The following is a 57,671-nucleotide window of genomic DNA, read 5'->3' as shown; positions in this document are numbered from 1 at the left end:
TACTTAAGTCTTTAAATATTGGTGCAAAGAATTCGATTGATTGTTCAATAGTCAGCGCTTTATTACGATGGCGTAAGAACCAACGCGTTGCGCGACGTACCGTACGACGTAGTTGATAAAGCATCTCAGTTTGAACTGATGCAGGAATTTTATTATCAAGCGCACTGATAGAAGACCAGGTATCACGCATTTCAAATATTTCACTGGCAATTGAATAACACAGTGCTATTTCAGCTTCGTTTGCACCTGTTTCTTCATGCATACGTACCATGAAGTTTAAGCCCATGTCATTAACGATATTATTAGCAAGTTTAGTCGCTATAATTTCTTTACGTAGTGGGTGATTATTCATCGCATCATTAAACTTCTCACGTAGTGGACGTGGGAACGATTTAACGAGTAATTGGCGGTAATAAGGGTTTTCAGTAATCTCTTCTGTTACTAATGACTCTTTTAATACCATTTTTGCGTAAGATACAAGTACAGAAAGCTCAGGACGAGTTAAATCTTTACCCGCTGCTGCACGTTCTGCTAATTCTTCATCTGAAGGAATAAACTCTATAGCACGGTTTAATTTGCCTTCTTTTTCAAGTGCATGAATAAAGCGAATCTTTTCTTTAAGGGTTGAAGCCCCTTTAGACTGCGTAATAGAAATTGTATGCGTTTGACGGTAACAATCTTTAAGTACTAATTCAGACACTTCATCAGTCATTGAGTACAGTAGCTCATCACGCTGTTTACGCGTTAAATCACCTTCGGCTACTAAACCATTTAATAAAATCTTGATGTTTACTTCGTTATCTGAACACGCTACACCGCCAACGTTATCAATAAAGTCTGTATTTACACGTCCGCCTTTAGCTGCAAACTCTATACGACCTAACTGCGTTGCGCCTAAGTTACCACCTTCACCAATTATCTTAGCACCTAACTCTTTACCGTTGATACGTAGTGCATCGTTTGCACGGTCCCCTACATCTGCATCGGTTTCATTAGAGTGTTTAATGTATGTTCCGATACCGCCATTCCATAATAAATCAAAGTTCATCATTAATGAGGCTTTCATCAGTTCATTTGGCGTCATGCTCGCTTTTTTAGTGCCCAACATTTTTTTCATTTCTGGGCTAAGCGTAATTGATTTAGCTGCACGAGAGAAAACACCACCACCAGCAGAAATTAATTCTTTATTGTAATCTTCCCACGATGAACGCGGTAAATTAAATAAACGCTCACGTTCTGGGTAAGAGGTAGCTGCATCAGGATTTGGATCTACAAAGATATGCATGTGGTTAAATGCTACTTGTAAACGAATATGCTTAGATAACAACATACCATTACCAAATACATCACCCGCCATGTCACCAATTGCCACGACAGTAAAATCGCTAGTTTGACAGTCGATATCCATTTCACGGAAATGACGTTTAACAGACTCCCACGCACCTTTGGCAGTAATACCCATTTTCTTATGGTCGTAACCAACAGAGCCGCCTGATGCAAATGCATCACCTAGCCAGAAGTTATATTCATTTGCTATACCGTTGGCTATGTCAGAGAACGTCGCGGTTCCTTTATCGGCTGCAACAACTAAATAAGCATCGTCTTCATCGTGGCGAACAACATCTCTTGCTGGCACAATTTCACCGCGTTCAATGTTATCTGTTATATCTAAAAGCCCACGAATGAATATTTTATAACACTCTTGGCCTTCTTTAATAAACGCCTCGCGCTCACTTGGTAGCTGTTTACAAACAAAACCACCTTTAGAGCCTACAGGTACAATTACTGTATTTTTAACTTGTTGCGCTTTAACTAAGCCTAGTACTTCAGTTCGGAAGTCTTCACGGCGGTCTGACCAACGTAGTCCACCACGGGCAACTTTACCATAGCGTAAATGCACACCTTCAACGCGCGGAGAGTATACAAAAATCTCAAATGCAGGAAGCGGAAGTGGCACATCTGGAATTAGACTTGGCTGTATTTTAAACGATACATACGATTTAAACTGCCCTGCATCATCTTTTTGGAAATAGTTAGTGCGTAATGTAGCAACAATCATATCTACGTATAAACGTATAATACGGTCATCATCAAGGTTTGCTACGTTTTCAAGCTCTAGGTATATTTGAGTGCTTAACTTTTCGAGAGTTTTAGCACTCGCAGGACTTTTAACTGAGAACTTTTTGGCAAATAAATTTACAATTTGCGCTGCAATATTTGGATAATTTGCAAACGTGCTCTCAATATAGCTTTGCGAGAAAGTTACTCCAATTTGGCGCATATACTTAGCATAAGCACGTAAAATAGAAGCTTCACGACCTGTTAAGCCACCCATTAGCACTAAACGATTAAAGCCGTCATTCTCTAAGCGATTACCCCAAACGTTAGTTAAAGCAGCACGAAAGCGCGCTGAAATCTTATCAAAGTCAGCCATCCCTTTGCTATCAATTAGCATCGAGAAATCCATGATCCAATTAATACGCCCATCGCTTGTTTTAACTGAATACGGCGTTTCACCGACAACGCGTAAGCCAAAGTTTTCAAGCATTGGCATAACATCAGATAAATGAATTGGTTCATCTTTATGAAATAAGCTTAAACGCACAATATTGCTGTTTGCTTCTTCTTGCGGACGGTAAAACAGCATTTCTAGCTTGTTCTCGTCGCTAAGTAATTCTAACTTTTCGATATCTACAACAGCTGCACTTGGCAATACTTCGTCTTTGTATGAGCGTGCAAACGCATTGCAGTATTTACGGTTTAAATCGTTACCACGTGCTTCACCTGCAGATTCTAAAAGTGCAGATTGTAGTTTGTCTTCCCATGTACGCGCAGCTTCTACTAAATTATTTTCGATGTCTTTCACGTTATATTCGATATTGTTGTCGGTCACACGAACGGTGTAATGAGTACGCGCAAGTGTTGACTCAGAGAAATAGGTAGTAAATTCGACTTTATCGTCAGAATTAAATGCATTAGCTAATATGTCTTGGGTTTCACGGCGCAGCGCCGTGTTATAACGCTCACGCGGAACGTAAACCATACAAGATAAGAAGCGACCATATGCATCTTTACGTACAAATAAGCGGCACATGTCACGCTCTTGTACTTGTAAAACACCCATAGCAACTTCTAAAAGCTCATTTTCGCGAGCTTGAACTAACTCATCGCGTGGGTATGTTTCTAAAATATTTAATACTGCTTTGTATGCATGTGTCCCTTTAGCAAAGTCACACATTTCCATAATACGGTTAATTTTACTTTTTAAAACAGGTACATCTGTAGCACTATTATTATAAAAACTTGAAGAGAATAAACCAATAAAGCGATCTTCCCCTATAACATTCCCTTCATCGTCAAAACGTTTTATACCTACATAATCAATATAAGCTGGGCGATGCACACGAGAAATAGAATTAGTTTTTGTTAAAATAAGTAAATTGCTGCTGCGCGCTTCTTGGCGAGCGACTTCTGGTAATTCTGACAGTAAACGACTGTGCTCCTCGGTTGAGTTTTTCATCAAACCAAGACTCGTGTCCATTTTTCCCTTTAACTGGTAATCACCTTGCACTGGGCACAATTCATATTCGCGGTAGCCCATTAGTGTAAAGTTATCTTTAGCTAACCAATCTAAAAACTCTGTTGTTTCTGATATTTCATGTTCGCTTTTTTTATGGTGGCGCTTTGGTAACTCTTTAATTACCGACACTAATTTTTTACGAATAGGCTGCCAATCATCAACAGCAATAGAGACATCAACTAATACAGACTCAAGTTCTTTTTTGAAAGACTCAATCACCGATGTATCGGTTTGACGGTCAATTTCAATAAAGAAAACTGTTTTGGTCGATGTTGATTCTTGCTCAGCTTTTAAATTAGATAAGCCAGAAATTTTTGCGTCGCTATCGCGCTGAATTTTTAACGGACAGTGAAGTAATAAGTGAGAGGCGATATTTTCGCGCGTCATGGCCATACGCACTGAGTCAACTAAAAATGGCATGTCTTTCGTGATGATTTCTACGATAGTGTGTGACGACTGCCAGCCATCTTTTGCTACTTCAGGATTAAAAACGCGAATAACAGCGTCATCAGTGGTGTTTTTTTCTAGCGAATTCCAAAGGCTTAGTGCTGCACCATATAGGTCACTATCGTTGCGGTTTGCCAAATCCTCTTTAGACATGTTGCTGTACAAGGCTTTGGCGAATTTTTCAACGAGTAACACATTATCAGCGTGAACTTTTTTCTGGATAAGCTTACAGACATTATCTAGGATAACCGAGGCTTGGCCTTCATTTCGTGTCATTGTATGTTCCTTAATCTATTACTGCTATAAGCAGAATATTTGCACAGCGTATTATTAGTGTGGAGTCAGTTAAATTCTAACCCTTTTGCAGCTAATAAACAGCCTTTTCGATGAAAACATTTTAAGCATTTCAGCTATTTGGTCATCTATTCACAAATTATAGATATAAATGGCCTATACAGGCCATTTAGGAGCAAAATTATTCACTTTATTTTTTCTGGTCAGTCCAGAGCAGGCTGCCAATTGCAGGTAATAACAGCACTGCACCTAGCATATTTACTAAAAACATGAAGGTTAGCAGTATACCCATATCAACTTGGAATTTAAGATCTGAGAAAATCCAAGTACTCACGCCTATGGCAAGTGTAATACCTGTAAACAATACCGCACTTCCTCGCTCTACAAGCGCATTACGATAAGCAACGCTAAGCGGTACATTTTGCTTAAGCTGACCCATCATTGATGACAGTATATAAATGCCGTAATCAACACCAATACCAACACCTAACGCGATAACTGGCAAAGTAGACACGGTTAAACCAATTTCTAATTGCACCATCAGCGCTTGTGCAAGTGTAGATACAATGTAAAGCGGTAAAACCACTGCTATTGTTGCTTTTATACTTTTAAAGCTTAGTAAACATAAAATGATTACAGCACCATACACATAAAGCATCATAGGGATCTGCGCCTCAGATACTGACTCATTGGTTGCAGCCATAACACCTACGGGGCCTGATGCTAATCTAAAGGCTAATTTGTCTGTTCCCTCTTCTTGTGCAAATTGCTTAACGCTTTGAATGACCGTATCGATTGTTTGCGCTTTATGATCATCTAAAAATATAATCACAGGCATAACCGAGCAATCACCATTTAAAAGCCCTGTGCTGGTTTCTACTCGCGCTGTCGATTGCACTAAGCTTGCAGAATTACGCGGCAGGCTTTGCCATTTTAAATTCCCTTCGTTATAACCTGCGTTAACAGATTGCGCTACTGAGCTTAAGCTCACAGCAGATTGCACACCAGCTACATTTTCAACTTTATATTGAAAACGGCTAATACGCTCCATAACATTATGTTCGGTACAGGCAGCTGGGTATGCCTCTACAATCACTTTCAAAATGTCTGATGAGATAGTGTATTTATCAGAGATTAAAAAAGTATCTTGGTTATAGCGAGCATCTTGATGCAATGACGGTGCGCCTGCGTGTAAGTCGCCTATACGCATTTTATCTGCCTGCCAATAACCTAAGGCAAACAATATAAGCGTAAAGCCAATAATCATTTTAGCGATTTTAGGATCGGTTGCTTTTACTAAAATGTCTCTGATTTTATCGAGCATATTTGGTTTTTCAGCATCGCCTGATTGAATATGAACACTGTTTTCAAAGTTCATATATGAGGCCCACACTGGTAACAAGATTAGATTAGTAAAAATAATCACAGCAACACCTAAGCTTGCTGTTATCGAAAGCTCGCGAATGATACCAATATCAATCGTAAGTAAGGTTAAAAAGCCGACTGTATCTGAGAGAAGTGCTATACCACCAGGTATTAACAAAGCTCTAAAACTTGATTGACAGCAAACACGCGTAGTTTTTCCTTCACCTACTTTTTTACCAATCGCGTTTATCATTTGCACGCCATGGCTCACACCAATAGCGAAGACTAAAAACGGAACCAAAATAGACATTGGATCTAGTCCAAACCCTAAACTTGAAAGCAGACCCAACTGCCACACTACGGCAATAATTGAACACGCTATAGGTAGAACAGTCAGCTTTAAGCTACCGCAAAATAGCCAAACCATAATGAAGGTAAATGCAATTGCAATGGCAAAAAACAGTACAACCCCTTTTGCCCCCTCAGCAATATCACCAGCCATTTTGGCAAAACCAATTATATGAATACCTACTTTGTCTGTACTTAACGGCTCTCTTAGGTCGGTTTCAAGTTTTTGTGCAAATGCTAAGGTGTCTAGTTTATGTTGGGTTTGAGGATCAGTTTCGAGCAGTTGAGCAGTCACCATCGCGCAAGAGTAGTCGCTTGCAATCATGCGCCCTACTACTTTAGCTTTCTCAATGTTCTCTTTTACAACACCTAAACCACGCGCATCGGCCTTAAAGTTTGCAGGAATAATTGGGCCGCCAGCAAAACCATCTTCTACTACTTCAACAAAACGAGCACTTGGAGAAAATATTGAGTTTACTAATGGACGGTTCACACCAGGTATAAAATAAAGCTGATCATGCACTGCTTTTAATTGAGTAAAAAACTCAGGATTGAAAATATTACCGCTGTCGTCACATATCGAAATTAAAATACTATTCGCGCCGCCAAACTGTTTTTCGTGTTTGGTATACACTTTCATATAATCGTGATTTAACGGTATGTTTTTATTAAATGACGCATCAAGTTGAATTTGAGTCGCCTTAAATACAAGCAAACACGTTATAAGTGCAAAACTTATAAGCATAATTAAGCGATGTCTAAAAATCGCCTTTTCAATAAAATCGAGTAACTTATGCATTAAGGGGTTAACTCCTTCACTTTAATGCCGTCTTCAGTCGCCATAATTAGTTTATTATTTAAAATTGCGCCATCAAGAATGGCTTTGCCATCGGGAAGTTGTTCATGCGTTAACAACCCATCTTGCAGATGAAAAATAACACCGCTGTTAGCAAGCATTAGCCATTGTTTATTATTGTAATTAATAATGCTGTTAATGGTGGCTGTTTTAATATTTTCGAGATGCTGCCATTGCTCTTCATTATTTTGCTTAACAAAAACATTACCGCGCAGCCCTGCTACAATTTCTTGCTTACTATCAGAAGCTAGAGCGAAAAATGAACCTGGGTATATTTCTTCAAGTCGCACCCAAGATTGCCCATTGTCGGTGCTTTTAGCCATTAAACCCATTTCACCAACGAGCATTAAACCATTATCTGTTTTTTCTATACGGTTAAAATGCGGCAAAATAGAGGCTGTTTCAGCTTCATAACCTTCTGGATCAGTTTCTTTTAAATCGTTTAAATAGTCTCTGTCTTCACTGTATAATAGCGACTCTAAAAAGCGCTTTTGCCAGTGTTTTCCACCATCACCCGTATAATAAAACATGCCGTATGCACCGACTGCAAAGCCATTTAAATTATCTTCAAACAAAATATCGAGGCAAGGTTTGTCTAATTCGGGTTTAGCTTGTTGTAGTTGCCAGTTGTTACCGCCATCAGTCGTATTTATAATTGTCGCGTCGTGCCCACACGCCCAACCATTTTTTTCGTTGCTAAAATCAACAGCGGTCAATAGCACTTGAGTAGGTACAAGTTCAGCTTGTTGCCACTTATCACCTGATTGACTCTTTATTACTGTGCCATGCTTACCAACTGCAATTAAACCATTACCTGTATCTGTAATATCGGTTAATAGCGTTTTATTTGCATTAATTGCACTGATTGCATTTACAGGAGCTTCTTGTGCAACACTCGCACCGCTTATAATCAGGCTGGCATATACCAAATACTTCATAAATTTTAATCGCCTTGAACGAGAGAATTGTTTGTCTTTTTACTGAGGGAAGCGTTGCGCGCTATAAGACAAACGCGATGAGAAAGGAAAAAGCACTTAACAAAGTTAAGTGCTAATTTATTACTATCTACCAGCGCGACGTAAAGCGCTTGATGTAAATTCGTTATCATTAAATGACTGTGAAAAATCGTACATTTTTTCTTGGTTATCTAAACCAATCGCTAAATAACGACGAGAATTCAAATCGTGATAAACTTCAAGCGTACTCCACTGTGTAGGTACTTCGTAATAGTTAAGACCATAAGCCATAGCTACACGATAAAGTTGGTCGCGGTTATCATAAATATCGGTAACCTGTACTTGCCAGCTATCTTCATCAATATAAAACACACGTTTTTTGTATATGTGGCGCGTATCATCTTTTAAGTTTGCTTCTACAACCCATACACGATGTTTTTCGTAACGTGCATGCTCTGGATTGATATGACCTGGTTTTAAGATGTCATCATACTCAAGCTTATCACTATGAAGTTTGTAGCTATTATATGGAATATAAAGTTCTTTTTTACCTTTTAACGTCCAGTTGTAACGATTTGGAGATCCGTTAAACATATCAAAGTCATCTGTTGTACGTAAGCTATCAGCCGCAGTACCTGGTGCATCATAAGCTACGTTAGGCGCACGACGAACGCGGCGCTGACCCGAGTTATAAGTCCACGCCTGGCGAGGTGTTAAAATTTGATCCATTGTTTCATGAACTAATAACGCTGTACCCGCTAAACGCGCAGGCTCAGTTACGCTTTGTTTAAATTTAAACAAAATGTTTGAGTCTTGAAGCTCTGCAGGTGTTGCACTTGGATCAGAGTATTTAACTAATAACTGCTCATCAAAACCTACATAGTTGTAAGAGCCTGATGCAGTTGGCGCCGCTTGACCGCCAAAGCGTTCAATTGACTGCCCACGATAACGCAATAAATGGTTCCAAATTGCTTCTAAACCACTTTTAGGAATTGGAAAAGGAATACCAATTGCCGTATTTTTAATTCCATTTCCACCTTCAACTAATTCAGCTGTGGCAGCAAACTTTTTAGTCGCATCATATACAAACTGAGGGTATGAGGCAGAACGGCGAGTTTCATACACAGGCATTTTAAATGTATCTGGGTATGCTTCAAATAATGCAATTTGACCTGGGCTTAAGTTAGCTTTGTACTTATCAATATTTGTTTTATCAATAGTGAAAAGTACTGTGTCTGCAGCATATGGGTCTAAATGGTGCATGCCTGGTTCATAGCCTTTAGGGGCTGTTGTAATACCGTTATTCCACGCTGGAATAGAGCCATCTGCATTAGCTGCTTTTTCAGCACCTAATGGGGTTAAATCTTGCCCTAGACGAGCAACTTCTTCGGCGCTCATTTTTGCCAAAGTGGCACTACTAGCAAATAAGCTACAAAAAGCGGTAGCAATGAGGGTAGGTTTTTTAATCATAGTAATAATACCCTTAGATTGAATATTTTAAGTTAAAAGAAACGTAATCACGGTCTGAGAAGGTATTAATACCACCGCCACCCCAAAATGAGTTATAGCTCACATCTAATGACCAAGCATTTTGGTAGTTAAAGTTCATAGTAGCGCCTAAAGATTTACGATCTTCAATAAATAAGAACATAGGATCTGGCGTATTACCATTTACGTCATGAGAAAATACAAAACGAGGAGAGAAGTTAATACCGTTGTAAAGGTTAAAATAATCACCTTTAGCAATTAGGCGGTAACCCCAAGACGATGCCGTTGCAAATGATTTTTGCTCGGCGCCGTTTGAAAGACCAAGTTGTAATGTAGAGTAATCAGTTGTACCTGGGCCTGTAATAACACCACTTCGGCCGGTACCCGACACATTCAAGCGCATTTCGTCGTAGCCTGGCATATCGTGAATTTTAACTGCACCCACCTCACCTACTACAGCCCAACTATCAGCACCGAGTGAAGGGCCAAATAAATGTGTTGCAGTAAATTGAATTTGCGATGTGTCACGTTCAATGTAGCCTTTAGCAAGTTCACCGGCGCCCACAGAGCTAACAGCATCGCCTATACTCATTTGTGAAATACCTGCAAAGTCAGGACGAATCCCAGCAACTGCTAATTGTTCAGGCATTGCGGTATAAAGTAACTCTACATCATCAATTTGTAGTGGTTCATCTTGTCTAAATGCAAATTCACCTGCAAAAGCTGTTTCACCAATAGTCGTATTAAAACTTAAACCATAAAGCTTAATATCTTCTGGGTATTCATTCTCTGCTTTAGAGAATGCAGCAAGATCAGCCACGTTATCTGACGTGATTTCGGTGCTCATGATCATCGCTAAATCTTGTGCAATAGCTGCATTAGAAAAGTTTGATACACGACCTGAGATCAGTGGACGACGACTATGATAATTTACATGATAAAGTGCAATTTCGGTATCGTTCCACTCTGGTAAAAATACGCCCAAGCGTAAGCCATATTGGCCGCCGTCATCTGGTTCTGATTTGCCATTATCACCTTTGCCTTTAAGCGCAACTTTCGTTGGGTAAGAAAGGTACATGCTTGCAAGTAATGCTTGGCCTTGTGCACTTGCAGGATCAATACCCTGCGCTGCAGCTGCCATCGCGAAGTCAGACGTTAAGTTATTTAAGCTGTCAGTTAAAAATGCAACATCAATATCTGGGTTTGAAGTAAACCCAAGTTGAACGTTTTGTTGATAACCATTTTCGGCTGCAAAATCATTAGTAGAAAAATACGTACCCGCTGCAGGAAGACGAGTTTCATGCCATTGGTACTGGTAAAAACCTTCAAGTGTAATGTTTTCGGTAATACCAAGTGAAGCCCAAAGCATGCCTACCGGAATGAATGCTTCTTTAAGCTCGGCACCTGGGGCTTTTAAACGGTCTATATCAACTGGGTTTACGTTAATACCATGTGATATAAGTGTACTTTCACCCCAGTTAACTACTTGCTGACCAAGGCGAATAGATAATGGGTTATTACCGTCGTTTAAATCAAAATTAGCCCAAACGTATGCATCTAATAGACGAATATCTGCACAGCTTTGCTCTTTTGTGTCTTTATCATCACACGGATCAACGCCTTGACCTGAGGTTGGGTTTGAATAAGCGCGATCGCCATCCATTAACTCAAAATCGTAAAAATACATAAAACGTGTAAATAAACCGTAATTATCTTTAGTTATTGAAAGGTCGTGTGTTCCTTTCAATAATTTTGAGAATGAATCACCGCTATCAAAGTTTAAGTTCCCCGCGTCGCCGTTATTAGAGTAAGAGCCTGGTTGAGCCCAAACATCTTGCGATGAATATAGCGTATTGTTTAGTGCTGGATTGTAACCTGACCAATCAAATGCTGGATTGTTACTTTTACCAATAAGACTGAAGTCTCTGTCTTCAACACGGATACTTTGGCCATAAGAAAAGGTTGAATCGAAGGCAATATCAAAACCTCCTACTTCAAATGTTGCAGCATGTGAACTTGCTGCTGATAAACCTAAGCTAGCGGCTGCTAAACCTATAGCGATTTTGTTTTTAACAAAAAGCGATCTTCTTATCATTGTGGTTCCCCCCTGTCGCGGGTCATTTTGTGTGATCAAGTTATTGTTTTTAGTGTAATCGTAACGATAGAAGCGAATTAAACAAATTACAAATAGTCGCATTCAATCAGTTATTAATTTTTTAGCTGACGTTTACGTATTGGTAAGACGTCATACCAGACAATTTATACACGTAAATTAACAATAGAACAAATTGAAATTAACAAAAAGATAATATTTATATTGTTTTATAACATAAATACCGAGTGCTAGGCCACTCGTTCAAGGCGGATAAATTTATTCTCGGGGGTCAGTAAAAGTCTAAAACGGCCACGTATTCCTATACTTGATATAAAAGGCCTTAAATGAGTAGCAGCAAAACGAATTGTCTTGCCGCTATCTTCAACTACTTGTAATGAACTATAACGACCATGGTAGTAATCCATGCATTCGTTATAGCTCAATCTAATACTAAAATAATACTCAATCATTTATGCGAGCGCTTTTTCTACCTTTTCATAAAGATCGTCACTTAGTCCTTCAAGGTCGGCTAAGCGTTGTAATTGTTGCCTCATCGCTTGAGAGCGTGCCTCATCATAGCGCTTCCACGACATAAATGGTGTTAGCATTCTTGATGCATTTTGCGGATTAATAGCATTAAGCTTTATCAATAAATCACCTAATAGTTCATACCCAGTGCCATCTGCTCGATGAAATTGCGCAATATTAAAATGACTAAAGCTACCAACAAGTGCACGTACGCGGTTTGGGTTTGAAAAATCAAAACATGGGTGTTCATACAATGCTTTAATATTATCGATCGCATCACTGCCCGAGCGCATAGCTTGAAGCGCGAACCATTTATCCATAACTAATACGTCATGGCGCCATTGGCTATCAAAATGACTTAAAAGGATATTTTGAATTGGATTTGACGCTTTTACAGCGGCACTCAATGCGCTTAATACATTGGTCATGTTATTTGAATTAGCAGCTTCATTAATAAACGTAATAGCTTCTGCTTTTTGTGTTTTAGCAAGGTAATGCAAACATAATTGTTTTAAAGCACGGTTTGCAACAGCCGTTGCGCTTACGCTGCCATCATCTTCGAGTGTTTCGTAGCAACTAACAAAGTCATCACTTAGTTCTTCTGCAATTTGCAGCTCAAACTTATGCGTAATTTTAATTATTTCATCAACAGGAATTACATCAAATTCGGCGGCTAATGTGTCAAAGCTTGGCATTTTAAGTAATTCAGCAATTAGCGCTAAATCGCCTTCTTTAGCATTAATAAGAACGCGAAATGCACTTATTATATCAGCACTTAAGGCGCTATTGCTTGCATTAGTAATTTGAGATTTCACAGCTTTAATAAACAGTTGTTGCTGTGCATCCCAGCGAGAAAAGTCACTGCGAGCATAGCGCATTATATGCAGCAGCTCAGTCTCTGTAGTTTGTTGAGTCAAAATACAAGGCGCAGAAAAGTCTTCAAGTAAAACGGCAACGGGCTTAGTGGCTATATTATCAAAACTGAACGTTTGTGTTTTGCTTGTAACATTAAGAACGTGATCTTGCTTTTCCTCTTTGTACTCAAGCTCAATACTATGTCCATTGGCATCTAAAAGCTCAATGGCAAAAGGAATATGCAAAGGCTTATTTTCAGGCTGATTACTAGGTGCACACTGCTCTATTGTTAACGAGTATGTATTTGTGGCGCTATCAAAGCTTTGCTCTGCATTTAATCGGGGAGTTCCTGATTGGCTGTACCAAAGCTTAAATTGCTGCAAATTAACACCTGATGCATCACTCATTGCACTTACAAAATCATCACAGGTTACAGCTTGTCCATCATGTCTTTCAAAGTACAGAGCCATGCCTTTTTGGAAGTTTTCTTCCCCTAATAAGGTATGCATCATGCGTATTACTTCAGCACCTTTATCGTAAACGGTAACGGTGTAAAAGTTATTCATTTCTATTACTTTTTCAGGACGTATTGGATGCGCCATTGGGCCTGCATCTTCACTAAACTGGTGGGTACGCATTACTTTTACTGCATCAATACGATTAAGGGCACGAGAGCCTAAATCACTACTAAATTCTTGATCCCTAAAAACCGTTAATCCTTCTTTTAACGATAACTGAAACCAGTCTCTGCAGGTAACACGGTTACCCGTCCAGTTGTGAAAGTATTCGTGGCCCACGATTGATTCAATGGTGTGGTAATCTTTATCTGTGGCTGTTTCTTGATTTGCTAATACACACTTGCTGTTAAATACGTTTAGCCCTTTATTTTCCATTGCGCCCATATTGAAAAAATCTACGGCCACAATCATATAAATATCTAAATCATATTCTAAATTAAATCGTTCTTCATCCCACTGCATTGCTTTTTTAAGTGACGCAATGGCATGTGGTGTTTTAGATAAATTACCTTTATCAACAAACAGTGCCAGCTCAACATCTCGACCACTTTTAGTTTTGTAGGTGTCTTTAAGTACATCAAAATCGCCCGCAACAAGTGCAAATAAATAACTTGGCTTTTTGAAAGGGTCTTGCCACTTAACGAAATGACGGCCATCTTGTGTTTCACCGCTGTCTACTTGGTTACCATTAGATAATAGTTGCGGGTATTTTTTATCTGCAATAATGGTTACATCGAATGTAGCAAGCACATCTGGGCGGTCCATATAATAGGTTATTTTTCTAAAGCCTTGTGCTTCACACTGTGTGCAATAAGCACCACCCGATAAATATAACCCCTCTAATGAGGTATTCGTTTGCGGAGATATTTCAGTCACAATGCTTAATTGACACTGCTCTGGCAAATTATTAATAATAAGTTGCTCACCTACAATTTCATAATCCGTTATATCATCTCCGCCAACAGATAAAGACACTAAGTGTAAATCGATACCATCGAGCACTAGTGATGTACTGTTATTATCTACACGTTTAAGTGTGAGTAATGCCGTTACTGTGGTTTTGAGTGGTTGTAAGTCAAAAGTGAGTTCAGTGTGTTCAATTAGAAAATTTGGGGCTTTATAGTCTTTTAAATATTGCGCTTGAGGCTTAGTAGGTGCCGTCATAAATACTCCAAAAAAAGCTCCTTAAATAAAGGAGCTATATTTAGTTTAAGCTGATTGTTTCGGTTTAATACGTAAAATTTTGATACCTAAATAGGCGTAAACAATCGCTAGGAATGGGTTAATTAAATTAAAGAAAGCATACAATGCATAGTCAAATGGGTTTATTAGTAAAACACTTTGCATATAGGCACCACAGGTATTCCATGGTATCAATGGACTTGTAATTGTGCCGCCATCTTCAAGCGTACGAGATAAATTAACAGGTTTTAAGCCACGTTTTTCATACTCGTCTTTAAACATGCGTCCAGGTACTACTATAGCTATATACTGATCAGCTGCAATGATATTTGTGCCAACACACGTAGCAATAGTAGAGGCAATTAAAGACCCTGTGCTTTTAGCAACTTTTAAGATGCTTTTAACGAAAATATCTAAAAGCCCTGTTTTTTCCATAATAGCGCCAAACATAAGCGCGGTCATTATAAGCCATGTGGTTGTAAGCATTCCTGCCATACCACCGCCGCTTAGTAATGAATCCATTTTGTCATCGCCAGTATCAACACTAAAGCCATCAAAAAAAGTTGTCCAAATTAACTTAAAATAACCCACTAACTGACCCTGTGATACATCAATCTGACTCGCGATTAAATCAGACTGAAACAACATAGCCCATACAGCACCCACTACAGCACCAATTGAAATAGCAGGAAAAGCAGGCATTTTTTTAATTGCTAAAACTAGCAACACAATTAATGGGATCAGCATTTCAAAACCAATATTAAAGTTCTGCTGTAGAATTACTGTTATTTCTTCAATGCGGCCTGCTTCGCTAGACGCGGTGGCATTAAAGCCCATAAATATAAATATGATGAGTGCGATTACAAAGCTAGGTACAGTTGTCCACAGCATATGTTGTATATGCTCAAATAAATCAGCGCCAACAACTGCTGGTGCTAGGTTTGTTGTCTCAGATAGTGGGCTTAATTTATCACCAAAATAAGCACCCGATATAACCGCACCCGCAGTCACTGTCTGTTCAAGCCCAAGGCCAGTTGCTACACCTAACAAAGCAACACCTATAGTAGCTGCTGTCGTCCACGAACTACCAATACTCATAGCTACAATGCCACAAATTAAACAGCTCGCTGCATAAAACCAACTAGGGTTAATAACCTGTAGGCCATAATAAATTAAAGTGGGTACAGTACCCGAAAGTAACCAAGTACCAATTAAAGCACCCACCATCAATAATATTAAAATTGCACCAAGTGAAAGTGTAATTCCCTCAATCATTGCTTGCTCAAGTTTTTTCCAGGTATAACCATTTTTTAAGCCAATTAATGCGGCTGCAAACGTAGCAAATAAAAGTGCAATTTGGTTAGGGCCTGATGATGAGTTATCACCAAATAAATATACAGCGGCACCGAGTAAGCAGATTAATACAGAGATGGGAATTAGTGCATCAAAAAACGAGGCGGGCTTAATTGGTTTATCTTCCAATGGCTTCAAAATAGAGACTCCTACACACATTCGCTGCGTGTTTAATTATTATTTTTGAACGGTTAACGCATAAATTGAGCACGATAAGGTAACCCAACTTAAAGTAATAGGCGATTATAACAATTTACTAAATTATGGGTAGTAAAAAAGGCGCCAATGCGCCTTTTTTGTAGAGGTAAAACCAGTTGTTACTTTTTAGCGATACGACCGTATTTTATATAATCTTGCGTTATCAACGCCGCTTCTTCTAAAAACGGGTCTAACTCTTCGATTACTTCAGGTACATCGTCTAGATTTTCAACAGGCTCTTTTCCTAAACGCTTAAGACGCTCATTTGTTCGAGCAAGTGCACGTGCCTCGCCCTCGTCTTTTTCTTTAATACGTTTAGCCTCAACTAAAGAAATAGTTTTACGATCTTTTTCTTCGTTATAACGCGCTATGTCATCAAATACATAGTTAAATTCAGGCTCGGTTTTAATACGTTGCTCATGATTTTTTTCTAAATAAGTAATGATAGGCGTTAAATTACCTAATTTTTTGTATTTTGCTTTTACAATGCTATCCCAAGGTAAAGCATTGTCTTGCTTACTTTCACCCCACTGTGCAGGGTCTATCGCTGATGGAAACGAAATATCAGGAATTACGCCTTTATGCTGCGTGCTACCACCGTTTATGCGATAAAATTTAGCAATTGTGTATTGCACACTGCCAAGTGCATTATCGTATAAATCATAGGCGCGGCCTAAACCTTTGTGTTGCTGAACAGTACCTTTACCAAACGTTTGCTCACCTATAATAACTGCACGGCCATAGTCTTGCATTGCAGCTGCAAATATTTCAGAGGCAGATGCACTGTAGCGGTCTACTAATACAGTTAATGGACCGTCGTAATAAGTAATGCCATCACGATCTTTTTGCTCTTCAATACGATTATTTAAAGTATGAATTTGAACAACTGGGCCTTGGTCAAAAAACAAGCCTGACAGTTGCGTTGCTTCGTATAAAGAGCCACCGCCATTTTGGCGTAAGTCGATGATGATACCATCTACCTTTTCTTCTTTAAGTTTGGCTAATTCAACTTTTACATCTTTCGATAGGTTATTGTAGAACCCGGGGATTTCAATTACCCCAATTTTACTTGTTAAATCAGAATATTTTGCTTCAAATACTTCTGACTTTGCGGCTCTATCCTCTAAGCGAATCTTGTCACGTGTGATTTCAACCACTTTAGGCGTACCGTGCGCATCAACACCTTTTAAGTATTGTAAGCGTACTTTAGTCCCTTTAGGGCCTTTAATTAAATCTACTACGTCATCAAGACGCCAGCCAATAACGTCTACAAACTCTTCACCATCTTGGGCAACACCAATGATGCGATCATCTGCTTTGATTTGATCTGTTTTATCAGCAGGGCCACCTGGCACTAAGCTGCGAATAACTGTGTAATCTTCATCAGGACTTAACACGGCACCTATGCCTTCAAGCTCTAAATCCATATCTTGCTTAAATTGCTCTGCACGTCGTGGCGATAAGTAAGATGTGTGCGCCTCAATACTACGTGCAAGTGAATTCATTACAATTTGGAACGCATCTTCAGAGTTTGATTGTACTAAGCGTTTTTGCGCATTTTTATAACGCTTTGTCAGTACTTCCTTAATGCCTTCCCAATCTTTACCGGTCATTTTTAAACGCAAAGCGTCGTATTTAACACGCTCACGCCAAATTTCATCAAGCTCAGCTTGAGATGTTGGCCACGCGGCGTCTTCTCGGTCAAAAAAGTATTCGTCTTCTTTATCAAACGTCATTTCTTTTTCAAGCAATGTAAGCGAATATTCATAACGTTCAAAACGGCGTTTAAGGCTTGAGTTGAAAATATCAAACGTAAAACCTAATTTACCGGTAGTCAAAGCGTTGTCAAAGTCGTCGCGGTATTGCTCAAACGATGCAATATCACTGGCTAAGAAAACGCTTTTATTATAATCAAGGGATTCGATATAACGATCGTATACTTTGCTAGAAAGCTCATCGTTAAATCGAACCGGTGTGTAATGTGAACGAGTAAATAAGCTAGCCACTCGTTTGCTGGCAGTTCCATGTTGACTTTCTTGCTTAAGCTGAGGTAAATCGTCAATTGTAACGGCTTCTACAGCAGCAAATAATGAACCTGAAAACAGGGCAGCAACTAACGGAATGAGCGTAAACTTTTTACTCATACACAACTCCTTAATTTATTTACAGCTTAAATGATGTATAAGCTGTCAGCTTTAGTTTTAACTTGCATACCTGTCACTAATTCAACGTGAACGTCATCTTTGTTCACTTCTGTAATTACTGCATTTACAAGTGCTTGGCCAAGTTTAACCTTAACCTTGTTATTAACCTTGACCTCACCTGCTGGTAAAGGTTCAATTTTTCCTGAACGTTTAGCTGGTGCAGCCTTCGCTGGTTTGTTAGCTAAAGAACTACGCTCGCCCGCTTTATTTGCGTGCGCTGGTTTCTTTTTGAAAGATTTAGAATCTGAGTCTTGGCGTGGACGCTGTTGTTTTTTGCGTTTAGCCATTTTAGCGCGGCTTTCTTCCAATGCTTTTTGTGCATGGTCGATATGCTCTTGCTCAACTTTTTCACCTTGATTACCATCAAGATCAATACGAAACTCTGCCTTAGTCACAGCTTCTAAATAACGCCAGTTTGACGTGTATTTTCTAAGCGCTTGACGTACTTGAGTCTTGCTTACTTTTTCAGACCCTTCAATACGCTCAGCGATATCTTTAAAAATACCTACTTTAAGCGGTTTGATACCGTCTTTTTGTTTAAAACACTGTGGAAATTCTTGATATAAGAACTCCAGTACTTCATTAATATCTTTTAGCTTGTTTGTGGTTTCCATTTTAGAACCTATTTTTCAGATCTTTCATCAAGGGAAGAATCAACATAGTGTATTACCCAGTCGACCAGCTCTTCGAAGTCAGCTTCAATTACAGCCATATCACCTCGAAGGTGTTCCCAAATACCATTAATTGTTTCATCAATAAATTCACACTCTGAGTCGTCTGGTAAACGATCCCATGCTATGTGAATCAAATCATTGAGCGTTTCCGCTACATGCTCTTCATCGCCTTCCCAATCACCAACATCTTGTATGGCAAATAGGTAGTCTTGAACATTTAGCAAATCTTTCATTACAAGCTAGCCTCAAAGCACTTAACTAATGCCTCTAAACCTGCTTTATCATCAGTGTCAAATCGAGAGATAATAGGGCTATCTATATCCAGCACTGCAAATATTTTACCATGTTTCATGATAGGTACAACAACCTCAGAGTTTGATGCTGCATCACAGGCAATATGCCCGTCAAAAGCGTGAACATCTTCGATTAATTGTGTTTGCAATGTAGCTGCAGCCGTTCCACATACACCTTTTCCTACTGGAATACGGATACATGCAGGGTTGCCCTGAAACGGGCCTAGTACCAATTCTGACGGTGAATCCATAAAGTAAAAGCCCGCCCAATTTACATCTTCTAAAGAGGTAAATAACAGCGCACTTATATTTGCCATATTAGCAATTACATTCGATTCACCGGCAATCAGCGATTCAGTTTGCTTAACTAATGACTGGTAAAAATCGTGCTTTTGCATACCAAACTACTTCTTATTAAACATACAGTAGCTAAAGGTACTCTTTGTGGTGAAAAATTGGAACCTTTTGCAGGTAAAAAAAAGGAATTTACGCCGTTTCTCAGCGCCCTTGATTAATAAAGCTGCAATTATGATTTTGCTGATTTACGAAGACCAAATAAAAATAGCCCCGCAGCGAATGCCGACATAACACTATTAATTAAAAATATTTCGCCTGTGGTGGCACTCAAGAGGTAACTAAAAATAGCCCCACCTAACAAACCTAGCGTTAGCACACCAGAGTAATTTACCTTTGAATACTTAAACATAAGTAAATACCCGGGAACTACGAAAGCCGCCATTGTTAAGCCTACAATGTGTGCATTTGATATAGCAGTCATCAACAAGTTTAAAAATATTGAGGCAAACTCGCCTTCCAGCGTAAGTGAATAGTAAACACCAAGTAAACTGCCTACAATAACAGGTGATAATAACGAAAGCCCTACGCTTTTTGCTAGTTGATGTTTCATTTAAAGTCCTTAATACACAAGCTTAAATACTATGTACTAAGCATGCACCAAGATCTTAAGGTTAGAAACAGAGACTATGGTCGTAATTTATGATGGTTTTACATACAAATATACGCAAGCTTTGTAAGTTTTACCGGATGATGGATACTAGTAAGAAGCCACGCTCACCTAAAAGCTTAAAAATGATGAAAAATAAAACAGCTTTAATTCTCAGGCACAAAAAAGCCCGCTTAGTTAGCGGGCTTTAATACAATGGTGGAGAGATAGGGATTTGAACCCTAGATGGGCTATAAACCCATGCCGGTTTTCAAGACCGGTGCATTCGACCACTCTGCCATCTCTCCAAAACTGTTATAAATATTAGTAAGAGTGTACAAATATTTATTTTAAATGAATGATATTAAACTTACATCACACACTTATTAAATAAGTGGTGGAGAGATAGGGATTTGAACCCTAGATGGGCTATAAACCCATGCCGGTTTTCAAGACCGGTGCATTCGACCACTCTGCCATCTCTCCGCACGGCCTGCATAATAGGGAAACCCATTGCCTTTGTGAAGCTTTTTTTTAAATTAATTGTTTAAGTGCTTAAAAAACAATTAATTTGTTTAAACTTAAAGCAAATTATAACTTTTTAAAAGATTCAGGAACTTAAATTTAAAAATAACACTCTATTGATCTACAAAGGTTTGCCCAAACATATAAGAGTTGGTAATCTAATTTTAGTTAAATTATCGAAACAGACTTGTTTCACTTTAAGGAGCTCTACAATGGCGTTTAATCAATCGTACAATACCGCTAAACCGGTAATGTCGACCATTGAAACAAATAAGGTACTTAAAAACACCTATTTTTTACTTGCTATGACACTTGCATTTAGTGCAGTAACAGCTGGTATTTCAATGGCACTACAATTACCTTACTTTATGGGACTTGTGTTTACACTGGTTTCGTTCGGTTTATTATTTGTTGTAAACAAAAAAGCTGACTCAGCATCTGGTGTGTTTTGGGTGTTTGCGTTCACAGGCTTAATGGGAGCTGGCCTTGGCCCACTATTAAACCATTACGCTGCAATGCCTAATGGCCCAATGCTTATTATGCAAGCGTTAGGTTCTACAGCACTTATTTTCTTTGGTTTATCTGCTTATGCACTTAACACTAAAAAAGACTTCTCATTCATGGGTGGCTTTTTAACTGTTGGCTTAATTGTTGTAATCGTTGCAAGCATTGTTAATATTTTTGTTGGCAGCTCGCTAATGTTTATGGTGCTTAATGCTGCTGTAGTATTAATTATGTCTGGTTTGATTTTGTTTGATACTAGCAGAATCATCAACGGCGGCGAAACAAACTACATTCGCGCTACAGTGTCTTTATACTTAAATGTATATAACTTATTTACGTCTTTACTTGCCCTACTTGGCGCAAGTGATGACTAATTAAAAAGTTCTGTTAAAATAGCCCCTTAATTGGGGCTTTTTTATTGGAATTGTTTTGCCGCGTTTTGTTCTCTCATTACATACACCACCATCTGATCACGACACCACGCAACGATTGGTTAGCTTTGCTCAAGCTTGCTTAGCACAAGGCCATACTATAGATGCGATATTTTTATATCAGCAAGGCATTTATCACGCTTCTAACAATCTTGATTTACCCTCAGATGAGCTCCAAATAACCCAGCTTTGGCAGCAATTAGCAGATCAAAATATAAACTTAATGCTATGTGTTACCGCCGCAGAAAAGCGCGGATTAGATATAAAAAACACCAGTGTATTTGCAGTTGCGGGATTAGCCGAATTTGCAATGCTCGCAAGCGATGCTGATAAGTGGGTACAATTTAAATGATTAACGTTTTAGTGATAAGCCAAAGCAGCCCATTTGATGATTTAAATATACGTGATGCGCTCGACATGACACTAATATTTGCCGCTGTCGATCAAAATGTTAGCTGGTTGTTCAGCGGCCCAGCTGTGCTTGCTTTAAAAAAACACCAACAACCAAGCGCTATCGGTATAAAAGATTTCTTTAAAAATATTAAAACCTTAGAAATCTATGATGTTGAAAATATCTATGTGTGTGAAAAGTCACTTTTTGATTACGGTTTAAGTAAACATGATTTACTCGTTCCAGCTAAAACACTTAATTTTAGTGAACAACAAGCTTTAATTAGAAACCAAAAACATGTGGTGAATATATGAGTACCCTACATATTTTTTCTAAAACGTTAAATAACTACTGTGCAAATCAACTTGGGAACTTAATTAGGCCCACAGATAAAGTACTTTTGCTAGGCGATGCTTGTTTTTCTAAAAAGCAATTTAGACAATTTTCAGATTCGCTTTTATTACTAGCGCAAGATATAACAGTGCGCGCAATAACTTTATCTGATAACGATACAGCAATAAGCTATGAAGAATTTGTAGCGCTTACCTTATCAACCAATCAATCTATTACTTGGTAACCCATGCTTGAATTTAACAATCTACACATTGATACCGACAAACAAGGTTATTTACTTGACCACACCCTTTGGACTAAAGAGTTAGCCCCTGTGATTGCCGCGCAAGAAAATATAACCCTGAGTGAGCAACACTGGGAAGTTATAAACTTCGTTCGCAATTTTTACCTTGAATACAATACAAGTCCTGCGATTCGTATGCTTGTAAAAGCCATGGCTAAAGCGCTTGGAGAAGATAAAGGTAATAGTATTTACTTATACAAATTATTTCCTAAAGGCCCTGCTAAACAGGCAACTAAAATTGCCGGACTACCAAAGCCAGCTAGGTGTATTTAATGAAAAAAAAATCGAGCCATAAAAACACACCTGATTCAACAGCTAAACGTAATACCGGGCGCACTTACTCGCGAAGTGCGCTTAAAAAGCCTGCAGGGAAACGAGAAATAAAGCCGCAAATTGCCTCTAAAGATAGAAAAATTGTCCTTTTTAATAAACCGTTTGATGTACTTTGCCAATTTACCGACGATGAAAACAGGCAAACACTCGCACAGTTTATCCCTATAAAAGAAGTATACGCTGCAGGAAGATTAGACCGTGACAGTGAAGGCTTATTACTTTTAACAAACTGCGGAAAATTACAAAATACCTTAACCTCCCCCAATAAAAAAACAAATAAAACATATTGGGTGCAAGTAGAAGGTGAGCCCACTAGCGAATCAATCAACGCATTATGCAAAGGGGTTGAGCTAAAAGACGGCCTAACACTTCCGGCTAATGTTAAAATTATTGACGAACCTGATATATGGCCACGTAACCCACCCGTTCGTGAACGTAAGTCAATCCCAACTACATGGCTTAGTATTACAATTAATGAGGGAAAAAACAGGCAAGTGCGCAGAATGACTGCTCATATTGGCCACCCTACATTGCGCCTAATTCGCTACAGTATTGGTAATTACACCTTAGATGATATTAATTCAGGCGATTACAACGTCATTAAAGGTACTCTCGATGCATAAACCACATGTAACTGTTGCTGCAATAGTAAAAAATAAGCAGCAGTTTTTACTCGTTAAAGAGCGAGATAAATTTACTCAGCAAATTTGTTATAATCAGCCTGCAGGTCATCTCGAAGAAAACGAAACGCTGGCTCAAGCTGCCTCTAGAGAGCTTTTAGAAGAAACGGGTTTAAGTTTAAAGCCTAGCGGCTTTTTAGGGGTTTATAATTTGCACGCAGCTAACGGCGTGCATTATTTAAGGTTTTGTTTTTTATTTGAAACAACAAGTGAAACCGCAGTGCTTGAGCCAAAAGACAGCGATATAATATCGGCTAATTGGCACAGCTATGAGCAAATTAAAGACCTTCCCCTTAGAAGCCACCTTGTTTTGAAATGTATACAAGATAGTTTAAACAAAGCGCCTTTAAGCTTAGATACAATTTATGACGATTAGCTGGTTTCACTTTTTTGCAAGTGCAATACAATTACGACCTTGACGTTTAGCATAATAAAGAGCGTTATCCGCCCCCTTAACAAAGCTAGAATGCCCTTCTGTATCATTATTCTCAATTGTATTTATTCCCATACTTAGTGATAATAAACCGCTATAACTATCTTCATGTACTATCGCTAAATTCTCAATTGCTTTTTCAATTTGTTCAGCAATAAACAAAGCACCTTGCTTGTCTGTTTGTGGTAATAAAACGACAAATTCCTCGCCGCCATAGCGTGCAACAAAATCTTCAGGGCGGCTAACTGTAGATGCAATTTCTTGAGCAACATCATATAAACAGGCATCACCCGCCATGTGCCCATATCGATCATTAAATTGCTTAAAAAGATCTATATCTATTAAAATAATAGAAAGTATGCCATTAATATCTCTAGCGCGCTCAAATTCTTGAATCAGCTTTTCGTCGAATCGTCGCCTGTTAGCAATCCGTGTCAATGCATCAAGAAATGCCATATCCCTAAGTATATCTTCTGCCTTCATACGCTCAGTAGCATCATTAAATACGGCTATAAATTCTTCACCAATATTAATTCCAGAGACCTCCATTAAGATTTGAGAACCATCCCGACAACTTACTTTATAAGTATTGGCAGGAATGTCATTGTTGTTTTCATTAGCGACATCTAAAGATTCTTGCCAAAGTTTTTTTACAAAATCACGGTATTCAGGATCAGGGTAGGCCTTTTTCCACCACGCTTTTAGATTTGGAACTTCATTAACGGAATAACCAAATACATCTACAAATCGTTGGTTTACCTTAAGTATATCCCCAGTGTTGGCACATACATTACATATAGGCATAGGTAGATTCGTAAACAGCTTTGCGTAATGACTCAACTCATGTTTACGCATTGGATTTAAAATATTCTTTGATAAATAACTCAGCGGCATGTCACTTTTATCACTGCTTATTTTTTGCTCCATAATCGAAGCGAAGTACCACTCAACCCACCAACCTTCGACCATTTGTAAAGCAACATTTTGAATTTCATCAGAGCGATAAAATGATTTCCTTATTAAGCTAAAAAGTTCACCCATCGGGTTAGGCTGCTGATGTATATACGCTTTTTTAAATTTTATTAACTCGTAGAATAGATGATACGCTGACTGTTTAAATTTATGTTTTGGATTTTCTAAAACATCGCTAATTTGAAAGTCAGGTTTTTGAGTGTAATGTACTATAAACGATTCTATTTTACTTACCTGATAAGCATAATTCATATATTCATTCCGTTGACTATATTTTGATGACGTTATTATTGCCAAATATTCTTATAAAACTTTTACTTAAGTGTATATTTACTTTAATAGTTTTCAAACAAAATACCAGTAAATAAGTACAAAAAACTAAAGTATTTGTTTTTATTTAAAATGATAATTATTTCGTATATTTAATGCCAAAAGCTTGTTTATTTTTATTGAGCACTGTTTGCTATTTATTATAAAAATAAAATCAGCATAAAATAAGCTCTTTAAACACCCTCTCCCTTTAAGCACAAACAAAATACATGCTATAATCGCGGCCTTCCCAAGTTAACAGCAATCTGTATAAGCGAAATTATTCATGAGCGAAAATAGTCACATTAAAGTCATCGTTGGTATGTCCGGCGGTGTTGATTCTTCTGTATCTGCATATTTATTACAACAACAGGGCTATCAAGTAGAAGGCCTGTTTATGAAGAACTGGGAAGAAGACGACAATGACGAATACTGTGCAGCAGCCGATGATTTAAAAGACGCGCAAGCAGTATGCGACAAGTTAGGCATTGAACTACACACTGTTAACTTTGCAGCAGAATACTGGGATAACGTATTTGAATACTTTTTAGAAGAGTACAAAGCAGGCCGTACACCTAACCCAGATATAATGTGTAATAAAGAAATTAAATTTAAAGCCTTTTTAGAGTTTGCGGCACAAGCTCTTGGTGCAGACTTTATAGCAACGGGTCATTACGTTCGCCGTGAATTACGAGACGACAAATACGTAATGTGCCGTGGTTTAGATAATAATAAAGACCAAAGTTACTTTTTATACACACTAAGCCACGAGCATATCGCGCAAACTTTATTCCCAGTAGGTGATATAGAAAAGCCAGAAGTGCGTCGCATTGCCGAAGAGCAAGATTTAATTACTCACGATAAAAAAGACAGTACAGGCATTTGTTTTATCGGTGAGCGTAAGTTTAAAGATTTTTTACAGAAATTTTTACCTGCACAACCAGGTGTTATCGAAGATACTGACGGTAATAATGTAGGTGAGCATGAGGGATTAATGTACCACACACTCGGTCAACGTAAAGGCTTGTTAATTGGTGGTATGAAAGAAGGCTCTGGAGAGCCATGGTACGTAGTTGATAAAGACTTAGAACGTAACGTACTCGTTGTTGGTCAAGGTAAAGATCACCCTCGCCTTTATAGCAACGGTCTTAATGCAAACCAGTTACATTGGGTTGACCGCATTGGCCCAAAAGGGACAACGCGTTGTACAGTTAAAACACGTTACCGCCAAGAAGACTTAAGCTGTACCCTGCTTGTAGGCGAAGACGGCATGGCTCGTGTATTATTTGACGAGCCACAAAAAGCAGTTACACCAGGTCAATCTGCAGTATTTTATGCAGACGATGTATGTTTAGGCGGTGGTATTATTGATTCGGTGATCAAGTAATGAATGAACACCAAGTCATGGCGCTTGCTGCCATGTGTCAAGTAGCTAAACAAGTTCAAAAAATTGCGCAATACGGTTCTAATAACGAACACGACCTGGAAATATTACTTTCAAGTATTGTGCAAACATCACCTGCATCACCGGATGATGTGTACCAAGGTACGCATAACTTACGTGATGGCTATAAAACATTATTAGCTCAGCTAACAGCTGGTGCTCAAAAGGATGTTGAAATAGTAAAGTACGTAGGTGGTTTAATGCAGCTTGAGCGTGCACTGAGTGCAAACGACAAGAGCTTAAACGAATTAGGCAAACGAATTGATGATATTCATCGTCGTTTAGATCATTTTGCTATTACCGACGAGAGCGTTGTTGCCGGTTTAGCAGATATATACTCGTCGGTGCTGAGCCCCCTTGGGCACCGAATTCAGGTTTATGGTAAACCCGAGTTATTAAAACAGCAGCTCACTCAAAATAAAATCCGTGCATTATTACTTGCCGGTATTAGAAGTGCAGTATTATGGCGACAAATGGGCGGTAAGCGCCGTCACTTTTTCTTTGCAAAAAGAAAAATTATCGCCATAGCTAAAGCAAAAATTTAATTATCGTTCAAACTAAAATTTAGGAGTTATTATGGAGCTTTCAGCGTTAACGGCTATCTCTCCAGTGGATGGTCGCTACGGCAGCAAAACCACTGAACTACGTAGTATTTTCAGCGAATTTGGCTTAATCAAATACCGCGTAATTGTTGAAGTGCGTTGGTTGCAAGCGTTAGCTGCAGCAAGCGAAATTAAAGAAGTACCTGCATTTAGCGAACAAGCAAATGCACTTTTAAACGCCATTGTAGACAACTTTAGCGAAGCAGATGCACAACGTGTTAAAGATATTGAACGTACAACTAATCACGATGTTAAAGCGGTTGAATACCTACTAAAAGAAAAAGTAGCCGACAACGCAGAGCTTCATGCAATTAACGAATTTATCCACTTCGCATGTACCTCTGAAGACATCAATAACCTATCTCATGGTTTAATGCTAACTGAAGCTCGTAATAAGGTTTTACTACCTTACTGTGATGATTTACTTAGCGCTATTAAAGAAAAAGCAGTTGAGTATAAAGCAATCCCAATGATGACACGTACGCACGGACAACCTGCTACACCATCAACTATGGGTAAAGAGTTTGCAAACGTATACATGCGTTTAAAGCGTCAACGCGACCAAATTGCTCAAGTTGAAATGCTAGGTAAAGTAAACGGTGCGGTTGGTAACTACAATGCTCACCTAAGCGCTTACCCAGATTACGACTGGCATACACATGCAGATAAGTTTGTATCAAGCTTAGGTTTAACACTGAACCCATTTACTACTCAAATTGAACCGCATGACTACATAGCTGAGTTATTCGATGCTATCGCTCGATTTAACACTATATTGCTCGATTTTGATCGTGATATGTGGGGTTACATTGCACTTAATCACTTTAAGCAAAAAACAATAGCGGGTGAAATAGGTTCATCAACTATGCCGCATAAAGTTAACCCTATTGATTTTGAAAACTCAGAAGGTAACTTAGGCTTAGCTAATGCTATTTTTGCTCATCTTGGACAAAAATTACCAGTGTCGCGCTGGCAGCGCGACCTTACCGATTCTACTGTTTTACGTAACCTTGGTGTGGGTATGGGTTATGCGCTTATTGCTTATCAATCAACACTTAAAGGTGTTAGTAAGCTTGAAGTTAACGAGCAACGTTTGCTTGAAGAGCTTGACCAAAACTGGGAATTATTAGCCGAGCCAATTCAAACGGTAATGCGTAAATACGGTATCGAAAAGCCATACGAAAAACTTAAAGATTTAACCCGTGGTAAGCGCGTAAATCAAGAAATTATGGCTGACTTTATCGATGGTTTAGACCTTCCAGAGCACGCTAAAGTAGAAATGAAAAAACTAACACCTGCCAACTACATTGGCCGCGCTGTTGAGTTTATTGACGATTTAGTTTAAATACTAAATTGCGTATATAAAAAGCGAAAGGATAATCCCTTTCGCTTTTTTTGTCTTAAATTTATAGGCCAACTCTATGTACCAACTAAAAATAAACAACCTCTCTGAGCAAGAGTTTTTAACCCATTTTTGGCAAAAAAAACCACTGCTAATAAAGCAAGGCTTTAGTAATTTTAACGATCCAATTGAAGCTGAAGAATTAGCAGGCCTTGCTATGGAACAAAACATAGAGTCGCGCATAGTCACTAACCACAATAACGAATGGCAAGCACACCAAGGTCCATTTGAAAACTTTGAATTATTAACAGAAGAACATTCAACATTACTTGTTCAAGCAGTTGATCATTGGCATTGCGAGGCAGCGCAATTACTAGAGCCATTTAGATTTATTCCTAATTGGCGAATTGATGATTTAATGGTTAGCTATTCAACGCCTAAAGGCGGTGTTGGCCCTCATTTAGATCAGTACGATGTGTTTATTATTCAAGGTGAAGGTAAGCGTCATTGGCGTGTTGGTCTACCTGACCCAACACTTAAGCAATTTGCTCAAAACAAAAAACTACTTCAAGTTGAGCCTTTTGAAGCCGTAATAGACTGTATATTAGAGCCAGGCGATATTTTATATATTCCGCCTGGTTGCCCACATGAAGGTTATGCCGTTGAAAACGCACTTAACTATTCAGTCGGATTTAGAGCACCTAACCAACAAGATTTACTATCAAGTTTTGCCGATCATATTATTGATATCGAAAGCGGTCAAAAGCGTTATACCGACCATAACCTTACTCTTAGAGAATCAAAAGGTGAGCTAACTAATCTTGAAGTTGATAAAGTTAAAACTTTGATGGGCGCCCTTTTAGAAAACGACGAACTCTTTAAACAATGGCTTGGAAATACGCTAAGCCAAGCTAAACACGAAATGGATTTAGCGCCATTAGAAGATGAGGTTTCCAGCGACGAAACAACCCACTTGCTAAACAATGAAAGCAATGTGTTTGAGCGTTTGGGCGGTGTTAGAGCCATCTATCAAATACTTGAGAGTACAGTATTACTAAGTGTTAATGGTGAAAATTATGAACTGCCAACGAGCGATATAAATGCTGTTAAATTACTTACTGATAGCAGCTATTTTAATAGCGAAGATTTAATGGCTCATCAACCCAGTCTAGAATTTATTAAAACCTTTACTACACTAGTTAATGAAGGAATATGGTACAACTAGAGGTGAACTATGGGCTATCGAGTTACCGAAGTAGATTGGAACAGGCAAAAAAGTTTGTTACAACAAATACGAGAACGCGTATTTGTATACGAGTTACATATACCCAAAAAAGTAGAATTCGATAGCCTAGATGAAATATGCCAACACGTACTCGTTACCGACGAGTCTGCGCAAGCCGTAGCAACAGGCAGGTTATGCAGCGATGGTTTAATTGGGCGAATTGCGGTGCTTCCAGAGCATCGTAACCGCCTTGTATATCAATCACTTTTAAACTTTATTGTTAAGCTTGCAGCACGCCAGGGTATTAATAGTATTTGCATTAATTGTATTTTAAACGAAGTTCAACTTTTCAAAAAAAATGGTTTTATAAAACAAGGATGTGTGTTTATGGAAGCCGGCATACCCAGGCAAAGAATGCAGTGCGAAGTAGACGACTTTGTTACTAAGCCATTTACACTTGTGCATTAAAAAAGGGCAATTCATAATTTGCCCTTTTAATTTTTACTTAACTTAAATGCTGATTACTTAGGCTCGTTAGCCCATAACTGTTCGTTTTCATGCATTTCGTACAAACCATGTGCACGATTTATAAGTAAATTTGCAAAATTAACTTGAGTTTGGTCTTTAGCACCAACACTCATTATTTGATCAGCCTTTAACTGCCACTGTAATGAAAAGTAACGCATAGCATCACGTGCATCTTTTGCTGCACTTACCTCAGCATGATCTGTTGGTAAACGCCCGGTAACAACCCAGTACGTTTTGCCATTTTGCGCTTTAAACTTCCACATAGCGCAAAGAGGAGCCAAAAAGCGACTATCTTTATCTACTACAGATTTTGGCATAATGCCTTTTTCCGCTAAATATTTTTGTGCATTTTGAAAACACTCACGTTGCCATGCAATGCGCTGCTCTGGTGTTATAACTTGCTCTTTTTCTGTTAACGGTTTTTTTTCTTGTTGCTGCATTTTTTTATTAACCTTATCACTTCTTTTTTAACACTCTAAGGGCATAACAAATAAGGTGCAAGCATAAAACACCTGCTTTGCACCTAATAAGATGTGTTTGCTGGGTTTTTAAGCGTTATTTAATATTATGATCAAAAGAGCCTACATCGCCTGGAAATACAACTGGCGATTCAACCCCGTCCTTGCTTACAGAAGCCACACCAAAGTAATAGTTATCAATCACCACATTTTTAAGCGTATAGTTTGTTACATTCCCTACATATTTACTAAACTGCCACTGTGGCTCGCTTGTATAACGCCAATAAATTTTATAGCCGGCAATATTATTATCATCACTGCTTGCCCATGTAAAAGACGTATCGGCCGTAACCGCTCCCGTTATTTTAACTTGTTTAGGAGGTGCGGGTGCCCACGCCATAGAGGCCATAGTTACTGCATTAAGTGAAGTGAGCTTTGCTGTGTAGTCAAAATCAACACCTTCGATAGTATCGCCATACTCAATGCCCTCTTCTGTTCGTAAATCTTGGTGCTGGCGATCGTAATGTTCATTAGTTTCCATAATGCGCACCGCTGCAAAACCAGCATCGTTAAACGGGCGATGATGCCCGCCTCGACCAAAGCGATCCAACCTGTAAACTAACATTGTATCTAAATTCTCAATGTACCTATCGGCAACTGTATCAATATAACGCGCTAAATTACGACTAGCCGAGTCGACTTCACCACCGGTAAATCGGCGTGTTCTTGCTTGTTCTTTAGTTTCAACAACACGAGTACCTTCAGAAAATATACGTGCGGTTGTATTATCGGTAACGCCGTTAATACCTGTAATATTACCTATCATGTCGTTATTTAACACGCCATGTACTTGCCAATCATGCTTTTGTGCATAGGCTGTAAGTATTTTACCGCCAAACAAACCTTGTTCTTCACCTGATAAAGCAGCATAAACGACTGACCCATTAAACTTATATTTACTCAGTACGCGTGCCGCTTCAATAACCCCTGCAACGCCCGATGCATTATCATTAGCACCGGGAGAATCACTCGTAAAATCCATAACATCGCTCACACGTGAGTCAATATCACCCGACATTATCACCATTCTATTAGGCTCAGTAGCACCGCGTTGTATAGCAACAATATTTACTACTTCAACAGGGTTAGGTATACGTTTTTCACCAGATATAGTGTCTTTTACTTCAATTATTTCAAGACAACCACCACATTGCGCTGATATTTTTTCAAACTCTTTTTTAATCCAGCGCCTAGCAGCGCCAATACCACGAGTATTCGACTTAGTATCAGAAAGTGTATGGCGAGTTCCAAAATCCACCAGCGTTTGAATATCGCTGCCAATACGTTCAGCTGATACTTGAGCTGCTATGTCATGTAACTTTTGTTGGTCAGTATATTGTAATTGTGTTTGCCCATGTGCTGACATAGCAACGCTACATGCACCGGCAAGTGCGCTAAGTTTAAGTAATTTTGTTGAGATTTTAAAAGGTGTTTTAAGCATTTAATCGCTCCTCGTTATTATAAGGTAACCATTACTTAACTTAGGGTTGATGGCAATACATTTGAGGTAGACACTAAAACGAGCGCGCTCAAGTGCAATTAAGAGGCTAAATTACAAACCTTGTTACATAATTAGTCTATGTTGATAGGTGTCTTTCATGGCACACTAGTGCTGTGTTTTTAAAAATAGTTAATATATGCGCCAGCTTAAAGAAGATACGGTAAAAACAAACCAAATTGAGTTTAAACCTACCCAATTTGGCCCGGTATGTGTTTATCAAAACACTCTGTATAAATGGCTTACCCTTGCCCAAAACACCAACGACGATGTGGTTATTCAAGGAATAATGAACCTCAAACACAACGAGCAAGTGTTAATACCTATCAACCAATGCATGTTTTTATTCTTATTGAGCCTTAAAACAACTAATTTAAATATTTTAAATTTAGGTTTAGGTACCGCAGGCTTTGAGCGTACCATGTATTATCTTAACGACCGCACTGCTTACATAAATTCAATCAATACCTTCTATACTGTAGAAATTAACCCAACAATCAACACTATAGCTAAGCAGCACTTTAATTTACCAAGTCACCATAACGTATATATTCAATCAGCTGAACACTATATAAAACAATGTACAAATACTTTTGATGTAATTGCGATTGATATATTTAGCGGAGAGCATCATCAACCTTTTTTAACATGCAGTGACTTTTGGCAAAACATTACTCGTTGTAGTGCAAAGCACAGTCAAATTTTAGTCAATTTAAACCCACAAACTGGGCAAGAGCTACAAGTATTATTAGTGTTACTGAGGCAGCACTTTAAGTGCATTGCAATTATTGAGTTTAACGAATACAAAAACATAGTCGTTATTTTGAGCCAACAAACGCTTATTCACATTAACGTTGAGGAAATACAAAACTCACGCGCTTTTAAGCAGATGGCCCCCCTACTGTACAAAGAAATAAACAGTATTTACCATATAGAGTAGCTTTTATCTTCCTGGCTCGTGTTGCTCATAACATGGCAGGCTTGTTTCTAGTTGTTCCCAGTTCGCTTTAGATGTAACAAAGTTATGAGACACCACTTGCTCGGTAATCTCTGAATCAATTAGGCCTAAACGAATTCTTACCCGGCTTTTATCATCACTGTTAGCACTGTAAATTGGTGAACCACAGCACTTACAAAAAAATCGTGCTCGCCCTGGTTTAAAATTAAATTCACTAAGTTTATTTGCGCCCTTAGTAACACTAAATTCAGACGTATTTACAAAGCCATTAGTAGCAAATGCAGTACCGCTGTTTTTTCGACAAAGCGAACAATGGCAATGGATAATACTGCTAATACTTCCTGATATTTCAACCGTTATCTCGCCGCATAAACAAGTACCAGTGTACATAAAATCCCTTAATTATTTTGATTAGTTTATTTTAAAATAATAATACCGACTTAAAAATAAAACGTAAGTGTTAAGTTTCATTATAGGTACTCATTAAATACTTGTTGACTAACAAAATACAAATTGGTTATATAATTAGCTAAGCTTAAAAATAAAAAATCGATAAATTGGTTAACCAATTTACGCTAATCAAAATCTTATAAAGAGCGCCTATGTGTATTAAACACACCCTATTACTACCTGTTCTCGTTTCGTTAGTTGCATGTAATCAAAATCATCATAATGCATCTTCATCGCAGTGGTTACTCATAGATAACTTTGAGAGTAATCTTAGTGACTGGCAAAAAGCAGATACCGACAATCAAACCAAGCCACATCAGCCCAACCCGCAAATAACAATAATTGAACTGGAACAAAGCAGCGATCACGCTAATCACTATTTATTAAAAAAACCAGCAGCTGAAGGCGTAATTGGGAACCGTAAAGCACTTACTTATAAAAAACTGCCTAAACCAGTGCCCGTTGGCGAGACCTATACTTTTTATACACGTGTTAATGTTGCCGCCTTTCCTAATAATCATGCTTTTGGGCTTAGTAATTTACAGCCAAACGAAATAAACAAATATGGCTATGACGCATTTGAACCCACGCTTAGAGTGACCGATAAAGCCGAGTCGAACGGCCATATAAACGATGGCGCGCTGATGGTTAAAACTGATACTGGCTACAGCAACATTCAAAATTATAAAACAGCGCAATCAGCACAGCCTTTAAATACAAATACGTGGTACAACGTTTGGTATGTTGTAAATAACGCATCAGTAAAAATGCAGGGACAACAATACAATGTGTATGTACAAGGCGGAGAGTTTAAAACGCAAACGTTAGTCTATAAAAATGCTAAATTTAGAATGAAACGTGAGCTACCTCTAATTTATTTTTTGGCTAACTGTAATACTGGCCCGTTAAAAAAACCATACGGTAACGGCGGCCTCAAATACGATGATTTATACATGAGCCGCGGTATCAACCTTTCAAGCCCGCTTTAATAGATAATTTTACCTACAAACATAAACACGCGGTAAAACTAAAATGGTATGATACCCGCCATTATTTGCTATTTAAGTTTTTAAAATGTATCGATTATTTGAAAAAATGACCAACGCATTTCCTGAGGAAAAACCAACTCAGCCGCCCTCTACTTTATTTGCGTTTTGCCGCCATTACACCAAAGGCATGGAGCTATCGTTAGTGCTTATGTCTATCAGTGCAGCTCTTTTAGCTATATTAGAGGTATCACTATTTAGTTACATGGGCCAGCTAGTTGATTGGTTAGGCACATATACCCCGCAAACACTATTTGTAGAGCAAAAATCTGAGCTGATAAAAATGGCTGTTATGCTTTTAGTTGTACTGCCAATTGTTGTGTTTTTTCACTCTGCTATTTTGCATCAAGCATTATTGGGTAATTACCCAATGTCGATTCGCTGGTCGGCGCATCGTTATTTACTGCGTCAAAGTGTTAGCTTTTATCAAAATGAATTTGCAGGTCGCATTGCAACAAAAGTAATGCAAACCTCTTTAGCTATTCGCGAAGCCGTCATGAAACTGCTTGATGTACTTATGTACATAGTGGTTTATTTTGGCGCTATGGTGTTTTTAGTTGCTGAAGCTGATTGGCGCTTAATGCTACCGTTACTTGCATGGCTTGTACTATATGCTTCTATACAAATTTATTTTGTACCAAAACTTAAAAAAATTGCTAGCTCTCAAGCCGACGCTCGCTCAGAGATGACGGGGCGAATTGTCGATAGCTACACAAATATATCAACCATTAAGCTTTTTTCGTACACCCAACGCGAAGAGCAATATGCCAAACAAAGCATGGATGTATTTTTACAGCCCGTGTATAAACAAATGCGCTTGGTAACCAGCCTTAACTTTGCAATAAATACCCTAAATTATTTATTAGTATTTAGTGTCGCCGCTTTATCACTTTATTTATGGTCACTTAGTGCAATTAGTGCCGGCGCTATTGCCGTGGCGGTTAGTTTGTCACTTAGATTAAACGGCATGGCGCAGTGGATAATGTGGGAAATAAGCAGCCTGTTCGAAAACATAGGTACCGCAACCGACGGTATGAAAACCCTCTCAAACCCAATTAATGTAGACGACAAACCAAACGCCACTACGCTTGAAGTAACTCAAGGTGGCATTGAGTTTGACAATGTACACTTTAACTACGGAAAAGCCGCTAACGAGACAAACCGCGGCCCGGTAATGAACGGATTAAATCTCAACATAAAACCGGGTGAAAAAATAGGTTTAGTTGGGCGATCTGGTGCTGGTAAATCTACGCTTGTTAACTTACTACTGCGCTTTTACGATACCGACTCAGGCAGTATTAAAATTGATGGCCAAAAAATAACGGATGTAAGCCAAGAAAGCCTACGCCGCTATATAGCTATGGTAACGCAAGACACGTCCTTGCTGCATCGCTCAGTAAAAGACAACATATTGTATGGTCGCCCCGACGCAACCCACGAGGAAATGTTAAATGCAGCCAAGCAAGCTAAAGCACTTGAATTTATAAACGATTTAGTAGATAGCAAAGGTAATAAAGGGTTTGACGCTCAGGTAGGCGAACGCGGTGTAACCCTCTCTGGCGGTCAGCGCCAACGTATTGCCATAGCACGCGTATTACTTAAAAACGCACCAATATTAATACTCGATGAGGCCACCAGCGCACTCGATTCAGAAGTAGAAGCAGCAATTCAAGCAAGTCTTGATGATTTGATGACGGGCAAAACGGTTATTGCTATTGCACATAGACTTTCAACCATTGCACAAATGGATAGATTAATTGTACTCGATAATGGCGGCGTAATTGAGCAAGGCTCTCACGATGAATTAATTGCAAAAGGTGGAATATATGCCGGCCTTTGGGCACATCAAACAGGCGGATTTATTGGGGTTGAGTAACTACTAATATAATACCCATAAAGCCGTAACTTTACATTGCACTACTATGTAATACAAAAAAGCGAAGACGCTATTAACCTCTTCGCTTTTTTATTTACGTGATTTAAGATTTTTTATGCAATTAATCTTAAACCAATCATGACTAGCATAACCACGTTTGCCAGCACACCTATTAAAAAGAAGTAAGAACGCGGGCTTGGGTTTTTCTCAGTTGCTATAACGTAATAAAGCGCCATGTGAATTAATCGTGCTATTACATATACCCATACACACATAGCAAATATAGGGCTTTGGTAATTAATCACAAATGCAAACAACACAGTACCTATAAATAACGCACTATTTTCAAGCGAATTATGAAACGTACGATGCGCTCTAAAAATAAAGCTGTCGTGAGATAAGTCTTCATCAATTTTACCCGGCACAGCGTTTGGCTCTTTAGCTTTGCTAAATGTAGCCACCGCCCATTGCACAAGCAACATAATTAAGTATAGGTAAAAAGCCGAATAGGCCGAAAGTGCAACTTCAGTCATTATTAATCCCTTGTTTAGTGTTTAACTAAATGCTGGTTGCAATTTTGAGACCCAAAATAAGCCATTGATATTTAGACAGTAAATTCAATGACAGTAGTTACATATGTAAATAACTCTCAATTTTGTATAAAATTTACTTATTATGAAGTACAAAAGATAGCATGAACAAACGCTTTATTCAGATCTGAAAAGCTTAAAATCTTCAAACGACGATTCCCATAAAACCACTTGATTTCGTCCTAAAGATTTTGCCTCATAAAGCGCCAAATCAGCTTGTTCAATCAATTCAGAAGGTGTTCTTGCGTTAAACTTAATAGACGTGACACCAAAACTGCATGTGACAGGAATTTCATCAAACATCGCTTTTTCTACCTTAATACGAAGGGCTTCTGCAATACGTATTGCTTGCTCTTTAGTGGTATTAGGTAAAATAATACAAAACTCTTCCCCACCAAAACGAGCAACACTATCACCAGCACGAACATTTGCTTGTAAAAGCTTTGCAACGCCAATGAGAACTGTGTCACCAACGCTGTGGCCATAGGTGTCATTAACAGCTTTAAAATGATCAATATCGACCATTAAAATACAGTATTCATCAATCTGAGGTAAATCTAAAAAATCCCGATTCATTACCTCAAATAAAATACGACGATTATAACAATTAGTTAAAGGATCTCTGGCTGCCAAGTAATCTAGCTCTTCATTACGCTTTTTAGACGCAATAAAACTTCGATAAACCAATAAAACAATTGTTAAACAAGCGGCTAATAAAAAAGCAAGCGCAATGCTTGCATATTTATTCTTCGAAAGCTCTAACTCAGATATAACTCTGGCTTGGCTAGAAATTTCAATTTCATTGTTTTTCTTAGCAAGTTCTAACTTATACAGCTTTTCTTTTTCTCTTAACATCTCCAGCTCTATTTCCATTTTGTAAGAATGCAAATGAGCTCTTTCAAGGGCCTGTTTATCTTCGTCTCTTTCGTTTTGAATAATTTTGTTTAACGCTATTTCCTCTTCTGCATAACGCAGCGACTCACTAATACGCCCACGTAATTTTTCAGCTAAACGGATCTCACGGTAAGCGTATTGCATATGTAACTTATCATCTATTTGGGTTGATAGAGCGAGTGATCTTTTTAGTAATGTAATGGCTTCATTTGTATCAATGCCGACTAATACCTCAGCAAGCGCTGTTAGCGACTTTATTTCATAAAGCTTGCTACCTGTTTTTTTAGCAAACGATAATGACTCTCTGTAATACTTTAATGCTTGGTCTTTGTTACCTTGTGCGCGATAAATATTAGCTATAATCCGCGTTGTCGTAGAAATGTAAGATGTTAAGTTTTTTGTTTTATAAGTTGCGTACGATCTTTTTGCAAATTGCATCGCTGCTTCTAAGTCACCAGCGTCAAGCTTTATAACAGCCATTTCTCTTAAGGCTGATGCCAGTGTTTTTTCTTCAACCATTCCCTTGGGCAAATCGATAGTTATTTGATAAAAAATTTCTGCCTGATCAAATTGCCTTAAACGAGTGTATATTAACCCCATTTGGTTTGCTGTTTTAGCAATACCAAGGGCATTATCTATTTTTTTATAATATGCATGTGCCTCATTAACATGCTCAAGTGATTTTTCATAAAGATTAATATGTCGATAAATAATACCTGCCCCTAGCAATGCTTTAGCTAAACCATCTGGGTCATTAATTTTTCTATGTATTTCTATCGCCTGATTAGAATACTCGAGTGCTACAACGAGGTTGTCTAAATATCGCTGGGCTTCAGCTAACGTATTTAGTGTGCGCGCCATTAACTTTAAATCACCTAAATGAGTGTAAACATCTAACGCTTTTTTATAAAAATGAGCCGTTTGTTCTCTATTTTTAAGGCGCTTATGCGATTGAGCTAACTTTTTGTATATTTCACCTAGCAGCTTCTGTGTTTGCACGTTTTGGTTAGTGAGGTAATTTAGTGCTGATATGTAGTGAGTGTTGGCAGCGTTGTATTGCTTTTGTTTGTAAAAAGAATCAGCTTTAATAATAAGTACCTGCGCGATTAAAAATGCATCATCATGTACGAGCGCTGTCGGAAGAAGAGTCTCAATGCTACTAGTAAGTTCATCGTAGCGTTTTTCGTCGAGTAAAATATTTATATAATGAATTGATGCCTTAATTTGATTACGCGCATCATTTAGCCTTCGATAGTTATGAGAGGATTGTAAATAGTGATGGAGTGATTTTTCAGTATTGTTATTCTTTTGATACGCTTTGCCTAATAAGTTATGCAATTTTGCAACTAACAGCACATCATTAGCGCTTTGAGCTTTTAACAGTAACTTTTTACTGAGTTCAATACTTGTTATTACATCAGTACCTAAAAGTAACTCCGATCTTTTTAGCAGTTCCCTATTAGATTCTCTACTTGAACTATGTGGGGTAATTTCTTGTGCGCTCACGTTACTTAACGTAATAAAAAGAGTGAAGAGTAAGGTTTTGATTAAAAATTTAGGGTTGTAACTTCGATTGACAACTAAGGCTCCCACCTGAGAAGTGAAGTCCATTTTTCGAGTATGATTGCAGTAGGTATAAAATTCCATATTTACCATATAAGTAATTTATTATTGTTTTAACTCTAAATTCTGGCGACAACGTATACAAATTAGTGCGTTTGGTCAAGTCTCTTACTTATATGAATACTTCTAACGTGCACTTTGAGTATAAGCATTAAAAACAACTTAACTTCTTAGTTTAAGCGTTATAAGTACTACACCATGATCAGTCGTTAAATCATCTTGCTCGTACCGAGGGTTAATTAAATGTCTATCATACGTACTGTAGTCACTTACTTCATAAAAACTGTCATCGTAACTAGCATCAAACTCACACGACAATAAAATGTAATCCAGTACAGAGCTACTTGTACCATAGTAATGTGTAGGCGCTCTTAAAGGTATAAGCTTAGCCAAATCTACGTTTTTTGCGTGATTTTTATTTATTACCCCAGTATTTTCAATACTACCACAATTATTATCACTTAAAATCTTGTCTAATGTAACTGTATTACTGCTATCTTCATCGTTAAGCAGCTGTGCCTTTGCGTACAAATCCCATGAATCATTCAAGCAATATTTAGCTAGGTAAGTTTTTGTATCAACCGCAGGGGCAAAGCGCAGTGTACTTGTAAGTAAATGACTAAGTACACTATCATTTAATTCGTTATTAAAATCCCCCATTAACACCATGGGCTGTTGCGTAGCTTCTCTACGTGCGATCATTTGTATCATTAATAGTGTAGCTTCACTACCACGCTGAATCGTTGAGGCCCACCCACCTGCTACATTCGCTTTTAATATCTCGATTATGTTTTGCTCTGGTGTAAGCTCTTTATTGTGTTCATTAACTTCGATAGATGGGCGCTTAGATTTAAAATGCACTACATAACAATCGGTTTTGCCTATGTGCGGCAAAGTAATCGTAGCTCTTAGTACCTTTCGGCTAAATATAAAGTCAGTATTAAGGCCAAGCTTACTTGCAAGCTCACTATCGTGTTCAACCGCTGTCACTTCAATAATTGGGTATTTTGATGCAATAGCTACTACCGGGCGTTTATAAATAAAATCGTCTATTACTTCAGGTGTATCAACTACCGCAAAGTAGTTATAACCTTGCTCCTGCGTTAGTGCTTTTAGAGATTCAATACTAAACACTTCCTGAAAACCAATTACATCCGGAGTGTGCTGTGTTAAATAATCAACAATCCAACGCTGTTTTCTTGCCCATTGTTCGACAGTATAAATTTTTTCAAATTCGTAATATGCATTAGGTGGTGCAAGATAGTTAAACAAGTTAAATGTGGCTATTTTAAGTTGCGTATTTTTAACTTCTGGAGGGTTTAAATCACCCGCAGTTACTATGCTTGGCTGTGAAGAACACTCAAAATTACTAATAACAATTACCCTGCTTATTTATATTTTTTAATTATACCTTACTGCATATTAAAACCTAAGCAGTGAAATATTCTCAACATGCGATTTAGGCCCATTATTTACGTTATACTGCTCGCCCCGTTATTAACGTAATACAGGTATTATGAACTACTCAAATTTTGGCACTAAATTTACACAACCCAATGGTATAACGCAGCTTATGGAAGATTTAGGCAGCGCCAATAGCAGCAATAACCCAAACATTGTGATGCTTGGCGGTGGTAACCCTGCACAAGTGCCACACGTTAATGCCGTATTTTTAGATGAATTACAAAAATTAGTAGCCAGTAATAAAGTATCGCAAGTGTTTGGTTTATACGACGGCCCAACCGGTAACGATGAATTTAGGGCAGCCCTTGCCAAACAACTTAATAGCGAGTTTGCATGGGGATTAACCGCCGATAACGTAGCGCTGGGTAATGGCAGCCAAGCTAACTTTTTTGTATTATTTAATATGTTGGCAGGCGAAATGCCTGATGGCAGCCACAAAAGGATTTTATTTCCACTTGCGCCTGAGTACGTAGGCTATGCCGATCAAGGTTTAGCCGATGATATGTTTGTGGCAATAAAGCCCGACATCGAAATCTTAAATACCGCTGATGGTTCAAAACAATTTAAATATGTAATTGATTTTGACGCGGTTGAAAAAATACTCGCCAACGATAGCAGCATAAGTGCGCTGTGCGTATCGCGCCCTACCAACCCAACCGGCAATGTAATTACCGATGAAGAAGTACGCCATCTAGACGCCCTAGCACACAAATACAATATTCCTCTTATTATTGATAACGCCTATGGCGACCCATTCCCAGGGTGTATTTACACCGATGCAAATCTAACGTGGAACTCAAACATTATATTATGCATGTCGCTTTCAAAACTGGGTTTGCCAGGCCTGCGTACAGGTATTGTGGTTGCCAGTAACGAGATTATTAAAGCCATAGGCCGCGTTAATGGCTCTATGGTGTTATCGCCTAATGCTATTGGCCCAAGCTTAGTAACGCGCTTAATTAACGACGGCGAACTACTGCCTCTTTGTAAAAAAACCGTACTGCCTTTTTATAAAAAATAAAGCCCAAACTGCGATTAATTTGTTTGATGAAATTTTTGCAGACCTTCCTGTGTATTTACATAAGCTCGAAGGCGCCTTTTTTATGTGGTTATGGTTTAAAGACTCAAAAATAACCAGCGAAATGCTTTATCAAAAACTTAAAGAGCAAGACGTGTATATCATTCCCGGGCACAACTTTTTTATTGGCATTGAAGATAGCTGGGAGCACAAACATCAGTGCGTGCGTATAAACTACGCTAACGATGAAACAACGCTTAGAAAAGGCTTAGAGGCAATTAAAGCACTCATAATGTAACTGCACGAATGCCGATATTAATATCGGCATTCGTCAATTAGCTTATATTCATTTAAATTTGCTGCATATAAAACTCTGCCTTTTTTTGCAGCAAGTATAATTTAAACTTAGCGCCTTCATGTACACACCTCACCCTAATCAGCGACTCGTTTAATATTTAATCAAACGCATTTTATCCCCTTTAAATTTATATATAAATTGGTATCCTACGCGACCTTTTTTAGCATATGCTTATAAAAAAGAACCAGTCATGGAGCGACTATCGCTGCAGGGCACTTATTTTAAGTGGCAGCAATAACACAACAGGCATCGCGTATAATTTTTGATTTTAAACGTAAGATGTAACTTTAAATAGCAACATGCATTAGCACTATTAAGGTCAATTATGCGATTAGGACCAGGACTACTCGTCACTGCAGCCTTCATTGGGCCAGGAACCATTACTACCGCCAGCGTGGCAGGTGCAAACTTTGGTTTTGCACTTGTATGGACATTACTGTTTTCAGTTATTGCCACCATATTATTACAATCTATGGCGGCGCGCCTTGGCGTTGCAACAGGGCAAGACTTAGCTCAAGCACTCAGAGCAAATATTCAAACGCCTTTATTTAAATCTTTGGCTATATTTTTAGTTATTAGCGCCATTGGTGTGGGCAGTGCAGCCTATGAAGCGGGTAATTTAAGTGGCGCTAGTATGGGCTTAATTGAAATATTCCCGCAAGTGAACGCTCAAATATGGACGCCTCTCATTGCATTTTTAAGTGCTGCATTGCTGTATAGCGGTAAACATAAAGTGGTAGAAAACGCGCTTATTATATTGGTTATTTTAATGAGCTTAGTGTTTATCTCTACACTTGTAATGGCATCGCCTTCATTGGGCGATGTATTTGCCGGCTTTATTCCTAGTATGCCAGAGGGTTCTATTACAACCATACTCGCTTTAGTTGGCACTACCATTGTGCCATACAACCTGTTTTTACATTCAGGTGTGCTCGCCGCTAGGCATAATAGCAATAGCGATCTGAACAAAGTAATTAAACAAACTAATGTCGATACCGGCCTCTCTATTACCTTAGGAGGCGTGATCACATTAGCTATTTTATCTACCGCATCGGTCGCTTTTTATGGCACAGACGCGGGGCAAATTAGTGCAGCAAACATGGCCGTACAATTAGAGCCGTTGCTTGGCGAAGCAGCCCATTACTTTTTTGCCATTGGTTTATTTTCTGCAGGTTTAACAAGCGCGATTACAGCGCCACTTGCGGGTGCTTACGCCGTGTGTGGCATGTTAGGTTGGTCAAACGATATGGGTAACGCACGTTTTAAAGGTGTTGCTATTGTTATTTTATTGTTTGGCGCTGCGGTGGCATCACTCGGTTTAGACCCTGTCGCGGTCATTATATTCGCACAAGCGGCTAACGGGTTATTACTTCCTATTGTTAGCACCTACCTTGTATGGCTGGTCAATCAAAAAAGAGTAATGGGAAACTACACTAATTCTTTGGTTTTAAACCTGGTGACCTTACCCGTTTTAATCCTAATATTTGGATTAAGTAGCTACAAACTCGTTAGCTTAATATTTTAATCTAATGCTAGAAACCATACTAAAAGGCCGCTGTTTACTATAAACAGCGGCCTTTATTAATCAGTAAATAACGTATGCGCCGTATTTATATTCACACATCACACTTTTTCGGGTTTCTAGCTGCCTTAGTTAACTGTGAGAACGTATAACCCCCAACCGCACCTGCAAATAACTGCATATAAAAGCCCCAGCCACGTGCGCCCGCTATAATATGAATATTCATAATCGATTCAATGGCAATTAACACAATAGCAAATGCGACTATGCCAGCAATAATGAATAACTGAGTACTGTATTTTTGCACCTTTTTATTAAGCTTTACGGTAACAAAAAACGCAATGGCAAGTGCAACAGCAATAATAGCACCGTAGGTAGGTAATAAACCGAGCCAATCATCAAGCGTTAAACTAGCACGATCACTAAAGCCCACCACTACACCTACATTAACTAATTGATTGACAACGTATTGGCTATGAAACAAGCTAGCAAGTGTAAAGGTAAGTAACCAAGAAACTAAAAATAAAGGGAGTATACGTGTTAAAAATGGCATGGTTATCTCAACTTAAAATAAAGCTTTTTTCTTACAGTAGCAAAGGCTTGCAATGTAAACAACGACTCTCTCAATTAGCGCTATGGTTGTTTGTAGGGCTTTTTGCGTCCACGGCCAGCGCTGCTACATTACCTAAAGAGCAGTACAGCACTCACACACTCGCTACAAAATTAAATTCGCCGTGGAGCATGGTTAAACTACCAAACGGCACATGGTTAATTACAGAGCGTAACGGCCACGTTGTTATTGTAAAAAACAACAAACAATCTAGAGTAAATTTAAACCTTGAAAGCTTATACGTTGCAGGCCAAGGCGGCTTACTTGATATTGTGCTTTCGCCTAATTTTAACGCTACTAAAGAAGTCATATTTACTTATGCTCAAGGTGATGCAAGCGCAAACAGGCTTGTTGTTGCCAAAGCCACGTTTAATGGCACTGACTTTTCAAAGCCACACGTTATTTATAAAGTAGCGACTGATAAAAACACACCACAACATTACGCTGGTCGAGCTCTTATCCTACCCGACAATACGTTATTAGTTTCAACGGGCGATGGGTTTGACTTTAGAGAGCAAGCACAAGTTATCACCAGCCAACTTGGCAAACTATTACGTATAAACCTAGATGGCACCACTCCTAAAGATAACCCATTTATTAATCACAAAAACCTAAATGCACATGCTGTTTACTCACTCGGTCACCGTAACCCGCAAGGCTTAGTGTATGATTACGATACGCATCAAATTGTTAGCCACGAGCACGGCCCTGCAGGCGGCGACGAGCTAAACTATTTAACCACAGGCACTAATTATGGGTGGCCTGTGATCACCTACGGCAAAGATTACTCGCAAGCACGTATTTCACCCTTTACCGAATATAAAGGTATGCAAAAACCAAGTGTTAATTGGACGCCCTCAATCGCCCCATCAGGCATGGCGTATTATGGCTTTAAACACACTGTATTCCCTTCACTTCAAAAACATGTACTCATCACTACGCTTGTTGATAAAAAGCTCTACAGCGTTGATTTGGCCAATGGTGAATTCACCCAGTCCCACGTATTTCCTAAAGCTGCAGGCAGGTTAAGAGACGTGTTTATAACTGATAAAGGTAACGTCGCAGTATTAACAGACGGTAAAGAGGCAAAGCTAATGTTGATGACATCAAATTAATTCACAAGAAATAAGAGCCGCTACACTTTTTAAATAAGGTAGCAGCTTTAAATAAGCACTTTGGTTAATTAAGTAATCTGATTAGTATGATCAGGATTTGACCAAACTGCAAAAAATAGGATGGGTGATGTCAATGCTATTTTTTCAACGCCTATCTTTACTTTATGTTAAATACAAATACTGAATTATTTTTACCGGTAGCTACCAATAGGTGTCGGTTGTCTTCTGTAAGAGTAATTGATGATATTTTCTTTAATTCATTATCACGCACACTTAATAGCTTACTCTTAAAACGAAGCCTTCCATTATCTTCGGTCTCAAATAAATAAATCCCGTAACCCGCTTCTCCTGCTGCATATAATCTCGAACCATCCGCTGTCATCGCCAAGCTTCCCGCACCTTCTAGACCCGAACCACCAATATCTGAATTATTTATCGCCTGTAAAAATTTAAAATGTCCGTCATCCAATTTATGAAAAACAACAATGGAACTACTCCCAGCACAGGCGATGTACAAAAATTTCCCGTTGGGAGAAACAATAATTTTCTGAGGATTAACAAAGTGGTTTACTCCATCACTACCGTTTTTTAAAACTTGCTTAACTAGTAAATTCCCCGTTTTACTTCTATCAAAGATAGTTAATTGATGTTTTTCAAACCCTAAGACATACAGTTCATCATTCAAGGGAGATAATGCCAAGCTAATTGCTTTACCCAAATCATCTTCAAATGGTTTAGCACCCTTAACAGTCCTATTAAATATTACCTGTTTATCTGGAGTGATATCAAAAATAGAAATGGCGTTACTCATATAGCTTGCAATTAATAATTGCTTTTCATTAAGAGTGTTAACTATATCCCAAGCACCAAGCAGACCAAGGCTATCAAGCTTTCCAACTGGCACTTCACTATCAAATACTCGTTCATAACTAAGACCGTCGCTTATAGTTTTCTTAAAACTATAAGCATTATTTTTACTAGAAAAGATAGTTAAAGCACCATCATAAAATCCGGTAACAACCACTTTATTCCCATGTTCCAAAGATATAAGGCCAGAAGCACCTTCAAGTCCACTTATGCTCTCAGAAGAGTTTTTAAACACTTGGCTGAATGTAAGGTTGAAATTATCGTCTAAATTGAAAACAGCGAAAGCATTATCATCTCCACTTGATATAAACACTTTAGAATTATCTGAAAGAACTTTAACACTTCTAGGGTTACCTAAACCATCATTGTTATTCACATCATCTTTTAGTATTTGGATGAGTTTAAGCTCTTCTGTCTCACCTGCAATTGAAACATTAGAAGCAATGGCTGTAGTAATGATTAAAAATGATACTATTATTTTTTGATTGAACATTAACTCGATACTCTCCTAGAAACATAACGCCTTGCTAAGCGCGCAAAAAATTGTTGGCTAAAATAGTAAGGAACGAACAAAAGCCAACTGTTTTTTGTCCGTTTAAGCAATTTGTTAAAAAGCCACTTCTTCGCCACTACCCTTTGCTCTCATGAGATAGTGAGCCGTACTATCTGCGGGGTTTACTCCGCCATCGTACTCAGTTCCCAGGCTTTTCGGTGTTACATTTTGAGTTGGCCAAATTTTATTTTTAGTCGTTAATTTATCCAAACCAAGCTTGTTTAACTCTAAAAAGAAATAATCATCTTTTTCACCTTTACTGACCCCGTTTGCCCAATAAGCAAGGCAGCTGGCAATAATATCTGCAACTTGAAGTTGAGCATACTCTTCAGAACTTGAGAATTTCAAACTTTTCCCTTTAAGCGGTAGGTTAAATTTCCTACGGGCATATCCCAATTCAATGGTATCTTGAGTCCAGTCCATGAATTGTGCAAATAGGGCTTTCTGCTTTTCTAATGTTTGTGAGTCGTCATGAACAATATGGAAGCCTTTTGGATGTACATCCCCCCAATTTAAACACTGGCAAAATAGCGCAGGAATTGAAGGGTCAAGCGCCTCTTTTTCTATGCCGTCAAGAGCATCTTGAATAATAGACTTTGTGCTTAAAATCATATTGATGTCACTTTTGAAGTTGTCGCTTGAACAAGTATCGTTCAAAGCTTCAACATCAGAGTAGAACTGTTCGATAAACTCATCTGTTTGAAATTTGATCATTTTAACAAATGACTTATACATTTTAAGAACTGGCTCTTCACCACAAAATGTTGGCAAGCAATAAAACCACATATTTGACAGAGCAATATTGGCTCCATTAAGATATAAATCTTGACCCCTCAAGTGCATCATATGTTCAATTAAGAGGTCTACAATTTTTGTTGTAACCATAAACTTTTTATGAATTAACTCAACTCTAACTCTATTCTTGTTGATTAATGAGTGTTTCATTAACCTTACCATGCCATCTTGACCTGATTTTTTTCTCTTTAATTGCTTAAAATGTGCTTCTTTTGGCGAACGAGAGCCGGTTAATTCGATCAATCTAAGGGCTTCTTGTTCGGTAAACTTGCAACCAGAAAGTGTAAATATAGGTTGGTTTTCATCAATAATATTAGAACCTGTATTTCCAGATTCATCTAGAAATATAGTTGCTACTTTTAAGCTTTCTGATGCTTTGCTTGCTAGCTCTGCTGACAGTTTTTTCTTTTTATCAGCAATCTTCTTTTTTCTTTTAGCTTGACTATTTCGACTCATGCCGACTCCTTGGCCTTTTAACGCCCGCATAAGCTGCGGAGCATGTTGGACGCTTTTTTGCGCCCTTTTCTTTTAAGAAAAAATCGGACAATGTGTGACGTCAGATTTAATGCGCTTGTTAAATGGGATTTACTTCAACACGTGAAAACTCTGGATATGTTCTTCCATCATTATCGGTAAAAGCTATTTTTATTTTTTTCTTACATTCTTCAATTGTAAAAGGTAAGGCATCAGTTTCTGAAGAGATAATAATTCTCGGTGGATTACATTCGACTTTAATTTCGTCGTTTTCAAGAATTGAAGAAACTGCTTCAGCAGCACATAAAACTGCACTTTCAAAAGCCTCCTCAGCATTATCAAACGAGCCTATATGGAATTCATTATTTTTAAAGATGGTAATTACATATTGCATAGATACTTCCATTTAACAATTTTGTATCCGACATATGTCGCTTTATAAACCGACAAATGTCCAAATATTACGAAGTATCTAATTTAACCAGCGAATAGACACATGTAAACAACTAGTTAGCTGTCATCTAAATTTACTAGATGTGGGAAAACACCAAAATGGTAGAGATCAGTAATATTGGACAAAAGAGTAATGCACTAATAAATAACAAAACATAGATTTTTCCTTTCCCCTTTAACCTCGAACCTTTTACTTTTACCCACAACAAAAAAGCCGCTGTTCGTTAAAACAGCGGCTTTTCTACTTAAAGCTTATAGCTATAAACTAATAGCTAAACCTTACGCTTTACCAATCACTTCAAGTCCACCCATGTATGGGCGTAATACTTCTGGTACTACTACCGAGCCGTCGGCTTGTTGGTAGTTTTCTAGGATGGCTACGAGTGTACGACCAACCGCTAAACCTGAACCGTTTAATGTATGGAGTAACTCTGGTTTTTTAGCACCTTCACGACGAAAGCGTGCTTGCATACGGCGCGCTTGGAAATCGACCATGTTTGAACAAGACGAAATTTCGCGGTAGGTGTCTTGTGCCGGTAACCATACTTCTAAATCATATGTTTTAGCTGCGCCAAAGCCCATGTCGCCCATACATAAAATGACTTTACGGTACGGAAGTTCTAATGCTTGTAAAATTTGCTCTGCGTGGCCTGTTAGCTCTTCAAGCGCTTGCATTGAATCTTCTGGTTTTACTAGTTGTACTAGTTCAACTTTATCAAACTGGTGCTGACGAATTAAACCGCGTGTATCGCGACCGTAGCTGCCTGCTTCACTTCTAAAACATGGCGTGTGTGCAGTTAAGCGAATGGGTAAATCGCTTTCTTCGTAAATTTCGTCGCGTGCGCTATTAGTCAGCGGTACTTCTGCTGTTGGGATTAAGCTAAAGCCAGCTTGTTGTTCACCCTCGTCATTTACTAGGCCTAATGTGTGGAATAAGTCGCCTGCAAACTTGGGTAATTGGCTTGTGCCGTAAAGGCTTGCGCTATTTACTAAGTACGGTACATACATTTCTGTATAACCGTTTTTGTCTGTGTGGGTGTCTAGCATGTATTGCGTAAGTGCACGGTGCATACGCGCTACTTGGCCGCGCATTACGGTAAAGCGTGCGCCACTAATTTTAACGCCCATTTCAAAATCTAGGCCGTTTAGGTCTTGCCCTACATCTACGTGATCTTTTACTTCAAAGTCGTATTTTTTAGGCGTGCCCCACGTAAGTATTTCAACGTTGTCGTCTTCGTCAGCGCCTTCTGGTACTGATTCGTCTGGCAAGTTTGGAATTGCTAATGCAATGTCGTTAATGGCGTTTAGAACTTCGTCTTGCGCTTTTTTAGTTGCGTCTAATTCGCTGCCTAAATTTGCCACTGCGTCTAGTAGTGGCTGTGCATCTTCGCCTTTCGCTTTTGCTTGACCAATGGCTTTAGCACTGGCGTTACGTTGACTTTGAAGCTCTTGCGTTTTTACTTGTAATGTTTTGCGTTGCTCTTCAAGTTCTGTCACTTTTGCAACATCAAGCTCGTAGCCACGAGCCGCTAAGCGTGCTGCAGTTTGCTCAACGTCTTGTCGTAAATATTTAGAATCTAACATGTTAGTTTTTTAACCTTTTTGCATTACCAGCTGAAGGCCCAGCCAAGCCATAAAAATACAGATCATCACATTTAAGATGATATTGAGGGCCATTTTAATAAAGTGACCTTGTTGTAACAACAACAACGAGTCCATTGAGAATGTCGAAAAGGTGGTTAACGCACCTAAAAAGCCAATACCAATAAGGGTTTTAGCGGGGCTTGCGGTGATAATTTCTTTATCTATCAAACCGTACAAAATGCCCATTAACAATGAACCAAGAATATTAACCGTCAACGTGCCAAAAGGGAATCCCCTACCGAGGAGTTTTAGCATGGTTTCGCTAATAAAAAACCGTAAACAGGCCCCTGAGGCGCCGCCAAGGGCAATCATCATATAAAGTTTAATCATTTTCGTACCGTTTAAGTGGGCTTTGCGCGTCGCGCTCTTTTAGGTAATCGAGTTTTTGTTTAATTTTTTGCTCAAGGCCGCGATCGCTCGGTAAGTAATATTCTTTGCCGTCTATTTCTGGCGGTAAGTACTTTTCACCTGCGGCAAAGGCACCCTCTTCGTTATGCGCATAACGGTACTCGGCGCCATACCCTAAGTCTTTCATTAGGTTTGTGGGCGCATTGCGTAAATGCTCAGGCACTGGGTAACTTGGCTCGTTTTTGGCATCAGCCTTTGCTTGGTTAAATGCCATATAAACCGCATTACTTTTGGGTGCGCTGGCTAAATATAGGGTAGCTTGTGCAATGGCGCGCTCGCCCTCACTTGGACCGACACGCTGAAATATATCCCATGCGTTTAACGCCACTTCCATCGCGCGTGGGTCGGCATTGCCTATATCTTCGGTTGCAATGGCAAGTAAGCGCCTTGCTACATAAAGAGGGTCGCCACCACCGGCTAAAATACGGCAGTACCAATACAGCGCACCATCGGGTGAGCTGCCTCGTACTGATTTATGAAAAGCCGATATTAAATCGTAAAATTCATCGCCGCCTTTATCGTATTTAGCTAAATGGGTTGGCAGTACTTGGCTTAATACGTGCTCATCTACGTTGTATGTGCCGTTTTGCTCCGTGGTTAAATCAACCGCTTGCTCAAGCAGGTTTAACACTTTACGGGCATCACCGCCGCTTGCTTGGCAAAGCGCCTGTTTGGCGTTATTAGCAATAACAATGTTTTTTTGATTTAGTTGCTCATCTTGTTTAAGTGCGCGCTCTATCACTGTGTAGAGGTCGCTCTCTTGTAATGACTTTAAAACATACACGCGCGCACGCGATAAAATAGCGTTATTAAGTGCAAATGAAGGGTTTTCGGTTGTGGCTCCTACAAATATAAAGGTGCCATCTTCTATGTGGGGTAAAAATGCATCTTGTTGCGATTTGTTAAAGCGGTGAACTTCGTCAACAAACATTAAGGTGCGTTGCCCACGGCTTTGCAAGTTATCTTGCGCTTGCGTTACGCTGTCGCGAATATCTTTCACACCTGCGGTAACAGCCGACATTTGTATAAGTTCGGCATCGGCATGGTTTGCAATAATTTGCGCAAGGGTTGTTTTACCTACACCAGGCGGGCCCCACAAAATTAAGCTGTGGCAACGCCCTGCAACAATGGCTTGGTGCAGGGGTTTATCGTCACTAAGTAAATGTTGCTGACCTATATATTCGTCAAGCGTTGTTGGGCGCATTCTAGCCGCAAGCGGGCGTACATCTGGCCCAAAGTTAAACCCTAAATTATTCACCGTTACTCTGATCGTCTATTTCAACACCCTCTGGCGGGGTAAATTCAAAGGTACTTGTATCAAGCTCGGTATTTACTTGTGCATCGTTAAAGCTAAATGATGAAAGCTGACCAGAATTATCTGTCACGATTAATTTAGCAAGGCCTTGCTCGTTACCTGCAAAAGTAATATCCAGCTGTTCTACTTGGCTCTCTACGCCTTTATTTGGCGTAACGCTAAAGCCAGAGTTGGTAGCTTGTACGCTGTATTTTTCCCATTGTGCGGGATCTTTTGAGGTAAGCAATACAAACGGTGTTGAGTCTATAAGGCTATGGGTATCCATAATAGTTACTTGCTCAGCAAAGCTGTCGAAGTAATAGGTTTTGTCGCCATTTGATACAAATAAGGTATCGTCTGGGGTTGTTTGTTGCCAGCGGATCATCATAGGTTGTTTAAGGGCAATTGTGCCCTCGCCTTGCATAACCGATTGGCCTTGCGAATCAGTTACGTTTTGCGAAAACTGCGCTTTAAAACTTTTAAGTGTTGCAAGTTTATCTTGCAGTGCCTGGCTGTCGTCAGCAAAACTAGGCGTGGCAACTAAGCTGCCAAGCACTAATAATAAACTGTTTAATTTTTTCATTAATTTGCTCCATTAGGTACTAATACATCACGAGCGCCATTATGGCCTGGCGAACTCACGATACCCGATGTTTCCATTTGTTCTACTAGTCGTGCTGCACGGTTATAGCCAACACGCAATTTACGTTGTACTGACGATACCGATACTTTGCCGGTTTCTATTACAAATGCGACTGCTTCGTCGTAAAGAGGGTCTGACTCTTCATCTGCATTTTCGCTTGCTTCACCAGGTAACAAAATATCTTCTGTTGCATCACCATTTAAAATTTCATCTACGTAGTTTGGTTTACCACGTGCTTTCCAATCATTTACTACAGCGTGTACTTCATGGTCGTCTACAAATGCGCCATGAACACGTTCAGGTACGCTTGTGCCTGGCGGTAAATAAAGCATGTCACCCATACCTAATAGGTTTTCGGCGCCTTGCTGGTCGAGTATGGTACGCGAGTCTATTTTACTTGATACCTGAAACGCCATTCGTGTAGGTATATTGGCTTTAATTAAGCCGGTAATTACATCTACCGATGGGCGCTGTGTTGCAAGTACTAAGTGTATACCCGCCGCACGTGCTTTTTGCGCAATACGGGCAATGAGCTCTTCAACTTTTTTACCTACAATCATCATCATGTCGGCAAATTCGTCAATAACTACCACTATGCTTGGTAGTTTATCTAGCTCATCGGGGCCTTCTTTCATGCCGTCGGTGTCTTTAAATAATGGGTCAAGAATTGGGTAACCCGCCTCTTTGGCCTCAAGTACTTTTTGGTTGTAACCTTTTAAGTTACGCACACCTAGCGCCGACATTAATTTATAGCGGCGCTCCATTTCACCTACACACCAGCGCAGCGCGTTAGCCGCTTCTTTCATATCGGTAACTACTTCACACAATAAATGCGGAATACCTTCGTAAACTGAAAGCTCTAGCATTTTAGGATCTATCATGATCATACGTACATCGTCAGGGCCCGATTTGTACAGCAAGCTTACTATCATGACATTAACGCCCACTGATTTACCCGAACCAGTTGTACCTGCAACGAGTAAGTGTGGCATTTTACCTAAATCAGCACACACAGGTTGTCCTGCAATATCTTTACCTAACACCATGGTCAATGGCGACGGGTTTTGCTCAAATTTAGGCGCGTTTATTACTTCTGACAAACGGACTATTTCACGGTGTTTATTAGGCAGCTCTATACCGATATATGTTTTACCCGGTATAACTTCAACTACGCGTACGCTGATAGCTGAAAGCGAACGGGCTAAATCTTTAGATAAGCCAGTAATTTTAGACACTTTTATACCTGGTGCTAAATCAAGCTCAAAACGGGTTACTACGGGCCCTGGGTAAACCCCTACTACAGTGGCTTGCACGTTAAAGTCGAGTAGTTTTGTTTCAACAAGACGCGATACGGTATCGAGCTCTTCTTGTGATATTGGGTTTTTAGCTTTATCTGGCCTATCGAGTAAATCAAGCGAAGGTAAAGGCCCCGGCGGTGGCTCTTTATCAAGTAACTCTTCGAATTTTTCTTTTGCCGTTGGCGGTGGCTGATACGCAGGTTTTGGCTTAGGCATAGGCCTTGCCGGCGATACAACCGTAGTAACTGGTTTTTCAGGTTCAACGACTTGGCTTTGATCAAGCGCGTTAAGCGCAGCCTCTGTATCCATTGGCTCGTCGTCTATGGCGCTAAAGCCAATTTCTTGATCGAGTATATCGTCAAGCTCATCAAATGGGCTGTAGTCATCACTAATTTGTGGCTCACTAAACGTTGGCAGCTCTTTAGTAATGGCTTTTTGTTTGTCTTGTTTTTTATTGTTAGTTGGTGCTTGTTCAAATTCAGGTGAGTCATTTGGCTCGTTGTTTATATCAAACGCGATTTCATCAAAACTTTCTTCGTTAAACTGAGCATCAGCTTGTACTGCACTACCCGCAATACGTTCTCGATGCATCCAACCTTGTGCGTAGTCTTTAGTATAACGATAAAACCTAACAACTAAATCGCCCAACCAATCTACAAACTCAACCCACGACACACCTGTTAATAGGGTTAAACCGGCAAAAAAGAAGCACAGTAATAATATAGTAGTGCCGGTAAAATTAAAGGCAGGCATCATTGCCGATGCAATCACATCGCCCACTACCCCACCAGATGAAAAGTTATAAATATCATCAAAATTAATGCTGCTGATTGCGGTAGCTGACGTTATAAATAACGAAAAACCAATAACGCGAAGTGCAAGCGTTGTGTAATCAAGCTGTAAAATTCGGTGAGGTTGTTTAAATAATAAATAGCCAAACAACTGAATTGCTGCAGGTACAAAGTACGCAAGCCAACCAAAGGTAAGTAGTAATATATCAGCTATCCACGCACCCGCAGCACCCGTAATATTACTTACTTCACTAAAGCTTGTTTGTGACCAAGCAGCATCTGCTGGATCAAAACTGATTAGGGCACATAAAATGAAAATTGCCGCAAAGGTACTGATTATCAGCCCTGTTTCTAATAGTCTTTGCACACCGTTTAGGCGCATAGCTTCCTATCCCTCTTTATTATTCTATTTGCACTTGCTTAGCAGTCAAATACCTTAGCAGGAAATGCAATTTGATGCACTTTATCTTAGTTTGTATGGCCTGATTATGAACAAGTTTTTATTATTTAAGCGCAAAAATAATTATACCAACAGCTAAGCACGGCCGTTAAGCGATATAAGGGCGTATAATTACACCCTGCTCACCTTTTACCTCTTCCATTACTACATAAGTTCGGCTTTCACTTACGTTAGGAAGTTTTAAAAGTATATCGCCTAAAACACCTCGATATTCTGACATATCATTTACTCGTGTTTTTAATAAAAAATCAAAATTACCCGACACCAAATGACACTCTATTATTTCTTCATGCTTTTTTACAGCGGCGCTAAATTCGTCAAATACATCGGGTGAAGTTTTAGTAATAGTGACTTCTACATACACAGATAACCCCTGCCCAAGCTTGGCAGGATCGACCACAGCTTTGTAACCTAATATATAGCCTTCTCGTTCTAGCTTTTTTACTCTTTCTAGACAGGGCGTGGCGCTCAGGCCAACTCGTCGGGCCAGTTCTACATTAGAAAGGCGCCCATCGTGTTGTAATTCCATTAAAATTTTACGGTCAATTCTATCTAATAACTGATGCATATGCCCAACTAGTTTTTTATTCTGTTTATTTTTATTATTTAGATAATAACACTAGCCTAGCATTTAAAAAAGGTGAGACACACTGCCTTGTCATGAATATAATAGTGGAAAATATAAATCCGTTCTTAATAAGGCAAATTTTATGATTATTGGTGTACCTAAAGAAATTAAAAACCATGAATACCGTGTAGGTATGGTTCCTGCGAGTGTTCGTGAATTAGTAAATCACGGCCACCAAGTGATTGTTGAAACAAATGCAGGTATGGGCATTGGTTTTACAAACGAAGACTACACTCAAGCTGGCGCTGAAATTTTAGCAACTGCGGCTGATGTTTTTGCAAAAGCAGACATGATCGTAAAAGTAAAAGAGCCACAAGCTGTTGAGCGTGCAATGCTACGTGAAGACCAAATCTTATTTACTTACCTTCACCTTGCACCAGATCTTCCACAAACTGAAGACCTTGTTAAAAGCAAAGCGATTTGTATCGCATACGAAACAGTAACAGATGCCCGTGGCGGTTTACCTCTTCTTGCACCTATGAGTGAAGTTGCTGGTCGTATGTCTATTCAAGCTGGTGCACAAGCGCTTGAAAAATCTAACCACGGCCGTGGTATGCTACTTGGTGGCGTACCAGGTGTTGAAGCTGCAAAAGTTGTTGTAATCGGCGGCGGCATGGTTGGTCGCAGTGCTGCACAAATGGCTGTTGGCATGGGCGCAGACGTTGTTGTTCTTGATCGTAACATTGATGTTTTACGTGCACTAGATGCACAATTTGGTAATAAAGTAAAAGCTATTTACTCTACTGCTGACGCTCTTGAAAAACACGTATTAGAAGCTGATTTAGTAATTGGTGGCGTACTAATCCCTGGTGCAGCAGCACCTAAACTAGTAACAGCTGAACACATTAAAGCAATGAAGCCTGGCTCTGCAATTGTTGATGTTGCCATTGACCAAGGTGGGTGTATTGCAACGTCTAAAGCAACTACACATGCTGATCCTACTTTCATTGTTGATGAAGTTGTTCACTACTGTGTTGCAAACATGCCTGGCGCTGTACCACGTACTTCTACGTTTGCACTTAACAATGCAACACTGCCTTTCATCATTAACCTTGCAAACAAAGGTTACAAAAAGGCACTACTTGATGACGCTCACTTCTTAGAAGGCTTAAACGTAATTAAAGGCCAAGTAACATACAAAGAAGTAGCAGAAGCGTTCAACATGGAATATGTTGACCCACGCACTGCAGTAGAAAACGCATAAGTATATGTTTTACAGTTAGGTAAATCGTTACCTAACTGTAAGCATTAAAAAAGCAGCTATTTAGCTGCTTTTTTTGTGTCTAAATT

48 protein-coding genes, 2 tRNA genes and 1 pseudogene (1 of these 51 running past the window's edge) are annotated in these 57,671 nt (G+C 39.0%); 19 read left to right on the top strand and 32 right to left on the bottom strand.

Annotation, left to right across the window (positions count from 1 at the left end; genetic code table 11):
• The 15 genes from J8L73_RS11315 to J8L73_RS11245 form a co-directional block, all read right to left on the bottom strand.
• On the bottom strand, positions 1-4,303 hold the 5' portion of the coding sequence (locus tag J8L73_RS11315; protein ID WP_211017129.1) for an NAD-glutamate dehydrogenase. 539 nt of this gene lie to the left of the window's left edge; 4,303 of the gene's 4,842 nt are visible here — the first part of the coding sequence; the start codon lies at positions 4,301-4,303; the stop codon falls past the left edge of the window.
• 208 nt (positions 4,304-4,511) lie between these two features.
• On the bottom strand, positions 4,512-6,833 hold the full coding sequence (locus J8L73_RS11310; RefSeq protein WP_211017127.1) for an MMPL family transporter: 2,322 nt from the start codon (positions 6,831-6,833) through the stop codon (positions 4,512-4,514).
• Positions 6,833-7,828: a YCF48-related protein gene (locus J8L73_RS11305; RefSeq protein WP_211017125.1), complete on the bottom strand. Its 996-nt coding sequence runs from the start codon at positions 7,826-7,828 to the stop codon at positions 6,833-6,835. The genes J8L73_RS11310 and J8L73_RS11305 overlap by 1 nt, the downstream gene beginning before the upstream one ends.
• A 123-nt stretch (positions 7,829-7,951) precedes the next feature.
• Positions 7,952-9,316 carry a DUF1329 domain-containing protein gene (locus tag J8L73_RS11300; protein WP_211017123.1) on the bottom strand — a complete coding sequence of 455 codons (1,365 nt, stop codon included), beginning with the start codon at positions 9,314-9,316 and terminating at the stop codon, positions 7,952-7,954.
• Positions 9,317-9,329: 13 nt separating this feature from the next.
• The gene (locus J8L73_RS11295; protein WP_210999495.1) at positions 9,330-11,429 is read right to left on the bottom strand and encodes a DUF1302 domain-containing protein; all 2,100 of its coding nucleotides are present in this window, start codon (positions 11,427-11,429) and stop codon (positions 9,330-9,332) included.
• Between the two features lie 248 nt (positions 11,430-11,677).
• The gene (locus J8L73_RS11290; protein ID WP_210999496.1) at positions 11,678-11,899 is read right to left on the bottom strand and encodes a DUF2835 family protein; all 222 of its coding nucleotides are present in this window, start codon (positions 11,897-11,899) and stop codon (positions 11,678-11,680) included.
• Positions 11,900-14,494, bottom strand: a complete 2,595-nt coding sequence (gene pepN, locus J8L73_RS11285; RefSeq protein WP_211017121.1) for an aminopeptidase N — start codon at positions 14,492-14,494, stop codon at positions 11,900-11,902. It abuts the gene before it with no gap.
• Between the two features lie 45 nt (positions 14,495-14,539).
• The gene (gene nhaC, locus J8L73_RS11280; RefSeq protein WP_171038409.1) at positions 14,540-16,003 is read right to left on the bottom strand and encodes a Na+/H+ antiporter NhaC; all 1,464 of its coding nucleotides are present in this window, start codon (positions 16,001-16,003) and stop codon (positions 14,540-14,542) included.
• Between the two features lie 179 nt (positions 16,004-16,182).
• Positions 16,183-18,207 carry a carboxy terminal-processing peptidase gene (gene prc, locus J8L73_RS11275; RefSeq protein ID WP_210999499.1) on the bottom strand — a complete coding sequence of 675 codons (2,025 nt, stop codon included), beginning with the start codon at positions 18,205-18,207 and terminating at the stop codon, positions 16,183-16,185.
• A 26-nt stretch (positions 18,208-18,233) separates the two neighbouring features.
• Positions 18,234-18,881 (bottom strand): RNA chaperone ProQ, encoded by a 648-nt coding sequence (gene proQ, locus J8L73_RS11270; RefSeq protein ID WP_211017120.1) that lies wholly within the window; start codon positions 18,879-18,881, stop codon positions 18,234-18,236.
• An 8-nt stretch (positions 18,882-18,889) separates the two neighbouring features.
• Positions 18,890-19,174 (bottom strand): hypothetical protein, encoded by a 285-nt coding sequence (locus tag J8L73_RS11265; RefSeq protein ID WP_210999501.1) that lies wholly within the window; start codon positions 19,172-19,174, stop codon positions 18,890-18,892.
• Positions 19,174-19,632: a GAF domain-containing protein gene (locus tag J8L73_RS11260; RefSeq protein WP_210999502.1), complete on the bottom strand. Its 459-nt coding sequence runs from the start codon at positions 19,630-19,632 to the stop codon at positions 19,174-19,176. Before J8L73_RS11260 ends, J8L73_RS11265 begins: the two co-directional genes overlap by 1 nt.
• Before the next feature lie 128 nt (positions 19,633-19,760).
• Positions 19,761-20,141: a hypothetical protein gene (locus J8L73_RS11255; RefSeq protein ID WP_211017118.1), complete on the bottom strand. Its 381-nt coding sequence runs from the start codon at positions 20,139-20,141 to the stop codon at positions 19,761-19,763.
• Between the two features lie 253 nt (positions 20,142-20,394).
• Positions 20,395-20,485 (bottom strand) — tRNA-Ser (locus tag J8L73_RS11250).
• An 87-nt stretch (positions 20,486-20,572) separates the two neighbouring features.
• Positions 20,573-20,663: transfer RNA gene (locus tag J8L73_RS11245), tRNA-Ser, on the bottom strand.
• A 251-nt stretch (positions 20,664-20,914) separates the two neighbouring features.
• Between J8L73_RS11245 and J8L73_RS11240 the strand changes: the two genes are divergently transcribed.
• The 7 genes from J8L73_RS11240 to J8L73_RS11210 are packed head-to-tail and all read left to right on the top strand — an operon-like array spanning position 20,915 to position 24,054.
• On the top strand, positions 20,915-21,580 hold the full coding sequence (locus tag J8L73_RS11240; protein WP_210999504.1) for a Bax inhibitor-1/YccA family protein: 666 nt from the start codon (positions 20,915-20,917) through the stop codon (positions 21,578-21,580).
• Positions 21,581-21,635: 55 nt separating this feature from the next.
• Entirely contained in the window at positions 21,636-21,989 is a 354-nt protein-coding gene (tusD, locus tag J8L73_RS11235; RefSeq protein ID WP_210999505.1) for a sulfurtransferase complex subunit TusD, read from the top strand.
• Entirely contained in the window at positions 21,986-22,342 is a 357-nt protein-coding gene (gene tusC, locus J8L73_RS11230) for a sulfurtransferase complex subunit TusC (protein ID WP_210999506.1), read from the top strand. Before tusD ends, tusC begins: the two co-directional genes overlap by 4 nt.
• Positions 22,339-22,605, top strand: a complete 267-nt coding sequence (locus J8L73_RS11225; protein ID WP_210999507.1) for a DsrH/TusB family sulfur metabolism protein — start codon at positions 22,339-22,341, stop codon at positions 22,603-22,605. Before tusC ends, J8L73_RS11225 begins: the two co-directional genes overlap by 4 nt.
• 3 nt (positions 22,606-22,608) lie before the next feature.
• Positions 22,609-22,938: a TusE/DsrC/DsvC family sulfur relay protein gene (locus tag J8L73_RS11220; protein WP_058550168.1), complete on the top strand. Its 330-nt coding sequence runs from the start codon at positions 22,609-22,611 to the stop codon at positions 22,936-22,938.
• Entirely contained in the window at positions 22,938-23,621 is a 684-nt protein-coding gene (locus J8L73_RS11215) for a pseudouridine synthase (RefSeq protein WP_210999508.1), read from the top strand. The genes J8L73_RS11220 and J8L73_RS11215 overlap by 1 nt, the downstream gene beginning before the upstream one ends.
• Positions 23,614-24,054: an NUDIX domain-containing protein gene (locus tag J8L73_RS11210; RefSeq protein WP_211017116.1), complete on the top strand. Its 441-nt coding sequence runs from the start codon at positions 23,614-23,616 to the stop codon at positions 24,052-24,054. The genes J8L73_RS11215 and J8L73_RS11210 overlap by 8 nt, the downstream gene beginning before the upstream one ends.
• Positions 24,055-24,060: 6 nt before the next feature.
• Here J8L73_RS11210 and J8L73_RS11205 read toward each other — a convergent pair whose 3' ends face one another.
• The gene (locus tag J8L73_RS11205; protein ID WP_211017114.1) at positions 24,061-25,335 is read right to left on the bottom strand and encodes a sensor domain-containing diguanylate cyclase; all 1,275 of its coding nucleotides are present in this window, start codon (positions 25,333-25,335) and stop codon (positions 24,061-24,063) included.
• 343 nt (positions 25,336-25,678) lie between these two features.
• On the opposite strand from J8L73_RS11205, the gene mnmA reads away from it, so the two are divergent.
• The 5 genes from mnmA to J8L73_RS11180 all read left to right on the top strand — a co-directional run bounded on the left by mnmA (position 25,679) and on the right by J8L73_RS11180 (position 30,473).
• The gene (gene mnmA / locus J8L73_RS11200) at positions 25,679-26,779 is read left to right on the top strand and encodes a tRNA 2-thiouridine(34) synthase MnmA (RefSeq protein ID WP_210999511.1); all 1,101 of its coding nucleotides are present in this window, start codon (positions 25,679-25,681) and stop codon (positions 26,777-26,779) included.
• On the top strand, positions 26,779-27,381 hold the full coding sequence (gene hflD, locus J8L73_RS11195) for a high frequency lysogenization protein HflD (protein WP_210999512.1): 603 nt from the start codon (positions 26,779-26,781) through the stop codon (positions 27,379-27,381). Before mnmA ends, hflD begins: the two co-directional genes overlap by 1 nt.
• Positions 27,382-27,412: 31 nt before the next feature.
• Positions 27,413-28,783 carry an adenylosuccinate lyase gene (gene purB / locus J8L73_RS11190; protein WP_210999513.1) on the top strand — a complete coding sequence of 457 codons (1,371 nt, stop codon included), beginning with the start codon at positions 27,413-27,415 and terminating at the stop codon, positions 28,781-28,783.
• Positions 28,784-28,859: 76 nt separating this feature from the next.
• A complete protein-coding gene (locus J8L73_RS11185) occupies positions 28,860-30,005 on the top strand; it encodes a cupin domain-containing protein (RefSeq protein WP_211017112.1) in 1,146 nt (381 codons plus the stop codon).
• 9 nt (positions 30,006-30,014) lie between these two features.
• Positions 30,015-30,473: a GNAT family N-acetyltransferase gene (locus J8L73_RS11180; protein ID WP_211017110.1), complete on the top strand. Its 459-nt coding sequence runs from the start codon at positions 30,015-30,017 to the stop codon at positions 30,471-30,473.
• A 53-nt stretch (positions 30,474-30,526) separates the two neighbouring features.
• Here J8L73_RS11180 and J8L73_RS11175 read toward each other — a convergent pair whose 3' ends face one another.
• Both J8L73_RS11175 and J8L73_RS11170 read right to left on the bottom strand, forming a co-directional pair.
• Positions 30,527-30,973 carry a DUF4826 family protein gene (locus tag J8L73_RS11175; protein WP_138682425.1) on the bottom strand — a complete coding sequence of 149 codons (447 nt, stop codon included), beginning with the start codon at positions 30,971-30,973 and terminating at the stop codon, positions 30,527-30,529.
• Positions 30,974-31,088: 115 nt separating this feature from the next.
• Positions 31,089-32,492: a M28 family metallopeptidase gene (locus J8L73_RS11170; protein WP_211017108.1), complete on the bottom strand. Its 1,404-nt coding sequence runs from the start codon at positions 32,490-32,492 to the stop codon at positions 31,089-31,091.
• Between the two features lie 196 nt (positions 32,493-32,688).
• On the opposite strand from J8L73_RS11170, the gene J8L73_RS11165 reads away from it, so the two are divergent.
• The gene (locus tag J8L73_RS11165) at positions 32,689-33,489 is read left to right on the top strand and encodes a hypothetical protein (RefSeq protein WP_211017106.1); all 801 of its coding nucleotides are present in this window, start codon (positions 32,689-32,691) and stop codon (positions 33,487-33,489) included.
• 3 nt (positions 33,490-33,492) lie between these two features.
• Here J8L73_RS11165 and J8L73_RS11160 read toward each other — a convergent pair whose 3' ends face one another.
• Positions 33,493-33,897 carry a GFA family protein gene (locus J8L73_RS11160; RefSeq protein WP_210999518.1) on the bottom strand — a complete coding sequence of 135 codons (405 nt, stop codon included), beginning with the start codon at positions 33,895-33,897 and terminating at the stop codon, positions 33,493-33,495.
• Positions 33,898-34,109: 212 nt separating this feature from the next.
• Between J8L73_RS11160 and J8L73_RS11155 the strand changes: the two genes are divergently transcribed.
• A complete protein-coding gene (locus tag J8L73_RS11155; RefSeq protein WP_210999519.1) occupies positions 34,110-34,946 on the top strand; it encodes a hypothetical protein in 837 nt (278 codons plus the stop codon).
• Between the two features lie 85 nt (positions 34,947-35,031).
• Positions 35,032-36,879, top strand: coding sequence for an ABC transporter ATP-binding protein (locus J8L73_RS11150; RefSeq protein ID WP_210999520.1), 1,848 nt, complete (start codon positions 35,032-35,034; stop codon positions 36,877-36,879).
• Positions 36,880-36,992: 113 nt separating this feature from the next.
• Here the strand turns inward: J8L73_RS11150 and J8L73_RS11145 are convergent, their stop codons facing one another.
• From J8L73_RS11145 to J8L73_RS11135, 3 genes are all read right to left on the bottom strand, one after another.
• Positions 36,993-37,412: an MAPEG family protein gene (locus J8L73_RS11145; RefSeq protein ID WP_210999521.1), complete on the bottom strand. Its 420-nt coding sequence runs from the start codon at positions 37,410-37,412 to the stop codon at positions 36,993-36,995.
• Between the two features lie 174 nt (positions 37,413-37,586).
• Entirely contained in the window at positions 37,587-39,869 is a 2,283-nt protein-coding gene (locus J8L73_RS11140; RefSeq protein ID WP_348771978.1) for a diguanylate cyclase, read from the bottom strand.
• Positions 39,870-40,148: 279 nt separating this feature from the next.
• Positions 40,149-41,258 carry an endonuclease/exonuclease/phosphatase family protein gene (locus J8L73_RS11135; protein ID WP_211017104.1) on the bottom strand — a complete coding sequence of 370 codons (1,110 nt, stop codon included), beginning with the start codon at positions 41,256-41,258 and terminating at the stop codon, positions 40,149-40,151.
• Between the two features lie 244 nt (positions 41,259-41,502).
• Here J8L73_RS11135 and J8L73_RS11130 point away from each other — a divergent pair.
• Both J8L73_RS11130 and J8L73_RS11125 read left to right on the top strand, forming a co-directional pair.
• Positions 41,503-42,766, top strand: a pseudogene (locus tag J8L73_RS11130) (valine--pyruvate transaminase).
• A gap of 385 nt (positions 42,767-43,151) precedes the next feature.
• Positions 43,152-44,351, top strand: a complete 1,200-nt coding sequence (locus J8L73_RS11125; protein ID WP_211017102.1) for an Nramp family divalent metal transporter — start codon at positions 43,152-43,154, stop codon at positions 44,349-44,351.
• Positions 44,352-44,442: 91 nt separating this feature from the next.
• Here the strand turns inward: J8L73_RS11125 and J8L73_RS11120 are convergent, their stop codons facing one another.
• Complete coding sequence (locus tag J8L73_RS11120; RefSeq protein ID WP_211017100.1) at positions 44,443-44,901, bottom strand: hypothetical protein; 459 nt, start codon at positions 44,899-44,901, stop codon at positions 44,443-44,445.
• Here J8L73_RS11120 and J8L73_RS11115 point away from each other — a divergent pair.
• Positions 44,886-46,073, top strand: a complete 1,188-nt coding sequence (locus tag J8L73_RS11115) for a PQQ-dependent sugar dehydrogenase (RefSeq protein WP_211017098.1) — start codon at positions 44,886-44,888, stop codon at positions 46,071-46,073. The genes J8L73_RS11120 and J8L73_RS11115 overlap by 16 nt on opposite strands.
• A 157-nt stretch (positions 46,074-46,230) precedes the next feature.
• Here the strand turns inward: J8L73_RS11115 and J8L73_RS11110 are convergent, their stop codons facing one another.
• From J8L73_RS11110 to lrp, 9 genes are all read right to left on the bottom strand, one after another.
• A complete protein-coding gene (locus J8L73_RS11110; protein WP_211017095.1) occupies positions 46,231-47,433 on the bottom strand; it encodes a beta-propeller fold lactonase family protein in 1,203 nt (400 codons plus the stop codon).
• Positions 47,434-47,547: 114 nt separating this feature from the next.
• The gene (locus J8L73_RS11105) at positions 47,548-48,744 is read right to left on the bottom strand and encodes a DUF3800 domain-containing protein (RefSeq protein ID WP_211017093.1); all 1,197 of its coding nucleotides are present in this window, start codon (positions 48,742-48,744) and stop codon (positions 47,548-47,550) included.
• A 118-nt stretch (positions 48,745-48,862) separates the two neighbouring features.
• Positions 48,863-49,156 carry a hypothetical protein gene (locus J8L73_RS11100; protein WP_211017091.1) on the bottom strand — a complete coding sequence of 98 codons (294 nt, stop codon included), beginning with the start codon at positions 49,154-49,156 and terminating at the stop codon, positions 48,863-48,865.
• A gap of 338 nt (positions 49,157-49,494) precedes the next feature.
• Positions 49,495-50,799, bottom strand: coding sequence for a serine--tRNA ligase (serS, locus tag J8L73_RS11095; protein WP_211017089.1), 1,305 nt, complete (start codon positions 50,797-50,799; stop codon positions 49,495-49,497).
• 9 nt (positions 50,800-50,808) lie between these two features.
• Positions 50,809-51,189 (bottom strand): fluoride efflux transporter CrcB, encoded by a 381-nt coding sequence (gene crcB, locus J8L73_RS11090; RefSeq protein ID WP_089347798.1) that lies wholly within the window; start codon positions 51,187-51,189, stop codon positions 50,809-50,811.
• Positions 51,182-52,525: a replication-associated recombination protein A gene (locus J8L73_RS11085; RefSeq protein WP_211017088.1), complete on the bottom strand. Its 1,344-nt coding sequence runs from the start codon at positions 52,523-52,525 to the stop codon at positions 51,182-51,184. Before J8L73_RS11085 ends, crcB begins: the two co-directional genes overlap by 8 nt.
• Positions 52,518-53,144 (bottom strand): outer membrane lipoprotein chaperone LolA, encoded by a 627-nt coding sequence (gene lolA / locus J8L73_RS11080; protein WP_211017086.1) that lies wholly within the window; start codon positions 53,142-53,144, stop codon positions 52,518-52,520. The genes J8L73_RS11085 and lolA overlap by 8 nt, the downstream gene beginning before the upstream one ends.
• Positions 53,144-55,675 (bottom strand): DNA translocase FtsK, encoded by a 2,532-nt coding sequence (locus J8L73_RS11075; protein ID WP_211017084.1) that lies wholly within the window; start codon positions 55,673-55,675, stop codon positions 53,144-53,146. Before J8L73_RS11075 ends, lolA begins: the two co-directional genes overlap by 1 nt.
• Positions 55,676-55,841: 166 nt before the next feature.
• Positions 55,842-56,321, bottom strand: coding sequence for a leucine-responsive transcriptional regulator Lrp (gene lrp / locus J8L73_RS11070; RefSeq protein WP_104642776.1), 480 nt, complete (start codon positions 56,319-56,321; stop codon positions 55,842-55,844).
• Between the two features lie 142 nt (positions 56,322-56,463).
• Between lrp and ald the strand changes: the two genes are divergently transcribed.
• Positions 56,464-57,585, top strand: coding sequence for an alanine dehydrogenase (gene ald / locus J8L73_RS11065; RefSeq protein ID WP_210999536.1), 1,122 nt, complete (start codon positions 56,464-56,466; stop codon positions 57,583-57,585).
• The last annotated feature ends 86 nt before the right edge of the window (positions 57,586-57,671 follow it).

It is taken from the genome of Pseudoalteromonas sp. MMG006, from assembly GCF_018101025.1.
Classification (GTDB): domain Bacteria; phylum Pseudomonadota; class Gammaproteobacteria; order Enterobacterales; family Alteromonadaceae; genus Pseudoalteromonas.
This window is presented reverse-complemented; position numbering and strand designations above follow the sequence as displayed.

Bases quoted from the DNA above. Each gene is read 5' to 3' on its own strand.
- J8L73_RS11310 (WP_211017127.1), bottom strand. From the start codon at position 6,833: ATGCATAAGTTACTCGATTTTATTGAAAAGGCGATTTTTAGACATCGC.
- J8L73_RS11305 (WP_211017125.1), bottom strand. From the start codon at position 7,828: ATGAAGTATTTGGTATATGCCAGCCTGATTATAAGCGGTGCGAGTGTT.
- J8L73_RS11300 (WP_211017123.1), bottom strand. From the start codon at position 9,316: ATGATTAAAAAACCTACCCTCATTGCTACCGCTTTTTGTAGCTTATTT.
- J8L73_RS11295 (WP_210999495.1), bottom strand. From the start codon at position 11,429: ATGATAAGAAGATCGCTTTTTGTTAAAAACAAAATCGCTATAGGTTTA.
- J8L73_RS11290 (WP_210999496.1), bottom strand. From the start codon at position 11,899: ATGATTGAGTATTATTTTAGTATTAGATTGAGCTATAACGAATGCATG.
- pepN (WP_211017121.1), bottom strand. From the start codon at position 14,494: ATGACGGCACCTACTAAGCCTCAAGCGCAATATTTAAAAGACTATAAA.
- prc (WP_210999499.1), bottom strand. From the start codon at position 18,207: ATGAGTAAAAAGTTTACGCTCATTCCGTTAGTTGCTGCCCTGTTTTCA.
- proQ (WP_211017120.1), bottom strand. From the start codon at position 18,881: ATGGAAACCACAAACAAGCTAAAAGATATTAATGAAGTACTGGAGTTC.
- J8L73_RS11265 (WP_210999501.1), bottom strand. From the start codon at position 19,174: ATGAAAGATTTGCTAAATGTTCAAGACTACCTATTTGCCATACAAGAT.
- J8L73_RS11260 (WP_210999502.1), bottom strand. From the start codon at position 19,632: ATGCAAAAGCACGATTTTTACCAGTCATTAGTTAAGCAAACTGAATCG.
- J8L73_RS11255 (WP_211017118.1), bottom strand. From the start codon at position 20,141: ATGAAACATCAACTAGCAAAAAGCGTAGGGCTTTCGTTATTATCACCT.
- J8L73_RS11240 (WP_210999504.1), top strand. From the start codon at position 20,915: ATGGCGTTTAATCAATCGTACAATACCGCTAAACCGGTAATGTCGACC.
- tusC (WP_210999506.1), top strand. From the start codon at position 21,986: ATGATTAACGTTTTAGTGATAAGCCAAAGCAGCCCATTTGATGATTTA.
- J8L73_RS11225 (WP_210999507.1), top strand. From the start codon at position 22,339: ATGAGTACCCTACATATTTTTTCTAAAACGTTAAATAACTACTGTGCA.
- J8L73_RS11220 (WP_058550168.1), top strand. From the start codon at position 22,609: ATGCTTGAATTTAACAATCTACACATTGATACCGACAAACAAGGTTAT.
- J8L73_RS11215 (WP_210999508.1), top strand. From the start codon at position 22,938: ATGAAAAAAAAATCGAGCCATAAAAACACACCTGATTCAACAGCTAAA.
- J8L73_RS11210 (WP_211017116.1), top strand. From the start codon at position 23,614: ATGCATAAACCACATGTAACTGTTGCTGCAATAGTAAAAAATAAGCAG.
- J8L73_RS11205 (WP_211017114.1), bottom strand. From the start codon at position 25,335: ATGAATTATGCTTATCAGGTAAGTAAAATAGAATCGTTTATAGTACAT.
- mnmA (WP_210999511.1), top strand. From the start codon at position 25,679: ATGAGCGAAAATAGTCACATTAAAGTCATCGTTGGTATGTCCGGCGGT.
- hflD (WP_210999512.1), top strand. From the start codon at position 26,779: ATGAATGAACACCAAGTCATGGCGCTTGCTGCCATGTGTCAAGTAGCT.
- purB (WP_210999513.1), top strand. From the start codon at position 27,413: ATGGAGCTTTCAGCGTTAACGGCTATCTCTCCAGTGGATGGTCGCTAC.
- J8L73_RS11185 (WP_211017112.1), top strand. From the start codon at position 28,860: ATGTACCAACTAAAAATAAACAACCTCTCTGAGCAAGAGTTTTTAACC.
- J8L73_RS11180 (WP_211017110.1), top strand. From the start codon at position 30,015: ATGGGCTATCGAGTTACCGAAGTAGATTGGAACAGGCAAAAAAGTTTG.
- J8L73_RS11175 (WP_138682425.1), bottom strand. From the start codon at position 30,973: ATGCAGCAACAAGAAAAAAAACCGTTAACAGAAAAAGAGCAAGTTATA.
- J8L73_RS11170 (WP_211017108.1), bottom strand. From the start codon at position 32,492: ATGCTTAAAACACCTTTTAAAATCTCAACAAAATTACTTAAACTTAGC.
- J8L73_RS11165 (WP_211017106.1), top strand. From the start codon at position 32,689: ATGCGCCAGCTTAAAGAAGATACGGTAAAAACAAACCAAATTGAGTTT.
- J8L73_RS11160 (WP_210999518.1), bottom strand. From the start codon at position 33,897: ATGTACACTGGTACTTGTTTATGCGGCGAGATAACGGTTGAAATATCA.
- J8L73_RS11155 (WP_210999519.1), top strand. From the start codon at position 34,110: ATGTGTATTAAACACACCCTATTACTACCTGTTCTCGTTTCGTTAGTT.
- J8L73_RS11150 (WP_210999520.1), top strand. From the start codon at position 35,032: ATGTATCGATTATTTGAAAAAATGACCAACGCATTTCCTGAGGAAAAA.
- J8L73_RS11145 (WP_210999521.1), bottom strand. From the start codon at position 37,412: ATGACTGAAGTTGCACTTTCGGCCTATTCGGCTTTTTACCTATACTTA.
- J8L73_RS11125 (WP_211017102.1), top strand. From the start codon at position 43,152: ATGCGATTAGGACCAGGACTACTCGTCACTGCAGCCTTCATTGGGCCA.
- J8L73_RS11120 (WP_211017100.1), bottom strand. From the start codon at position 44,901: ATGCCATTTTTAACACGTATACTCCCTTTATTTTTAGTTTCTTGGTTA.
- J8L73_RS11110 (WP_211017095.1), bottom strand. From the start codon at position 47,433: ATGTTCAATCAAAAAATAATAGTATCATTTTTAATCATTACTACAGCC.
- J8L73_RS11105 (WP_211017093.1), bottom strand. From the start codon at position 48,744: ATGAGTCGAAATAGTCAAGCTAAAAGAAAAAAGAAGATTGCTGATAAA.
- J8L73_RS11100 (WP_211017091.1), bottom strand. From the start codon at position 49,156: ATGCAATATGTAATTACCATCTTTAAAAATAATGAATTCCATATAGGC.
- serS (WP_211017089.1), bottom strand. From the start codon at position 50,799: ATGTTAGATTCTAAATATTTACGACAAGACGTTGAGCAAACTGCAGCA.
- crcB (WP_089347798.1), bottom strand. From the start codon at position 51,189: ATGATTAAACTTTATATGATGATTGCCCTTGGCGGCGCCTCAGGGGCC.
- lolA (WP_211017086.1), bottom strand. From the start codon at position 53,144: ATGAAAAAATTAAACAGTTTATTATTAGTGCTTGGCAGCTTAGTTGCC.
- J8L73_RS11075 (WP_211017084.1), bottom strand. From the start codon at position 55,675: ATGCGCCTAAACGGTGTGCAAAGACTATTAGAAACAGGGCTGATAATC.
- lrp (WP_104642776.1), bottom strand. From the start codon at position 56,321: ATGCATCAGTTATTAGATAGAATTGACCGTAAAATTTTAATGGAATTA.
- ald (WP_210999536.1), top strand. From the start codon at position 56,464: ATGATTATTGGTGTACCTAAAGAAATTAAAAACCATGAATACCGTGTA.